Source organism: Staphylococcus sp. acrmy (assembly GCF_022690565.1).
GTDB classification, from domain to species: domain Bacteria; phylum Bacillota; class Bacilli; order Staphylococcales; family Staphylococcaceae; genus Staphylococcus; species Staphylococcus caledonicus.
The window spans coordinates 1-57,671 of record NZ_JALCVE010000001.1 but is presented as its reverse complement, the minus strand read 5'-3'; the positions used below and the strand labels follow the sequence as shown (position 1 = coordinate 57,671).

The following is a 57,671-nucleotide window of genomic DNA, read 5'->3' as shown; positions in this document are numbered from 1 at the left end:
GCGTTAAAGAGTTTACCTTTAAGGTACTATCCGGGGTAGCAATTGGTATCGTTGTAGGTTTAGTACCTAATGCGATTTTAGGTGAAATCTTTAAAGCGCTCATGCATCATCACCCATTTTTTGGAACATTATTACATGTGGTACAAGCAATGCAATTTACTGTACCAGCCTTAATCGGAGCATTAATTGCTTTGAAATTTGAAATGACACCGCTCGCTATAGCCGTAGTGGCTAGTGCGTCGTATGTGGGTAGTGGCGCGGCTCAATTTAAAGACGGAGCATGGATTATTGCAGGTATTGGGGATTTAATCAATACCATGATTACGGCCACTATCGCAGTATTATTTATCTTATTAATTGAAAAACGTGTAGGAAGCATGGCGCTTATAGTTTATCCTACAATCGTAGGTGGTGCATCTGCCACAATTGGCGTGTTAATTCTTCCTTATGTACATATGATTACAACTGGAATTGGTAATATTGTTAATAGCTTTACTGAATTACAACCTGTCTTAATGTGTATGTTAATTTCGATGGTCTTCAGTTTCATCATTATTTCACCACTTTCAACCGTGGCAATCGCGATTGCGATAGGGATTGCAGGACTTGCTGCCGGTTCAGCATCGATTGGAATCTCTGCTACTGAGGCCGTGTTGCTTATCGGTACAAGTAAAGTAAACCGTGTTGCTGTACCAATTTCAATTTTCTTTGGTGGCGTGAAGATGATGATGCCGAATATGGTTAGATACCCAATTATTATGTTGCCAATCTTAATTACGGCAGGTGTCTCAGGAATCGTCGGAAGTTTAATCGGTATTGCCGGTACTAAAGAATCAGCAGGCTTCGGTTTTATCGGAATGATTGGACCTATCAGCGCATTCAAGTTTTTACATGTTGATTCTACAGTCCTTAGCATTATATTAATCGTCTTAGGATTCTTTGTTGTGCCATTATTAACAGCTTATATACTAGATATCATCTTCCGTAAAGTTTTACGTCTATATACAAACGATATCTATAAATTCATGGGTTAAACACGTTTCAAATGTGGAGTTGGTAAATTGCTATTTATAAGCAGTTTATCAACTCCTTTTTTCCTTAGAAAAATTAAAAATAAACTAAATTATATAATTGTGTATCAATGAATAATGTTACAATGTAAATGAGTAATATGATAAATAAAGGGTGAATCGTATATGACGACTAAAATTGAAAAATTAGCATTAAAAACTGCAGAGCTTACACGACAAACACATGACTTAGGTATTCCGGTTATGATTTTATTTGAAGGGGTCCCAGCATCAGGTAAAACACGCTTAGCAAATGAACTATTGTTAAATTTTGATGCGAAGTATACTCACTTTATTGCGACACAATCACCACAAGGCGATGATTTGAGATATTAATTTTTACAAAAATATTGGAATACATTACCTAAAAAAGGTGATATTAATATTTACTTTAGAAGTTGGTATTCTCACTATTTAGATTATCGTGAAAATGAAATCAAACATGACAGATATAAAAACTATGGTGTATTAAAAGAACAAATCGATTCGTTTGAAGGTATGTTAGAACAAGATAATTATGAAATTATCAAGTTTTTCATCGATATTAATGAAGAAAAGCGTCAAGAACATATTAAACAAACGAAGGCTAATCCGTTAACACGTTGGAAAGTTCAAGAATATACTAATGTATTATCGACACAAACCTATTTAGATGATATGCATGGATTCATTAAAAATGATAAAACATGGCAAATTATCGATTATACAGAGCGTCAAAGTGCAACTGAAAAGATGTATGAACATATTATTAAACGTTTAGAGAAAGCCATCGAACAACATAATAAAACAAAAGATAAACGTGATGGTAAATTCACGCCAAACTTTACTACTGATTTATTTGATATTGATGTTGATAAAGTTTCCAAAGGTCAGTACAAAGCATTGATTACGGAATTACAAAACCGTATGCGTGAAATCCAGTTCGCATTATATGAAAGAAAAATTCCATTAATCTTAGTATTTGAAGGTATGGATGCAGCAGGTAAGGGCGGTAATATCAAACGTATTAGAGAGAAACTTGACCCTACAGGCTATGAAGTCAACGGTATTAGTGCGCCAACAGATGTAGAACTAAATCATCATTACTTATGGCGCTTTGCGAAAGATATGCCTAGAAGCGGTCATATCGAAATGTTTGATAGAAGTTGGTACGGTCGTGTACTTGTAGAACGTATCGAAGGATTTGCGACGGTTAAAGAATGGCAACGTGCCTATGAAGAGATTAATGCTTTTGAAAAAATGTGGACTGATGAAGGCGCAATTATATTAAAATTCTTCCTTACATTAGATACAGAAGAACAATTAAAACGCTTTAAAGAACGCCAAGTCAACGTTCATAAACAATGGAAGATTACGGATGAAGACTGGCGTAACCGTGAAAAATGGGATTTATATGTCGAAGCCAGCCATGACATGATTGAAAAAACACATACAGATTACGCACCATGGCTCGTAGTACCTGCTGATCATAAGAAAACATCACGCATTGAAATATTAAAATACATTATTCGTGAATGTGAAAAAGTCCTCTGGGGCGTAAAAGATTATTAATACTATTAATATAGAAGAAAGACGATTCAAATAAGAAATTAAATATTTAGAAATACATCATTAAAGTATCGATTGAATTATTAAAATTTAGTCGATGCTTTATTTTTTACACATTCTAAAATGAAATATGCATATCTATACGAAGTATTGTAGCGAGACTCCTTGACAAGCAATGTTAATCGAAGGCTAAAAGATAAAACTGGCAGTAGTTGTCTGAAATGAAGATGCGTTCAAGCCTCACTTTCTTCATTTCTAGTCAACTTTGCCGGGGCGGGACTACGAAATCTTAGAAATTTCATTAGATTTCTGTCCCGCTCCCCTAAGAACGCGAGCCAAACAATACGGAGTTTATAAAGTTATTCAAGTCTGGCATGGTGGTGTTTCCATCCATAATTTATAGAATGATTTCATAAATTTTAACCAAATTATCAAGAAAATAAATGACGTCTAAATTATAAGAAATATTACGGTATTGTAACAAAACGGAAATTTGTAATATTACGAGCGTTGTAAAACGATTGTAAATTTCCCAAGAAAATAATGTAAAATCATGGTTCATGATGAAATATTAAACAAAATACCCAGGAAATCATTGTTACAGAAGACAACAACAATATTTCAATGTTACAAAATCAATTCCTTATTGTAATTTTTTGTAAGATAAGCGTAATACTATTGGCATTTTTTTATGATATAGTACTTATTGTCAAAAGTTAAACAACAGAGCAAAACACTATAACTAAAAAATTAACATTACGAAAAATATAAATTACATTTTTGGAGGAATTATTTATTATGAAAAAGACAGTTATCGCTTCGTCATTAGCAGTAGCATTAGGAGTAACAGGTTACGCATTAACTACAGACAACAGTGCACACGCATCTGAGTCAACATCTAGCTATGATCAATTAGCTAACTTAGCTCAAAACAACCCATCAGAATTAAACGCTCACCCAGTACAAGCTGGTGCGTACAACATCACATTCGTTAAAGACGGTTTCCAATACAACTTCACTTCAAACGGTAAAACTTGGTCTTGGAACTACACTTACGTTGGTGGCGCTGACACAGCTTCAACAACTACACAAGCTGCTCAACCAGCTCACACAACTCAAGCAGCTCCAGCAACTGATTACTCAGCTTCATACAACAACCAAGCTTCAACTCAATCAGTAAGCTCAAACCAACAAGCTAGCCACACTAACGTGAAAGCTGTATCTGCACCATCTACAAGCAAAACAACTAGCTACAGTGCACAAACAACTTCATACTCAGCACCTGCAGCATCAACTTCATCAGCTTCAACTGGTGGTTCAGTTAAAGCTCAATTCTTAGCTAACGGTGGTACTGAAGCAGCTTGGAACACTATCGTAATGCCAGAATCAGGCGGTAACCCTAACGCAGTTAACTCATTAGGTTACAGAGGTTTAGGTCAAACTAAAGAATCTTGGGGTACAGGTTCAGTAGCTTCACAAACTAAAGGTTTAATCAACTACGCTAACAGCCGTTACGGTTCATTAAGCAACGCTATTGCTTTCCGTTCTAGCCATAACTGGTGGTAAGATTTACAGAAATAACTGGATAGTACATCGAGTTATTGAAGAGAGAGGTCGACTTATGTCGGCCTCTTTTTTTAGTTATTTAATATACACTGTCGTTTAAAGTTTACTGATACGCGTTATAGGGAAATATTAAAGACTAATAATTAGAAAGCGTTGACGATATATGCCATTAAAAAAGATTCTAGCACTTGGAATATTTCATAGTATGTATTGGTTTTCTACCCAAATGACCATTTCTTACCTTTTCGCGAAGTTACCACTCACTTTTTTTGAAAAGTACGAACGTCTATTTAAGCCCTTATCATGGGAAGAAAATGGTAAGTTATGGAACACGTTGTTTCAAATTAATAAATGGAAGAAATATATACCGGAAGGCAACAAACTAAATCCAGAAATATACAATAAGAAACAATTAACGTCATTCAAATTACCCAATATACATAGAATGATATTAGAAATGCGACGTGCAGAGTTGGTACATTGGTTATCCATCTTACCCGTCATAGTATTTGTAAAAGCACCTCGATATATTAAAATAATCAATCTTTGCTATGCATTATTAGCTAATATTCCAATCATTGTGGCACAACGCTATAATCGTCCAAGATTAGAACGCTATTATCAATTGAAAAAGAAACGAGGCGAGCACGATGTCTAAAAAAAGTATCATAGTGATTGGCGGAGGTTTAGGCGGTATCTCAGCAGCCATTCGACTAGCTCAAAGTGGTTACGACGTCACATTATATGAGAAAAATAATCATATAGGTGGTAAGGTGAATCGTCTTGAAACACAAGGCTTTGGCTTTGACTTAGGCCCATCTATTTTAACGATGCCTTACATCTTTGAGAATTTATTCCGTTATAGTCACAAAAATATGGCAGATTACGTCACGATTGAACGTTTATCATTACAATGGCGTAGTTTCTTTACGAATGGTGAGACGATTGATTTATATGAAGATTTAAATCAAATGTTGGAAGCTAACGACAATTTAAATGAAGAAGATATTCAACAAGTACATGATTTTCTTAACTATGCAGAGAAAGTACACCGCTTTACAGAAGAAGGGTATTTTGCGTTAGGGCTTGATACGGTTTCTGAAATCATTAAATATCAAGGCCCTTTTACTGCGTTAAAAGGCGTCGATTACTTTTCAACGATGCAACAAGCCATTAATCGCTATGTTAAAAAACAAGAATTAAGAGATATGTTGGGTTACTTCATTAAATATGTCGGTTCTTCTTCATATGATGCGCCAGCTGTATTGACATTGTTAATACATATGCAATATGAACAAGGGCTATGGTACGTTAAAGGAGGTATTCATCTTCTTGCGCAAGCACTAGAACGTTTAGCACGTGAAGAAGGTGTAGATATTCATACTGGCGTAGACATTAAAAGTATTGATACCTATTTCAATCATGTCTCGGGTGTAAGGTTAGATGATGGCACGCATGTTGAGGCTGACTACATTGTAGCGAATAGGGAAGTGATTCCAACATACCGTGATTTGCTTCATTTTTCAGAGGGAAAATTGGCTAAGTTAGAGAAAACGTATGAGCCAGCTAGTTCTGGATATGTGATGCACTTAGGCGTGGACAAGCAGTACCCACAACTGGCGCATCATAATTTCTTATTCTCAAGTGATTCTAAACGTAATTATCACGAAGTCTTTCACGACAAGGTTCTACCACAAGATCCAACGATTTATTTAGTCAATTCTAATAAAACTGATGAGACACAAGCACCTACAGGTTATGAGAATTTGAAGGTCTTACCGCATATTCCATATATTCAAAATGAACCGTTTACCGAAGTACAATATGCTCAATTTCGTGAACGTGTCTTAGATAAATTAGAGCGCATGGGGCTAACAGATTTACGTCAACATATTGTATATGAAGACGTGTGGACGCCTCATGATATAGAGCGCCATTACGCTTCTAATAAAGGTGCGATATATGGCGTCGTCGCTGATAGAAAGAAAAATAAAGGCTTTAAGTTTCCTAAACAAAGTCAATACTTCGATAACTTGTTCTTTGTTGGTGGTTCTGTCAATCCAGGTGGCGGTATGCCAATGGTGACGTTAAGTGGTCAACAAGTCGCTGATAAAATTAACCAACTTGAACGAGATAATCATCAAGTGTAGATCTAATGAGGTGAAGGATAGATGAAAGGGTTAGAGATATTGCTTCATAGCGTTATAGGCGTTTCATCATTATGTGGTCACTTCATGTATGATAAACGGCATTTGCTACATTTTCAAAAGTCAAAAATTGATAATAAAGATATGACTGTAAGTATTATTATTCCGGCGCGAGATGAAGCGCAACGACTGCCCAAATTATTGAAAAGTATAGCCCAACAATCGGTGAAATCTGAAGTCATTGTCATGGATGATGATTCTCACGATGGTACGGTTGCAGTGGCCCGTGAATTTGGAGCGCATGTGCATCGAGTCGGAGAGAATGTAGACAATAAACGATGGTATGGTAAATCCTATGCGTGTTATGAAGGCGTCAAACATGCAACATCTGAAATAATCATATTTATGGATGCAGATGTCGTATTAATGAACGAACAGGCGTTAGAAGCGATAATGCAAACATATGCTAAACAAGCGTATCGCGGTTTATTAAGCATCCAACCTTATCACATTGTACAACGACCGTATGAACAAGCCTCGGCCTTATTTAATTTAATGACGGTAGTAGGTATGAACCAATCGTCAACTTTAGCTCAAGCTCAAACGCAATCATTGGCATTTGGTCCAGTTACAGTTATGAATCAAACAGATTATGCTTTAACGGAAGGTCATAAAAATGCGCAAACACATATTATTGAAGGGTTCGCGCTAGGTCGAGCCTTTCAACAGCACCATCTACCGGTGACGGCTTACGAAGGACAAGGGTATGTTGGCTTTAGAATGTATGAAGAAGGTCCTAAATCGTTAGTCGAAGGTTGGACGAAACATTTAGCAGTAGGCGCCTCGGCAACGCAAGGACGTCTCATGGCAATGATTATAATCTGGATGATAGGCACGATGACCTCGACTTTAGCTTTAATTCTAGGATTATTAGTGAAATCATTGTCATTTAAGCGTATATGTGTATCATATGGAATATACACAATACAATTTGTGAAATTACATAAAAGAGTAGGTAGCTTTTCACTCCTATTTTTAATAATGAATCCACTTTTATTTTGGATATTTATTTTAATTTTTATGAACTCATATCGTCACATTTATTTTACGAAAACTGTAAAATGGAAGGGACGTACTTTTAATATTAATGATTAATGCATAACAGGGGGCTCTCCATGAGAACATTAGAAGAAAGTTATCAATATTGTCATCAAATTATGAAAGATTATTCTAAAAGTTTTTCATATGCATTTGATATGTTACCAGAGCAGCAACGACAAGCTATTTGGGCTATCTATGCCGTATGTCGAATCGTTGATGATAGTATCGATATACATCAAGATGTGGACTATTTACATAAAATACGACGTGACGTTCAATCTGTTGAACAGCACGCGACAATACCTGAAACATTTGAAAGTGATGCGGCTATTATGACGGCATTTGCCGATACTGCAACACATTTTCAAATGAATTATCAAGCCCTTTATGACCTGATAGATGCAGTAGAAGCAGACCAAGATTTCGAAATGTTCGAGACAGATCAAGGGTTACTAGATTATTGTTATGGTGTTGCAGGCACGGTAGGCGTATTATTGATTCCAATTTTAGCGACACCACCAACAGATAAAGCGTATGAATATGGTAAGCAACTAGGCGAAGCATTGCAGTTAACTAATATTTTACGCGATGTAGATGAAGATTTTGAAAATGGACGCGTCTACTTTAGCGTAGAACGTTTAAAAGCATATGATGTGTCAATCGCACAGGAAGTAGAACGTGCTAAACCTTCAGAAGCCTATAAAAAATTATGGGAAAGCTATGCTAAACTTGCGGATGATAATTATAACGAAGTCTTAAACCATCTAGAAGTGTACAACGAAGAAGCACGTATGATTATTGAGTTAGCTGCTGAAGTATATCGAGGCATTTTAACTGAAGTCAGAAAAGCGGACTACACGCTAAAAGACCGTGTCTATGTATCAACATGGAAGAAAAATAAGATCTACCGTAAATTAAAGAAAAAATATAAAGCTTAGGTGGGAAAGATATGAAGATAGCCGTCGTTGGCGCAGGAGTAACAGGCTTATCAGCAGCCGCTAGATTAGCTGCACATGGACATCAAGTAACAATCTTCGAGAAGAATGAACAAGTAGGTGGGCGTATGAGTCAATTTAAAAAAGATGGCTTTACGTTCGATATGGGACCTACGATTGTAATGGTTCCAGATGTATACAGAGCAGTATTTGAGGAAAGTGGTAAACGCTTTGAAGATTACATAGATATGAGACAACTAACGCATATCTTTGATATCTATTTCTCGGATAAAGATAAAGTGAGTGTGTCGACTGATTTAGCGCAGTTAAGCCAAGCGTTAGAAGCTATCGAACCGGGGTCAACACCAGGATTTATGCAGTTCTTAACCGACGTATATAGACGTTATGAAGTTGCACGTAAATATTTCTTAGAACGTACCTTCCGTAAGCCGAGTGAGTTTTACAATCCACTGACATTATATCGTGGTCTTAAACTAAGAACGTTTAGCAAAGCGAATCAACTTATTGACGATTACGTTTCTAATGAAAAGATTCGTAAATTACTCGCATTCCAAACGTTGTATATAGGTATCGACCCTAAACAAGGTCCGTCTATTTATTCAATTATTCCAATGATTGAAATGGTCCATGGCGTGCACTATATTAAAGGCGGAATGTATGGCTTAGCACAAGGCTTATTGAAACTTGGCCAAGATTTAGGTATTGAAGTTCGATTAAATGCAGATGTACAAGAAATCATTATCGATCCTAAATTTAAACGTGCAGATGGTTTACGTGTGAATGATGAAATCCATCGCTTTGATAAAGTGTTATGTACTGCAGATTTCCCGTATGTCGCACAACACTTGATGCCATCCCATGCACCACTGAAGAAATATTCTCCTGAAAAGGTAGACAACATGGACTACTCATGTTCAGCTTTCCTTGTCTATGCCGGCATAAACAGAGAACTACGCGATAAAGTTCATGTTCATAATGTTGTATTCGCCAAAGACTTTAGAGGCAATATTGATGATATCTTTAGTGGTAGAATGCCAGATGATCCTTCTTTATATCTTTATTTTCCAGCGGTAGAAGATGATGAGCTAGCGCCAAAAGGCCAAACTGGAATGTACGTGCTTATGCCTGTCCCTGAATTGAAAACAGGCGAAATAGATTGGAATGATCCAAATGAAATCGAACGCGCCAAAGAAGTTGTTTATAGCAAAATAGAAACAATTGAAGAACTTAAAGATGTGCGCAAAGATGTGATTTCAGAAACAATCTTTACACCATTAGACTTTGAAAGTCGTTATAACGCAAAATTTGGTACGGCATTCGGCTTAATGCCTACATTGACGCAAAGTAACTATTATCGTCCGGCTAATGTGTCGAAAGATTATAAAGATTTATACTTTGCAGGTGCAAGTACACATCCTGGTGCAGGTGTTCCAATTGTCTTAACGAGCGCTAAAATTACGGCAGAAGCCATGTTAGAAGATATTAATAAAGGGATTTAAATACTGAATAGTTAGATTAAATCTGAAAATTATAAATATTGACAATATTTTTCGTCCTGATAAAATAAATAGTAATTCGAAAGAACTTATCCAGAGAAGTGAAGGGATTTGGCCCGATGAAACTTCAGCAACAGGCTTCACATATAAAACAGCACTGTGCTAATTCCAAAGAGGTAACGCCTCACAGATAAGTGTCGTGTACAAAATAACGCTATATGCCACTTGGAAAAGTGGTGTATAGCGTTACTTTTATATCTAAAGGAGGATGAAGATGGTCATTTCAAAGAGATTAGCCGCTATACCGGAAAGTTACTTTGGCAAAACGATGGGACGCAAAGTTGAACATGGATCTTTACCACTGATAAATATGGCAGTGGGCATTCCTGATGGCGAAACGCCTAAAGGTATCGTTGATCATTTTGCAGAAGCAGTGCGTATACCCGAGAATCAAAAGTATGGAGCGTTTCATGGCAAAGAATCATTTAAAGAAGCTATTGTGAATTTCTATCAACGTCAATATAACGTAGATTTACATAAAGATGATGAAGTGTGTATCCTATATGGCACGAAGAATGGACTCGTCGCTTTACCGACGTGTGTCGTTAACTCAGGAGAGAACGTGCTATTACCTGACCCGGGTTATACGGATTATCTAGCAGGCGTGATGCTTTCCGACGCGAACCCCGTACCACTCAATTTATCGCCTCCTGACTATCTACCAGATTGGGACAGTGTTGATAAAGAGACTTTAGCGCATACGTCACTGATTTACCTTACATATCCAAACAATCCAACCGGGTCTACTGCTACGTCAGAAGTGTTTGATGAAACCATTAAGCGTTTTAAAGGAACGCAAACGAAGATTGTGCACGACTTTGCCTATAGCGTATTTGGCTTTGATGCGAAGAACCCAAGCATTCTTGCTTCTGAACATGGGAAAGACGTCGCAATCGAAATCTTCTCCTTATCAAAAGGCTATAATATGTCAGGTTTCCGTGTCGGATTTGCAGTAGGAAACAAAGAGATGATTCAAGCGCTTAAAAAATATCAAACCCATACCAATGCAGGAATGTTTGGTGCCTTACAAGATGCGGCAACGTATGCATTAAATAATTATGATGATTTTTTAGAACAACAAAATGCTACGTTTAAACGTCGTCGTGATGCTTTTGAAGCACGCCTAGCTGAAGCACACTTACCTTTTGTACATTCAAAAGGAGGCATTTATTCATGGCTACAAACCCCTCCAGGATATGACAGTGAAACGTTTGAACAGTATTTATTAAAAGAGAAATCCATTTTAGTCGCACCAGGTATTCCATTTGGAGAAAATGGCCGTCATTACGTTAGAATCTCCTTAGCATTAAATGATAACGATTTAGCAGAAGCGGCCGAGAGATTAGCGTCATTAGCACATTTATACGACAACTAAGAAGACAAGAAAGGATGATGCATAATGTTAAAAATTAAAATGATGAGTGTAAGAGATGAAGATATACCTTTCATCGAACAATGGGCACAAGACAATCAAGTTGAGATAGAGATGAATAAAGAACTATTAAACGATGATAATGTAGACAGTGTGAAAGGATTTGACGGTTTATCATTGTCTCAACAACATCCTCTTTCAGAACAGGTATTTGCTAAATTACATGACTTTGGCATTAAACATATCGCACAACGTAGTGCAGGTTTCGATATGTACGACTTAGACTTAGCGACCAAGTATGACATTGTTGTTTCCAATGTACCTTCATATTCACCAAGTTCAATTGCAGAATTTGCCGTGATACAAGCGATTAATATCGTAAGAAATCAGAATGATATTCAACGTAAAGTGCGTGATTATGATTTTCGTTGGGAACCTTCTATATTATCACGTTCGATTAGTGATTTGACGGTAGCGGTCATTGGTACAGGCCGTATTGGTTCTGTAGCGGCTAAGATCTTTGCGAAAGGCTATGATAGTAAAGTGATTGCGTATGATCCTTTTCCAAATGAGCATGTAGCAGAATATGTCGAGTATAAAGATACGTTAGAAGAAGCAGTGGCAGAAGCGGATATTGTAACGGTTCATATCCCAGCTACACATTATAACGGACACTTATTTGATGAAAAAGTATTTTCGAAATTTAAAAAAGGGGCAGTATTCGTTAATGCGGCGAGAGGTTCAATGGTGGATACTAAAGCCTTACTCGCTGCGCTAGATAGTGGCCATCTTAAAGGTGCAGCTTTAGATACTTATGAATATGAACGTGGCTTATTCCCTGGTGACTATCGAGGTAAAGAGATTAATGATGAGCTGTTGGATACGCTTATTGAACGAGAAGATATTCTGTTAACTCCACATATTGCTTTCTATACGGAAGCGGCTGTTAAGAATTTAGTGGTAGATGCATTAGATGCCATTATTGAATTACGTAATACAGGAACTACGAAATTAAGAGTTAACTAAATAAAGAGAATCCTGGCAGTATTTTAATATGGTCTATAACTCTCGTGGTCTCGACCTAGAAAAAAAGGCGTAAAGATGATTGACTCACCTTTACGCCTATAATATTTGGGTTCTGGGAAGTGATAAACGGTGTCCCAAAAGTAGGATTCTCGGCAGATACCGTCACGATTCGATAAAATTTGAAGAACAATTTTGCTCATCGTTCGGTTCTGCTCAAATCCTAAACACTTTTGTCCCAACCTCACTCTCATATATTCAAGATTATTTTACGTCGTAACCTTGGTCTTCAATGGCTTGTTTCATTTGATCAACTGAGACTCTGTTTTCATCATAATCGACTCTAACTTCGTTTTTATCTAAATTGACTTCGGCAGTTGTTACGCCGTTTAATTTAGCTAAGGCAGATTCGATAGCGTTTCTGCAATGATCACAGCTCATGCCGTCTACTTTAATTGTTTCATTAATCATCTGTGTCACCTCCAAAGAATTACATTACTGTATACCCTTATTCTACTCCTTTATATATATCAAAGAAAAGAAAACGCGACGAAATCCTAAATTAAAGTCATTTTTAAGGTAAAATGCGTATAATTTTAACGTATAGTTAAATGCTTATTATAATTTCATACGTTTTAGACGTAGGGCATTGCTTACTACACTGACAGAACTTAAAGCCATGGCTGCACCGGCAATCCATGGTGCCAATAATCCCATAGCAGCAATTGGAATACCAGCTACGTTATAACCAAAGGCCCAGAATAAGTTTTGTTTAATATTGCGAATGGTTTGGTCACTTGCATGAATAGCTTTAGGGACTAAGTGAATGTCGCCACCTAAAATCGTAATATCGGCCGCTTCAATCGCTACTTCTGTACCTGTGCCCATCGCAATACCAATATCTGCTTTCACAAGTGCAGGGGCATCATTAATGCCATCGCCGACCATTGCTACTTTATGTCCTTTGTCTTGTAATTGTGTTATATGTTGCGCTTTATCTTCAGGCAACACGCCTGCGATAACTTGGTCGATTCCTACTTCTGAAGCAATCGCTTGTGCCGTACGCTGATTGTCACCAGTTAACATAACGGTATGAATATCCATATCCGTTAACTGTTGAATCGCTTCTTTAGCGGAATCTTTTACCGTATCAGCCACAGCGACCATACCACGCAGTTCACCAGCGTATGCGATTAACATTACAGTATGACCATCTGCTTCCATACGTTCCATTTGCGCTTGATAATCTGTGACATCAATACCGTTATCTTGCATCAATTTTTGATTACCCACGAATAAGTGTTGGCCTTCAATAACGGCTTGTATCCCATGTCCTGGTAAGGTTTTATAATCCTCTACATCTACTTGAGAAACTCCTTGTTCATCTGCATATTGCACTATCGCAGTAGCTAACGGATGTTCTGAATTACTTTCAGCCGATGCCACGTACGCTAATATATCGTTTTCTCCTTGAAAATGAGTTACCTCAGGATTGCCATGTGTGAGTGTACCCGTCTTATCAAACACTATAGTATCAATTTGATGTGTTCGTTCCACATATTCGCCACCCTTGAATAAAATACCATTTTCAGCAGCGCGTCCAGTACCTACCATGATAGACGTAGGAGTTGCGAGGCCTAATGCACAAGGGCAAGCTATAACTAATACTGAAATCATTGCGACTAAGGCGTCTTCAAATTGTCCAGGGTGTACGAGTGTGATCCAAATTAAAAATGTGAGTAAAGCGAGTCCAATAACGATAGGCACAAAATAACCAGAAATGATATCGGCAAGACGTTGAATAGGGGCCTTGGAACTTTGTGCTTCTTCAACTACTTTGATGATATTAGATAACGCACTATCTTTACCCACATTAGTGGCTTTGATAGTAATGACACCATTTGAATTCATGGTTGAACCTATCACATTATCATCGACCTGTTTATCTACAGGCATTGACTCACCCGTTAACATCGATTCATCAACGGCCGTTTCACCTTTAATGATTTGGCCATCGACTGGTATTTTTTCACCTGGTTTAATTAATAATGTATCATCAACATCGACTTGGCTTAACGGCACCATGCGTTCGGTACCATCTTCAGTAATAATCCGTGCTTCTTTCGCTTGTAAATTTAAAAGTTCACTTAAGGCGTTAGTCGTTTGTGACTTAGCACGAGCTTCTAAATATTTTCCGAAAAGAATTAACGTAATTAATACGGCACTCGTTTCAAAATATAAATGGGGCGTCGTAGTTGTACCAATGAGCCATTTAACCATTTGATAAATACTATAAAAATAGGCGGCACTAGTACCCAACACTACTAGCACGTCCATGTTGGCACCACCATTACGCATATTCTTATATGCGCCTACATAGAATTGCCAACCAATAATAAATTGAATGGGTGTAGCTAGTACTAATTGAAACCAAGGGTTCATTAAAATGTGTGGTAAATTCATATTGAATAAATGAACTAACATGGTCATTAATAAAGGAAGTGCTAGAACGGCAGACACAATTAATTTATTGCGTTTATGCTTTAATTCTTTCTCTTTACGTGAGGCTTGTTGTTCTTCGGTTTGTTTAGGTTGAGCGTTATAACCTAAATTTTGAATACGTCCGATTAGTGTATCTACGTCAGTTTGACTAGGGTAGTAATCAATCGCTGCTTGTTCGGTAGTTAAGTTGACGCTAGCTTGTTTAACGCCAGATGTTTTATTTAAGACCTTTTCAATACGGTTAGAGCATGCCGCGCATGTCATACCTGTGATATCGAGTTCCGTTTTATCAGTAGCCACATCATAACCGAGCTTTTGAATGGTAGAAACGAAGTCGCTTACGGTATAGGTGTTGGCATCATATTCGATATTCGCTTTTTCAGTTGTTAAGTTTACTTGTGCGTCGACATGGTCCATTTTATTCAAGCGTTTCTCGATACGATTTGAGCAAGCGGCGCATGTCATACCCGTCACATCCAAGGTCACTTTGCTAGTTTGGCTCATCATTCTACCTCCAATTCATTTCAATACCAGTATACCCCCTAAGGGTATTATAGTCAATCATTTCGCTTGATTTACGAACATAAAAGCCTAGAACACTTGGTTAAAAATGTTCTAGGCTTATTTGGGAAAAATAACGATGTTAAGCTATTTATTAAAAAGTCGGATTAGATGTGCGTTGTGCACCTTAAAACGATTAGTTAAATTGTAGTATTTTAGGCTTGTATAGTAAGAGGTGAAAATGAAATATAATTATTTTACTTATTAATTAGAAAAAGTCAGATGGTTTGAAGTCTTCTAAGTTTAAGTCTTTAAAGTTATTGAAATTATAGTTGGAAATGGTTTGAACTAATTCACCATTTTTTGCCTCATCATAGTATTTGTTTACGTCATTCACAATATCATGGTCTTGAAATGTTTTAACAAGGCCTAAAATGACAAGTAGTGTAATGACTCCCTTTAATAATACTCTCATTTGTAATCGCACTCCTTTTCTCTATATAAAATGTGATTCGTGATTGATCTAATTGAAAGTTAAATTTAATTATAAAGCCCTACCGTTTTAATTTCATGCGTCTATAGTATTGATGTTGAGTGGTTCTAAAGTAGTAAATAACTTACTCGTAGAATTTAACTGGTGTGTAATTCAATTTAAGTATAAATTAATTTGTTGTTTTGAAAAACCATTAAATGGGAACGATTAAGTAAATGGAAAAGGAGTGTGTATAAATGAACTTATTAGATTTTCATAAACAAATTAAAGGTTATACTCAAAGTAAACAACCGGGTACTGAAAAAGATATGAATCCTAAACCGGTAGCAGAATTAGACGAATATAAAGCTGGTGGTAAGTTAAAAGGTAAAGTAGCATTGATTACTGGTGGAGATTCAGGTATCGGTCGTTCAGTAGCTATTTTATTCGCTAAAGAAGGCGCGAATGTTGCGATTGGTTATTATAATGAACATGAAGATGCTGAAGAAACAGTTAATCGCCTAAAAGAAATTGGCGTTGAAGCTAAAGCATATGCGCACGATTTAAAAGACGCTGATCAATCTAAACAATTAGTCGAAGATGTAGTAAAAGACTTTGGTGGATTAAATATCTTAGTAAATAATGGGGCCGTACAATTCCCTCAAGATGATTTCTTAGATATTACACCCGCTCAATTTAAAGAAACGTTTGAGACAAATATCTTTGGCATGTTCTTCTTATCACAAGCAGCAGTTTCGCATTTAAGTGAAAATGATACAATTATTAACACGACAAGCGTGACAGCATATCGTGGTTCAGGCCACTTAATTGATTATGCTGCAACTAAAGGTGCCATCGTGTCATTCACTCGTTCATTAGCTACTACATTAATGGAGAAAAATATTCGCGTAAACGGTGTAGCACCAGGACCAATTTATACACCATTAATTCCAGCTACATTTGATGAAGATAAAGTGGAAAATCAAGGTGACGACACACTAATGGGTAGACGTGGCCAACCAGCCGAACTTGCCCCTGCCTATGTCTTCTTAGCTACAAATGCGGATAGTTCTTATATAACTGGCCAAATTATTCACGTTAACGGCGGAGATTTTATTACTTCATAATATATTATTACCGATTATGGTCTAAGACATTATTACTTTATTGGTGTCTTAGACTTTTTTTATTTAGATGATTTATATTTTGTTCCACTGTTTTTAAGTAATTAAAATAATTTGTAAAATATTGTTTATACGTGAATTAAATGGGAATAATGAAATTGCACCTAGAGTTCGTGGTAATTATGACACCTTATGATAAGTATTTTTAAAAAAAATATTTTTAAGGAGGAATTTTTAATGTCAGAAGAGAAAAAAATGACGCACGAAGAAGCAGGCCAAAAAGGTGGAGAAACAACTTCATCAAATCATGGTGAAAAGTTCTACCAAGAAATTGGTGAAAAAGGTGGAGAAGCTACATCGTCAAATCATAATAAAGAATTTTATGAAGAAATTGGCGAAAAAGGCGGCAAGTCTCAATCAAGTAACAACAAATAAAATCAACCATTAAAAACGCACAAAAGTAGCTATGAAGAAATCGAGGCATGATGTGATAGATTTTTTCATAGCTATTTTTATGTGTATTTTTCATATATAAAGGTTAAAATTCAAGGAGAAGATTAGAAAGAAATAGGTGAAGCATATGACGGAAAAAGAAAAGATGTTAGCCCATGAGTGGTATGATGCAAACTTTGATGAAGAGTTAAGCGATGATCGTAAGCGCGCAAAAGATTTGTGCTTTGAATTTAATCAAACGCGTCCTAGTCATACTAACAAGCGCTTTGAAATTTTAACCGATTTATTTGGTTATCCTTTGGAAAATGTGGAGATTAACAGTCCATTTGATACGGATTACGGTTGGAATGTTAAGTTAGGCCGTAATGTGTTTGTAAATAGTAATTGTTATTTTATGGACGGAGGTGGCATTACTATTGGTAATGATGTCTTTATAGGTCCATCATGTGGGTTCTATACGGCGCATCATCCACTGACGTATCCAGAACGTAATAAAGGTTTAGAATTAGCTCAACCGATTATTATTGGAAATAATATTTGGTTTGGAGGTAATGTGGTCGTCACACCAGGCGTAACAATTAGCGACGGTTCAGTCATTGCTGCCGGTAGTGTAGTAACTAAAGACATTCCTTCTCATAGTTTAGTAGCTGGCGTTCCTGCGAAAGTCGTTAGAACCATTGATGAGAATGATGCACCAAATTTTCAGGAAAATAAATAGAAAGATAAGTGTTTTTAGTGTAATACTATTTTAAAACTTTTCAGATAATATAGTGTAAGCGATTGCAAAACATGAGGATTACATAGTAGAATGAAATTAATGATACAAATTATCATTTTTATGTAAGACAATATTTTACTAACTTTAAAATATTTAAAAATAAATAGGGGGTAATTAAGAATGGTAGTACCTTTCAAAAATGAACCTGGGATTGATTTTTCAGTACAAGAAAATGTGGAAAGATTTCAAAAAACGTTAGAACAAGTAAAAAGTGAACTTGGTCAAACACTTCCAATAGTGATTGACGGTGAACACATTACTAAAGATGATACATTTGATTCAATTAATCCAGCTAATACATCTGAAGTAGTTGCGAAAGTATCTAAAGCAACAAAAGAAGATGTAGAAAAAGCATTTGAATCTTCAAATAAAGCATATAAAGAGTGGAGCAGATGGTCACACAGAGACCGTGCTGAACTCTTACTTCGTGTAGCGGCAATTATCCGTCGTCGTAAAGAAGAAATTTCTGCAGTGATGGTTTACGAAGCAGGTAAACCATGGGATGAAGCGGTTGGCGATGCTGCTGAAGGTATCGATTTCATCGAATACTATGCACGTTCAATGATGGAATTATCTGATGGTAAACCAGTATTAGATCGTGAAGGTGAACACAACAGATACTTCTACAAATCAATTGGTACAGGTGTTACAATTCCACCTTGGAACTTCCCATTCGCAATTATGTCTGGTACAACATTAGCACCAGTCGTAGCGGGTAACACAGTATTATTAAAACCAGCTGAAGATACTGTATTAACTGCATATAAATTAATCGAAATCTTAGAAGAAGCGGGTCTTCCTAAAGGCGTAGTTAACTTCTTACCTGGTGATCCGAAAGAAATTGGTGACTACTTAGTTGACTCTGTTCATACACACTTCGTAACATTTACAGGCTCACGTGCAACAGGTACACGTATTTATGAACGTAGTGCCGTAGTTCAAGAAGGTCAAACATTCTTGAAACGTGTAATTGCCGAAATGGGCGGTAAAGATGCGATTGTTGTAGATGAAAATACAGATACTGACCTAGCAGCAGAATCTATCGTTAATTCAGCATTTGGCTTCTCTGGTCAAAAATGTTCAGCTTGTTCTCGTGCCATCGTACACAGTTCAGTGTATGACGAAGTATTAGAAAAAGCAGTTGAACTAACTAAAGAATTAACAGTAGGCGATACTGTAAATAACACTTACATGGGTCCAGTTATTAATAAAAAACAATTTGATAAAATTAAAAAATATATCGAAATCGGTGGTAAAGAAGGTAAAATTGAAATTGGTGGCGACACTGATGATTCAAAAGGTTACTTCATCAACCCTACTATCATTTCAGGCTTAAAATCTTCTGACCAAGTTATGAAACAAGAAATCTTCGGTCCAGTTGTTGGGTTCACTAAATTCGATAACTTTGACGAAGCAATTGATATTGCCAATGATACAGATTACGGCTTAACAGGCGCTGTCATCACGAATAATCGTGAACACTGGATTAAAGCAGTCAACGAATTCGATGTAGGTAACTTATACCTTAACCGTGGATGTACTGCAGCAGTTGTAGGTTACCATCCATTCGGTGGTTTCAAAATGTCAGGTACTGACGCAAAAACAGGTAGCCCTGACTATCTATTAAACTTCTTAGAACAAAAAGTCGTATCAGAAATGTTCTAAGCTATAGCTCCATGATAAAAGGCTAGAAGGTGATTGTTTAAAATCATCTTCTAGCCTTTTTGTATATTATTTAATATCTAAAGAAAATCGTCTTATTTCAAATAGCTTGAGTATTGTTCTCTCAAAATTAATTTAGTTTAGTATAATCTTGACCGTGTAACATCCAACGCACGCCATATTTATCAGTAAAGGCGCCCATTTGTCCGCCCCAGAATTGTTCTTCAAGAGGCATTTCAATATTTAAAGATTCATGGTCTTTTATTTTATTATAAAATTGATGAACTCTTTCAGTGTCTTCTTTATTATTGATATCAAAATCAATAAGTAAAGAAATACCATTATTGATGTTTTCCACTCGACCAAACGAATCAGAACATAAAATTTTCACACCTAATACTTCAAACTCTGCATGCATAGTAGATTCTAAAGCTTGTTCTTTTGTCATACCGAAATGTTCAGCTTGAGATTCCCCAACCTGTAATCTATGAATGTTAGTCGCTCCAAATACTTCTTCATAATAAGATAAGGCATCTCTCGCTTTTTCAAATGATAAATATGGATGTAATTGAGTCATTTTTAAATCCCCTTTATAGTTGATTATCTGTTTCTAGCGCAATTATATAATGAAAGGGCATAGAAAACGAATGATAAACGATTAATTGTGTGAGCGCATGTTAGAAACTATTCGCGTGCTTTAACATTAATAAGTTTATGGAATATTTGATCCATTTGTTGGGGGTTAGTCGTTGGATGCTCATTCATTTTCCATTCTATAAATGCTGCTAACACTGAACCGAAAACATAAGAAATTAAACTTTTAGGGACAGTAGGATCGACCACGATACAATGCATATTATTATTGAAATCGTTTTGGATGATGTTGATTAAATAATCATTATATAGTTTTTCGAATTCTTTATCGCCTTGCTGTTGTGCTTCGATGCGATAGAGTTTTTCTTTATTGAATGATTTGGCAAGCACTTGAAAAGGACTATTTAATCTTTCTTTAATATCAACTGAAAAGTAGTCATCACCAGTTAACTTTAATAAATAAATTAATAATTCCTTTTTATCGTAAAAGTGTTTATAAAACGTGGTGCGATGAACATTAGCGTTCTCGCAAATCTTATTTACGGTTATAGTAGAGTACATTTCTTCCTCAAGTAAAAAGTATAGGCTGTCAGTTAAAGCCTTTTTAGTCTTGATGACTCTTATGTCTTCATTATTCACGTTTATTCTCTCCCAACATGTATGCAGTAGTGAAATAAAATAAGAAATACATTTTAAATAAGTATAAAATAGATAAATACATAAATAAACATGTAATTACAATTAATATGTTATTCAAGTATAAAAATTAAACTAAAGATTTTTTATAAAGTGAGGGTTGAGCTCAAGATAACGCAATTTTAGTTTCAAAGAAGCTATAAGGGGTATATTACTTAAAATAAATATTTGAAAATAGAAGCATTAGTTAACTATTTTTAAAAATAACAGTGTTTTTATAAAGTAAGTTTATAAAATACTAAGATAAATAGGGATAAACAATAGGGGAGGAAGATGAATAATGAAAGGTAGTAAAAGATTAGAACAGATTAAAGAAGATAACAAAAAGCAATTAAAGAAATTATTTAAGTATGAGAAAGACAATGCGTTATCTTTTAGTAAAGAAGATCGTGAAAAAGTTCAAGATAAATATGGAGTTTATGTAATCTTTGATAAAAAGAAACCAATATTTGTAGGCCAAACTGGTGGTTACTCAACTGGCTATCAACCGATCACTAAAGATTTATTTAATAAGTTAGGTCAATATAATCTAAAATCTGGTGTCGGCACTACAAAATTTAAAAAAGCTTTAGCACAAGAAAAAGGCTTAAACGAAGACGATATTAAAACAATTACAGCTGAAGATTATAATTTAAAATTCCAATATGTAAATGTTAAAGATGAACCAGCATTCATTAATGTTTTAGAAATTTTAGCGCTAGAATACGCTAAAGATAAAGGTTACGAATTATATAACTTTAGCTAATAATAATATAAATAAATTTAACAGGGCGGGACGACGAAATCTGTGGGGTAACATTAGATTTCTGTTCCGCTCATTTTAAGTTCTAAGGTAGTCAACGTTAAATATGCTTATAATAGTTTTAAAAGAACTTCAAGAGTTAGGAGGAAGTCGATGCCTTATTCCATGCTTTATAAATCACCGGTAAAGAATTTAGAAATTATTAGTGATGGCTCTACAATTACTCATGTATTGTATAAATACGATACAACAACTTTAAGTTATCCTGAAAAACCTGATTTAGAAATATTTCAAAGTGTTTCACAGTGGTTAGATGACTATTTCTTAGGAAATAATCCTACGATAGATTTTCCTCTCAGCCCGCCAGGAACTGATTTTCAACAAAGAGTTTGGAAAGTTTTACAAACTATTGAATATGGAGATTTAAACACGTATGGAGACCTTGCACAAGAAGTCGGTCGGCAGCTCAACAAACCTAAAATGTCGGCACAAGCAGTAGGTGGCGCAGTTGGAAGAAATCCCATCTCAATTATTATCCCGTGTCATCGTGTTGTGGGAAAAGACGGCAGCTTAACAGGGTATGGTGGAACGATTGATAATAAAATTAAACTCCTTGAATTAGAAAAAGTAGATATGACCCAACTTTACAGACCCACCCACACTACAAAACCATAAGAAAGTATTTAGTTATAAAACTACATGGTAAACGGAGTATTGTTGACGAGACTCCTAGGGGAGCAGGATGAGCGTCGAGATCGTGGCTCGGTCTGGCAGTAGTTGTCTGAAATGAAGATGCGTTCGAGCCTCACTTTCTTCATTTTTAGTCAACCTTGCCGGGGCGGAACTACGAAATCTTAGAAATTGCATTAGATTTCTGTTCCGCTCCCCCCCAGGAAAGCTTCGTCAAACAATATAGAATATTAAAAAAGCATAGAGATGATTCATAAATGAATCATCTCTATGCTCTACATTTTGTGGTTTATACCTAGCATCTCAATTTATCATTTGTAATTATTCTGGTCTATGATATTGACGAATATCATCTTCAATTGTTTCTAAGTAGAAGATGTTTTTATCTTCGTCAGATTTTTCAGTAGTATGGTCGAATTCTAAGTCGTCAAAACGTTTAAAGAACGTTTCGTATTCATCAACGGATACTTCTGTACGATGATTTAATAACGCTTTATGACCGTCGATATCTAAATGACGTTCATAACCATCAACTAAAGTAGCGCTAAAGAACTCGCCGACTGATCCAGAGCCATAACTAAATAATCCAATAGTTTGACCACCTTTTAGGCTTCTATTTTCAAGTAGAGAAATTAAACTTAAATATAAAGAACCTGTATAGATATTACCTACATAACGATTGTAGTATACGGCGTCTTCATAACCAGATGTTAAACGCTCTTGAGTTGTTTCATCAGCATCATTAATGATTGAATCCAACGCTTTTTTACCCATTTTAGTGAATGGTACGTGGAAACAAAGTGATTCAAAGTCAGATAGTGATTTACCTTGGCGTCGAGCATACTCATTCCAGCTTTCTTGGAACGATTTGATATATGCATCTTTAGATAAAGCACCGGCAACAAGTGGATATTTATGGCCAGTTGGACGCCAGAAATCATACACATTTTCAGTATATGCTACGGCATCGTCATTTAATTCTAAAATGCTAGGGTTGTGTGAAATAACCATCGCTACAGCACCGGCACCTTGAGTAGGTTCGCCACCAGATTGAATACCATAACGTGCAGTATCACTTGCGATAACTAATACTTTTTCCTCAGGGCGTTGAGCAAGGTAATCTTTAGCAAGTTGAATGCCTGGTGTAGCTGCATAACATGCTTCTTTCATTTCAAAACAACGTGCGAAAGGCTGAATGCCTAGTAAATTGTGAATTTGAACGGCTGCTGCTTTTGCGTTATCAATAGCTGATTCAGTCGCTACGATAACCATTCCAATATGTTTTTTATCATCTTCTGTTATAATATCTTTAGCAGCATTAGCCCCCATAGATACAATATCTTGTGATACTGGACTTACAGCCATTTGGGTCTGTCCAATCCCAATTAAAAATTTATTTGGATCAACTTGGCGCGCTTCTGCAAGCTTAGCCATATCTACATAGTATTTAGGGACGTAAAAATTAATTTTATCGATACCTATACTCACGGGCATTACATCCTTTCGAAATTCTAATATTTTAATCATATTAATAGTAGCTTTATTTTGAAAATTAATCTAAAATTCAGACTAATAGAAAGCGTTTTCATCTTATGTGTTGTATTTTGTACTAAATTATAGTTAAATGCTATTAAATATGCTATAAGACATGAAGAAACACTAAGTTGCAACGTTTCTAAGGCTATTATTAACAATCATATTAGTAATCATTTTACCAAAATAAATAACTAAATTACAATTATATAGAAACTAGATACAAGGAGATAAAGAATGAAAAAAATCGCTATTGTAAGTGCTAAAAGAACACCAATCGGTAGATATAAAGGGAAATTAAGAAATTATTCAGCAGTTGAACTAGGAACAACTGCATTAAAAGGTGCAATCGATGCAATTGATATTGACCCTAGTACCATCCAACAAGTTATCTTTGGTAACGTGCTTCAAAGTGGCATTGGCCAAAATCCAGCACGCCAAATTGCTATTAAAGCAGGCGTACCTGATGCAACACCAGCCATGACAATCAATGAAGTGTGTGGTTCAGGTCTTAAAGCCATTATCTTAGGTAAACAACTGATTCAATTAGGCGAAGCAAATGTAGTTGCAGTAGGTGGCGTTGAAAGTATGACAAACGCACCTCAACTTATTTTAAAAGAAGGCGAAGAACCAGTCGAAAGCTTTATGCACGATGGCTTAACAGATGCGTTCCACTATGTGCCAATGGGTGTAACTGCTGAAAATATCGCTGAAAAATATAACATCACACGTGAAATGCAGGACGAGTTTGCCAATCATTCACAAACTAAAGCAGCGAAAGCCACACAAGATGGTAAATTCGATAATGAAATTATCGGCATGACAGACGCTGAAGGTGAATTAATGACTTCAGATGAAGGTGTACGTCCAAATAGTAGCATTGAAAAGCTTGCGACATTAAAGACCATTTTCAAAGAAGATGGAACAGTTACGGGTGGTAATGCCTCAAGTATTAACGACGGGTCATCAGCCTTAATCCTTATGGAAGAAACATATGCTAAAGAACATGATTTCGATATTCTAGGCATTATCGGTGACTATGCAGAAGTTGGCTGTGATCCACAATTTATGGGATATGCACCATTCTACGCCGTTGAAAAGTTATTAGAAAAAACAGAGAGCAAGATTGATGATGTAGATGTGGTAGAAATGACAGAAGCATTTGCCGCACAAAGTATCCCTGTTAAAGACAACTTACACATTCCTGATGAAAAATTAAATATCTACGGTGGTGCAATTGCTTTAGGTCACCCGATTGGGGCAAGTGGTGCACGCTTAGTCACTACATTAGTTAACGCCTTAGAACAAGAAGAGAAGCAAACGGGTATTGCGACAGCTTGTATCGGTGGGGGACTTGGCATCGCTCTAATGATTGATAAAGGGGAATAATAAGATGAAAAGTTTAGACAAAGCGTTTCGTCATTTATCACGTGAAGATAAATTGAAACAGTTGGTTGAATACGGTTGGTTAGATAATGATAATTATGAAATACTATTAAATCATCCATTAATTGACGAAGAAGTAGCCAATAGTTTAATCGAGAATGTGATTGGACAAGGTACACTTCCGGTAGGTTTACTGCCTAAAATTATTGTTGATGACAAAGAATACGTGGTACCAATGATGGTAGAAGAGCCATCAGTCGTTGCTGCAGCGAGTTTCGGAGCTAAACTTGTTAATCAAACAGGTGGCTTTAAAACAGTTAAAAGTGAGCGCTTAATGATTGGCCAAATCGTCTTTGATGATGTGCATGACACTGAAGCACTTGCACAGCGTATCAACGAATTAGAACCACAAATTAAACAGATTGCTGCAGAAGCGTACCCATCTATTATTGAACGTGGTGGAGGCTATCGTCGTATTGAGATCGATACTTTCCCAGAACACCATTTATTATCATTAAAAGTTTTTGTTGATACGAAAGATGCAATGGGTGCGAATATGCTTAACACGATCTTAGAAGCGATTACTGCCCATTTGAAAAATGAGTTCATAGACCGCGACGTGTTAATGAGCATTCTATCAAATCATGCTACGGCGTCAGTCGTACGTATCCAAGGTGAGATAGATGTTGCCGATTTAAATAGAGGTGAACGTTCAGGAGAAGACGTTGCTTCTCGTATGGAACGTGCCTCTGTATTAGCACAAGTGGATATCCATCGTGCCGCTACACATAATAAAGGGGTAATGAATGGTATCCATGCAGTGGTATTAGCAACAGGAAATGATACACGTGGTGCAGAAGCCAGTGCACATGCGTATGCTAGCCGTGATGGTCAATATAGAGGTATCGCAACATGGAAATACGACAAAGAACGTGGTCGTTTAATTGGAACTATTGAGGTACCTATGACGTTAGCGATTGTAGGTGGAGGAACTAAAGTATTGCCGATTGCCAAAGCATCGTTAGATTTATTGAATGTAGAATCTGCTCAAGAGCTAGGACAAGTCGTTGCTGCAGTAGGATTAGCACAGAACTTTTCAGCATGTAGAGCGCTAGTATCGGAAGGCATTCAACAGGGCCATATGAGCTTACAATATAAGTCTTTAGCTATCGTAGTCGGTGCGAAAGGTGAAGAAATTGCGCAAGTTGCCGATGCCTTGAAACAAGCACCTAAAGCTAATACAGCGACAGCGCAACAAATTTTAGAAGAATTACGTTCAAAATAATAATATATTTAGAAAAAGCCACTAATGAAAGAAGGGATGCTCCCTCAATCATTAGTGGCTTATTATTTATGTAAAAAATATTAGTAAATGTAGTTATAGTAACGGGCAGCTGATTTACTTAAATAGCGTACGCCGTAACCTCTAGGTACGTTGTAGTTATATTCAGATACTTTGATACTACCATTATTATAGACGCGTTCCACAACAGCAACGTGACCATAGTAACCTGCAGTTGATTGCATCACTGCGTAGCGTTTAGGTTTATGACCCGTTCTATATCCAGAACGTTGTGCATTGTAGTACCAATTCTTCGCATTTCCCCATCTGTTAGAAACAGGTTTGCCTAATTGTGCTCGACGTTGATAAGCCCACCAAGTACATTGCTTTTTAGCGTAATAGTTGTATGAAGCGGCTTCTGACACGTGTGTATGTTCAATGTTTTGATATGTAAATGTCCCAGCAAACATGATTCCAGTAGCTAATATAAGACGTGAAATAATTTTTTTAAGTTTCATTTTGTTCCCCTCAAAATATACAAGAATTAAAAACTGTATTAATCATATTCTTTAAAAAGGTGTAATACAATATAAGAAACGAATAATACAAGTAACTGTAATATAGATGAAACATAACTGCATATTTTTGTAATTATTTTTACAAAAAAGTGATTTTAATCTGATAAAGGGGTATAAGGATAAAAGTGAAAAGGGAGCCGGACAGAAATCTAGGGAGCGGTGACAGAAATCTAATGCAATTTCAAAGATTTCGTCGTCCCGCCCCGGCAAGGTTGACTAGAGATGAAGAAAGTCCAGGTTGGACGCATCTTCATCTCAGTCAACTACTGCCTAAACAAAAAGCTGAGCCATTTTTTAATGACCCAGCCTTTTCTGTGAGATGATACTTCCATGAATGTACAATTACATAACTAGAAATCATACATTTGTGAATTGGTTAAAAACAGCCAATGCTCTTTTAACTAAAGACACAGGTATGTTTTCAGGACATAGATTATTTCGAAAATATGACAATATTTCAACTTGGCTCTTCACTTCTCTAGGAAAATTGCTATCTTGATTCATCCAATTTACCAATTCACCTAATGGTGTGTCATCACCAACAAAATTTTGCATAAATTCATAAAAGCTCAATGCCTCACCTCATTAATCAAATTGAGCCTATGTGATTATAACATTTTTTGCAAAATAAAAATATAGGTGGAATTGTTTTATAATGAAATAATTTAATCATGGAAGTCATCTTATTTTTGAAGAAATTCTGAATGAGCGATTGAGATGAGATGGGGACACTATTTATACGTTTTTTAACATATAAATGATGAATGTCTCGCACTCTAACCAATCTCTGATTTGAAATTTCTTCTTTTTATTCCACATAAGTGCAATCCCTTTAAATTCATACTTTAATTAAAAAATACTTTTTTTATTTTCCGAAAATAAATCGTGTATAATGAAAACGTAATAATTAAAAGAGAAGGTGAGCATTTGGATATCAAACATATGAAATATTTTATGGAAGTAGTCAATCAAGGTGGTATGACAAATGCTTCGAAATCATTATTTATAGCCCAGCCTACGATTAGTAAAGCGATTAAAGATATAGAGAATGAACTGCATATGACATTATTCGATCGTCAAAAGCGTTATCTTGTATTAACCGATGCAGGGAAGGTCTTTTATAAAAAGTGTGAGGAAATCATCGCGCTATATGATAATATTCCATTCGAAATTAATGGCTTGCTCGGATTAGAAACTGGCCACATTAATATTGGAATGTCAGCCGTTATGGATATGCAACAATTCATCTACATTCTAGGAGAATTTCATAAATTGTATCCTAATGTAACATATAGCTTGAATGAAAGTGGCGGTAAGTCGATTGAAACACGATTGATTAATGACCAAATCGACATAGGCATCACAACCATTCCTATTGATGAGAATACCTTCGACTACCTTTCATTATATAGCGAAGATTTAAGATTAGTAGTGAGTGAAGAACATGAACTTGCCACTCGTGATTCCGTAAGTATGGCCGATTTAAAAAATGAGGACTTCATACTATTTAATGAAGACTTTTATTTAAATGATAAAATTATTGCCGCAGCGAAAAATGCCGGTTTCATCCCAAATACGGTATCGAATGTTTCCCAATGGAATTTTATTGAATATTTATTACTTGCGCACTTAGGTGTTAGCATACTTCCTGAACATATCGCTAATATGCTTAAAGATAATATTAAAAGTATAAAAATCGAAGACACAGGAATGAGCTGGGAATTAGGTGCGATTTGGAAGAAAGATAAATTGTTAAGCCACGCTACTTCTAAATGGATTGATTTTATGAGCGAACGCTTAAACTATGACTAAACAATATTTTCATTATTAACGACAATAATAAAATCCCTCACTTTATTTGTTGAAACGGTTACATAGAAAAAAACTATAGATGGTATTTAAAAAGAGTATTTTTCTATTTTATTAACCAAGAGTATAATTATGAACGTAGGTTTTTAAATAACTGTAACAATTTCGACATATTTATTGGAGGCTCATTCATCTTGGAACACGCGTTAATATTTGCTAAAATTATCATTCAAATAGCCATTATTTTAGTCATTAGTTTAATCGGTGGTTTTATACAGAAAAGTTTACACATCCCATTAGCCGGGAGCATTGTTGGGATGATATTACTTTATATCTTATTAGAATTAAAAATCATACGTATGAACTGGATATCAGAAGGCGCAGAGTTCTTATTAGCAACGATGGTCTTCTTCTTTATTCCTTCAGTTGTAGGTATTATGGATGTTATTTCTAATATTACGAGAAGCTACATTGTCTTTTTCCTATTAATAATAGTAGGAACAAGTTGTGTAGCACTTGTTTCAGGTTATATTGCTGAAAAGATGGTCAAGCAGCCTGATACAAAGAAAGGCCAGTAATAATATGAATAGTTTACAAGCTGTTTTAATGATATTGTTGACCATCGTAATGTATATTGTAGCTAGAAAATTACAACAGAAATACGATAACCCGCTTTTAAATCCAGCATTAGTTGGTTCGATTGGCGTTATCATTGTACTTCTTCTTACCCATCAAAATTATCATGACTATATGGTTGGTGGTAAATGGATTAACCATCTATTAAACGCTACCGTCGTCTGTTTGGCATATCCACTATATAAGAATCGACATAAAATTTTTGGGAATTTAAGTATTATTTTCTCAAGCGTGATGGCTGGCGTCATACTTAATTTTGTGTTAGTGTTTACCTCGTTAAAGTTATTAGGTTACTCTGAAGAAACAATTGTAACCATCTTACCAAGATCGATAACCGCTGCAGTAGGAATAGAAGTCTCTCATGAATTGGGAGGCACTGATACGATTACAGTATTATTTATTATTACGACAGGGTTAATCGGCAGTATGATGGGTTCATTGTTATTGAAAGTAGGTAATTTTCAAACTTCGATAGCCAGAGGATTAATGTACGGTAACGCATCACACGCTTTTGGTACTTCAAAAGCGTTAGAACATGACATAGAATCTGGCGCATTTAGTTCAATTGGAATGATTTTAACGGCTGTAATTAGTTCAATTCTCATTCCAATTATGATTATTTTATTTTACTAAAGGGAATATATACTAAGTACTTGTTAAGTTAAGAAAGGAGCTATTGTAATAATGGCGAAGATCAAAGCAAATGAAGCATTAGTTAAAGCATTAGAAGCATGGGACATTGATCATCTTTATGGTATTCCAGGTGACTCAATTGACGCAGTAGTAGATAGTTTACGTACAGTGAGAGATTCATTCAAATTCTATCACGTACGTCATGAAGAAGTAGCAAGTTTAGCAGCTGCTTCATATACAAAAATGACAGGTAAAATTGGTGTAGCATTAAGTATCGGTGGTCCTGGTATTGTCCACTTATTAAACGGTATGTATGATGCTAAAATGGACCGAGTTCCTCAATTAATTTTAGCTGGTCAAACTAACAGCACATTATTAGGAACTAAAGCATTCCAAGAAACTAATATTACTGACATGGTAGCAGACGTTTCTGTATTTAATCACCAAATCCAAAAAGGCGACAACGTGTTTGAAGTAGTTAACGAAGCAATTCGGACTGCATATGAAAAACGCGGTGTAGCAGTAGTTGTATGTCCAAATGATTTATTAACTCAAAAAATCAAAGACACTACTAATCGTGCAATCGATACTACTAAACCTAAAGCACAAGCTCCAACTTTACGTAGTATTAAAAAAGCATCTAAATTAATCGATAAAAGTAAAAAACCAGTTATGATTGTTGGTGTAGGTGCACAAAATGCTAAAGATGAATTACGTGAATTCATCGAAGCAGCAAAAATTCCAGTTATCCATACGTTACCAGCGAAAACTATCATCCCAGATGATCATCCATATAGCATTGGTAACTTAGGTAAAATTGGTACAAAAACATCTTACCAAACAATCCAAGATGCAGACTTATTAATCATGGCAGGTACTAACTATCCATACGTTGACTACCTACCTAAGAAAAATATCAAAGCAATTCAAATCGACACTAACCCAGCTGTTATTGGACACCGTTTCAATGTAAACGTTGGCGTAGTTGGCGATGCTAAACTTGCTTTCCATCAATTAACTGACAGTATTAAACACGTTCCAAAACGTGCGTTCTTAGACAAAACATTAGAACGTAAAGCTGTTTGGGATAAATGGATGGAACAAGATATGAAACAAGAAAGTTCACCAATTCGTCCAGAACGCTTAATGAAAGCTATTAGTGAATATAGTACTGATGACGCTGTATTCTCAGTTGACGTTGGTACTTCAACAGTTTGGTCTACACGTTACTTAAACCTTTCTGTTAATAATAAATTCATTATTTCATCATGGTTAGGTACTATGGGTTGCGGTCTTCCAGGAGCAATTGCTTCTAAAATTGCATTCCCTAAACGTCAAGCTATCTCAATCACTGGTGACGGTGCATTCCAAATGGTAATGCAAGACTTTGCAACTGCTGTTCAATATGACTTACCAATGACAATCTTTGTTATGAACAACAAACAATTATCATTCATTAAATATGAACAACAAGCTGCTGGTGAATTAGAATATGCCATTGATTTCTCTGATATGGACCATGCTAAATTCGCAGAAGCTGCTGGCGGTAAAGGTTATGTCTTAAAAGACCCTAGCCGTATTGATGAAGTTGTAGAAGCAGCATTAAATGAAAATGTACCAACAATCGTTGACGTACATGTTGACCCTAACGCTGCTCCATTACCAGGTAAAATTGTAAACGAAGAAGCAATTAACTATGGTAAATGGGCTTACAGATCAATCACTGAAGATAAAAAATTAGACTTCGACGAAATTCCACCACTTTCAGTTGCAGCTAAACGTTTCTTATAATATAGATTCAATATTCTACCAACAAGGCCTTAGCTTTGTTGGTAGTTTTTTTATTAAATTATTAAACAAATATAATCATTTTCCATAAAAAAAGGTATTGAAAACGGTTTTACAAATGTATATAATTGAAATTAATTAAAAAGAACTGCGTGTTACTATTAAATTAGGCATAAGCAAATTAAGAGATTAAGACACGAAAGGTGTCTTGATTAGAATATAAATTAAATGAAGTTAGCAAGAGATGAAGGTGAGACGCCGATAACTGGTGTTATAGTCTATGAATGACTCGTAGGCTAATCATTCATACTTGTAAATATTAATTTATATTCTTAAAAGTAGACTAGGAATTATTGGGATAGGTGTATACTCATTGATCTAATGAGTGGCACTAAACAATTCCTTAAACGTACTTTTCTCTTTTTGCTTATGTCTTTTTTATTGTCATAAAGTTCAATACATAAGGAAGGGAATAAGATTATGTTTAAGAAATTTTTCGGTCAATTGCAACGTATCGGTAAAGCCTTAATGTTACCAGTTGCGATTTTACCAGCTTCAGGGATTTTACTCGCATTTGGTAATGCGATGCATAATGAACAATTAGTTGGTCTTGCACCATGGCTAAAAATGGATGTCTTTGTCATGATTTCATCTGTCATGGAAGCTTCTGGACAAATTATATTTGATAACTTGCCGTTACTATTTGCAGTCGGTACAGCATTAGGATTAGCAGGTGGCGATGGCGTAGCCGCTTTAGCCGCATTAGTTGGTTACTTAATTATGAACGCAACTATGGGTAAAGTAATGGATATTTCTATTGATGATATTTATAGTTACGCTAATGGCGCGAAAGAACTAAGTCAAGCCAATAAATTACCAGCCAATGCTTTAATTTTAGGAATACCAACCCTACAAACTGGGGTGTTTGGTGGTATCATCATGGGGGCAATCGCCGCATGGTGTTATAACAAGTATTATAATATTACATTGCCGGCTTTCTTAGGTTTCTTTGCTGGTAAACGTTTTGTACCAATCGCAACAGCAGTCGCAGCGATTATTGCAGGGATTCTATTAAGTTTTATTTGGCCTCCAATTCAAGACGGGTTAAATAGCTTATCTAACTTCTTATTAAATAAAAACTTAACATTAACAACGTTTATCTTCGGTGTAATTGAACGTTCATTAATTCCATTTGGTTTACACCATATTTTCTATGCACCATTCTGGTTTGAATTTGGAGAATATACAAACCATGCCGGAGACTTAATTCGTGGGGACCAACGTATTTGGATGTCTCAATTAAAAGACGGCGTTCAATTCACAGCTGGTACGTTTACAACAGGTAAATATCCATTCATGATGTTTGGTCTTCCAGCTGCTGCATTAGCAATTTATAGAAATGCGCGCCCTGAACGTAAAAAAGTTGTTGGTGGTTTAATGTTATCAGCTGCCTTAACTTCATTCTTAACAGGTATTACAGAACCATTAGAATTCTCATTCTTATTTGTAGCACCGTTATTATATGTTATTCACGTATTATTAGCAGGTACTTCATTCTTAGTAATGCACTTATTAGACGTTAAAATCGTTATGACATTCTCAGGTGGATTTATTGATTACATTCTTTACGGATTATTAAACTGGGATCGTACACATGCATTATTAGTTATTCCAATAGGTTTAGTATACGCAGTTGTTTACTACTTCCTATTCAGTTTCACAATTAAGAAATTTAACTTGAAAACACCTGGTCGTGAAGACACTAAACAAGAAGTTCGTAACTCTAGCGTAGCGAAATTACCATTCGATGTATTAGATGCCATGGGTGGTAAAGAAAACATCAAACATTTAGATGCATGTATTACACGTTTACGTGTTGAAGTAAATGATAAATCTAAAGTAGATGTACCAGGATTAAAAGCATTAGGTGCTTCAGGTGTACTTGAAGTAGGTAATAACATGCAAGCAATCTTTGGACCTAAGTCAGATCAAATTAAACACGACATGGCTAAAATTATGAGCGGAGAAATTACAAAAGCGAGCGAAACAACAGTTACTGAAGAAGAATCAAATGAACCAGTACATGTTGAAGATATTAAGGAAACTGAAATTTATGCGCCAGGTACTGGACATATCATTCCATTATCAGAAGTTCCAGACAAAGTATTCTCTGAAAAAATGATGGCGATGGCGTAGGCTTTGTTCCTGAAAGTGGAGAAATCGTAGCACCATTCGATGGTACAATTAAAACAATTTTCCCAACGAAACATGCGATCGGTTTAGAATCAGATAGTGGTGTCGAAGTGCTTATTCACATTGGTATCGATACAGTTAAATTAAGCGGGGAAGGCTTCGAAAGCTTAGTCAATGCTGATGAAACAGTGACTCAAGGCCAACCATTAATGAAGATTAATTTAGCATACTTAAAAGAACATGCACCAAGTACAGTCACACCAGTAATTATTACAAACCTAGGAGACAAAACATTAACAGTAGAAGATGTAACATCTGTTGACCCAGGAAAAGTAATTATGACAATTAAATAAGAGAGCGAACAAAACTAAAGGCTGCGTCATTATTATATTAATGGCGCAGCCCTTTCTTTTTAATTACCATAATTCTATGGTGCTAATTAATAATAAAATAGCGATAATTACATTGATTATTTTATAATACTGGTGATATAAACGATTCATTGTGACCATAACAATGTTCCAGCTATACCAATCACGATAAGTAAAGTGGAACGTATATATGTATGTTCAAAGTCGGGTGGGAGAGTGAAAGTTGTTAAACCAGTTAGAAAGTACAACATTGCTTTTATATTTGTGACTTGAATAAGCACACCTTTTAATATTGGTCGGTCTAGTGCTTCATCGACGCTATCAGGTTTAGAGATTAAAACATGATAAGCTAAATACAATAAGTAGATAGTGCCTAATAATTTCATAATGAAGATAAACGTAGGTGAAGCTTTTAAAGGTTCTGAAAAGAGCAAAGTCACAACTAACGTCAATAATATCCCAATTAAAACGCCAAAGTTAAAAGGTAATGAACGTATAAATCCTTTACGCTGACCTTCTGACAACGCCATAATCGTATTTGGACCAGGAGTAAATGACATGGTAAATAGAAATAACAAATAAGGTAACATAACCTTCACCACCTAAGAAGAATAATCTCATTTTATCACTTAGAATTTAAGTTACAATCATTTTTTTGATAATTCTGAAATTAACAGAAAGAAATATATCTAAATATTTATTAATAAAAGACTATAAAATAGCACTTTCTCGATATAAGAGATTAGAGCAATTAAAGAATTTTAAAAGATATGAAATAATACATTAAAAAATAATAGGGTTAAAATAGAAGTTTCTATTGGTAGTGTAAGGTGAGTTATATAATAATTTTTGTACATAAGACACCTCGTTAATTTAGTTTAGTGATATTTATTAAATTATACGAAAATGTCTTAATTTTTTTAAGTATTTTGATGTAAAATTACATGTATATAATGTAGTATTGTTGGCGAGACTCCTGAGGGAATATTCTCAATAGCTAAGCTTGGCAGTAATTGACTGTGATGAAGATGCGTCCAACCCGGACTTTCTTCATTTCTAGTCATCCTTGCCGGGGCGCGACTACGAAATCTTTGAAATTGCATTAGATTTCTGTCCCGCTCCCAAACAATACGAAGTATTGATAAAAGAAGCGTAGAGACGATTCATGATTGAATTGTCTCTACGCTATCATGTTTAGGTTTATATCCCGGACTCGTTATAACATTAGAAATTAAATAGGTTAGTATTTCTTATTTAGTGATATCATTTTCAATTAATAATTTAATAGCTTTATGATCAGTAGCATTTCTGAATAAATCATATGCTTCTTCAATTTCACTTAATTTGCTATAGTGTGTAACCAATTGTTCTGGTTGAATTGTTTTACTTTTTAGTGCTTCTAAAAGTTCTTCAGTTGTGTTACCTGAAACTAATCCAGTTGTTACATTGATATTTTTAATCCATAATTTATCAATATCAAATTGAACAGGTAAACCGTGTACACCAACGTTTGCGATTGTACCGTCAACGCCGATAAGTTTTTGACATAAGTCAAATGTTTGTGGAATACCTACGGCTTCGATAGCTACATCTACGCCACGGTGATTTAATTCTTTAACTTTTGCGATAGCTTCTTCAACATTACTTGAATTAATTGTATGTGTAGTGCCTAAGCCTTTCGCAGTTGCTAAACGGTTGTCATCTAAATCTAACATGATGATCTTAGATGGAGAGAAGAATTGTGCAGTAAGTAATGTAGCTAATCCTACTGGGCCAGCACCTACGATAGCAACCGTGCTACCAGGTTTAACTTTACCTTTTAATACACCAATTTCATAACCAGTTGGTAAAATATCAGATAGCATAACAAGTGCTTCGTCTGGTAAAGATTTAGGTGCATGGTATAAAGAGTTATCCGCAAAAGGAACTTTAACGTATTCTGCTTGTGTACCATTGATTAAGTGACCTAAAATCCAACCACCATCGTTTTCACAGTGAGCATAGATACCTTTTTTACAGTAGTAACATTTACCACATGATGAAACGGCAGAAACGATAACTTTGTCGCCAACTTTGAAGTTGTTTACGTTTGAACCAACAGATTCTACGATACCGATACCTTCATGACCAAGTGTTGTGTTTTCAGGAACTTCTGGTGTGTCTCCTTTAATAATGTGTAAGTCCGTACCACAAATTGTCGTTTTAACCATTCTAATAATAGCGTCAGTACTTTCAGTAACGACTGGTTTCTCTTTCTCGATTAATTGTGCTACTCCAGGTTTTTCATAGTTATAGGCTTTCATAATATACCCTCCAAAACTTTGTGAATTTATTCACATACAGTATACCACGTTTTATTCTATTTGTGTCTATTTACACACAACTAAATACAAAAATAAATCGATAAATTTTTCATAAAAAATATTTGATGCTATACATTAGATATTTCCAAATTACATTTAAAGGATAATATATTTTATCTTTAAAAGAGTTAAGAAGATGCAAAACCTGAATGAACGGCGTAAAATAGAGTTGTATACTGATTTAAAGGAGATTATAAATATGGCTGAAGAAGGTCTATTAGTAGCTGAGAAAGACATAGAGGTTAATAATTACGACATCGATGCTATGGGTATAGTAAGCAATATCGTTTATGTGCGTTGGTTTGAAGATTTACGTACAGTATTTATTAATAAATATATGACATTTTCCGAAATGATGAATCAACATATATCACCAATTTTAATGAAAACAGAAATTGAATACAAGGTACCTATTACGATTCACGATCAACCCGTGGGACGTTGTTGGTATGTCCAAGGTGGACGCATGAAATGGGTCTTTAAATTTGAAATTGCTTCAGGCGATAAAATACATTGTATTGGTCAACAAACTGGAGGCTTTTTCGATTTAGAAAGACAAAGAATCACTAAAATGCCAACCATCTTCCAAGATATTTTAAAATAAAATTTCGATAAACGACAAGTGTAGGTGAACATAATGACTGAGCAATTAACAAGTATTGAACACTTTCATCAATTCATAGACACACATGAATTAGCTGTGATACATGTGATGCGCAATAACTGCTCAGTGTGTCACGCTGTATTACCTCAAATTAAAGACATGCTCAAAGATTATCCACGTGTGCCACTTGGTGTGATAAATCAATCTGAAGTCGAAGCAATTGCTGGAGAGCTATCTATCTTTACTGTACCAGTAGATTTAATCTACATGGATGGTAAGGAGATGCATCGTCAGGCACGTTTTATAGACATGCAAGGCTTTGAATATCAATTGCAGCGTATGTATGAGAGCTTAGAATTATAAAAGCAGACATAAATAAATCTAATAAAAGTTAAGCCAACTATACTAAAGCGGGACACCAATATCTTTAAAGGTTAATGAGATATTTGTCCCGCTTTCTTCATATTAAATAATTAATTAAGAAGCTTTTCAATGATTCCATCAGCACGTTGTTGGTAATCCTTAATGACATTAGCAGACTGTTTGAAACGTGCTAGCTCATCCTCTTCCAATGCCAACTCGATAACTCTATCGGCGCCGTTTCCATTAATTACGGTTGGTGTACCTATATATAACCCATTTAGACCATATTCGCCTTCGAGGTAGCTTGATACATTCATAATAATATTTTTGTTGAAAAGGATGGCTTCAACAATTCGGACTAAACTTAACGATATACCAAAGTTGGTCGTGCCTTTTCGAACATAAATATCATAGCCCACCTGGGTCGTTTGAGTTGAAATAGATTGTATGAATGATGTCTTATCAATATCAGGGCTTAATAAGTCTAATACGGGCTCACCAGCAACTTGTGCGTGAGACCATACTTGAACTTGTGAATCTCCGTGCTCACCAATGACTGGAGCATAAACACTTTGAGGAGCGATATTCAATGCGCGACTAAGAAAGAATTCGAAGCGGGCAGTATCGAGTGAAGTTCCTGAGCCGATGATTTTATTTTTAGGAAAATGCGATACCCGTTTAATCACATAACTCATAATATCCACGGGATTAGAAGGCAGTACGAAATAGCCATTAAAGCCATGATTAATCACTTGTTGAATCATAGGTACAAAAATCTCTACATTATCTTCTAATAATTGAAGACGTGTCGCTCCCTTAGCTAATGTCGCACTCGCACAAATAACAACGATATCAGCATCAGCACAATCTTGGTAAGTCCCAACATGTACGTCTACAAAGTTTTCACTAAAAGGCGTAGCATGATTTAAATCCCAAACATCCGCTTTAGCTTTATCCTCATCAATATCTATAATTGCCAGCTCATCTACAAGACCTTTCGCAACAATAGCATGCGCAAACGCAGAGCCGACATAACCACTTCCGATTAACACAATCTTATGACGTGACATATATATAACCTACTTTCTATTAATATTGAAAATTCTGATAATTATATTATATATTAATATTTTCAATAAAAGTATAGAAATAGCCTTATAATGTGGTTTACTAAAATTTAAGAGCGATTAGGTTTATAATTAAGTATTGTATAGGAGGCCATGATATAAAATGAAAAAGAGAATGTTTACAGTTGCAACTTCAGCTTTATTAGGCACGTTAGCGTTTGTAAAAGTAAAAGAAAAACGTAGCTATAAAAGTGTCTTAATGGAAAGCTATATTCGTATGTCTGGAATGAAGAAACCATTTGAAAATGTTGAAGATGCTAAGAAGGCTTTACAAGAAACAAAAGAAATCACTGCTGGTAAATATGAAGGCACAGATTATGAGTTTAAACATGATGTTAAAACTAAAAGTTGGAATGGGTCAGTGACCTACGTGGTGAATGCACAACGTAACCGCCAACAAAAAGTCGTTCTGTACATCCATGGTGGCGCATGGTTCCAAGACCCACTAGATGAGCACTTTGAATTTATCGATCAGCTTGCAGGGCAACTAGATGCGCGCATCATTATGCCGATTTATCCTAAAGTGCCACACCGTGATTACCGCACAACCTTTGAACTATTGAAAAGTATATATGAAAAACAATTGACTGAAGTTGAAAGTTCAGACCAACTCATTATTATGGGTGATTCAGCCGGTGGACAAATCGCGTTATCTTTCGCTGAATATTTAAATGAAGCGACACAATTACAACAACCGGGGCACATCGTCATGTTATCGCCAGTCCTAGACGGTACACTAAGTAATCCTGACGCGAAAGAATATGAAAAAATTGATCCAATGCTGGGTATTGACGGCAGTAAATACTTTATTGAATTATGGGCAGGAGATTTACCAGTTGAGGATTATAAAATCTCTCCAATTAATGGTAATTTAGAAGGCTTAGGACGTATTTCAATCTTTATCGGTACAAAAGAAACATTGTATCCAGATGCTTTAAAATTATCTCAAATGTTAAACGAGAAGGGCATAGAACATGACTTTACGCCGGGATATAACTTATTCCATATTTATCCGATATTCCCATTACCAGAAAGACAGAAATTCTTTGCGCAACTTAAGAATATCATTCAGTAATATCTATTAAATAAAATAAGAAGTTAAAGTTAAATCAAACAGGTGCTAACTACCGTCACTGGATGAGTTAGCACCTGCTTTTTTATCGTTAGAATTGATTGTTTTATAATCAGTTGTTGATGTCGTCTCGTCCTTTGCTACTTCAGAAGTGGCTGCTGACGCTTTATTTAACTCTGTATTACTTATATTCTCAGTTGAGTCTTTAGTCACGCTATTAATATGACGGTGATCAGAATCTAATACTGAGTTACTCATATCATTGCCTTGCAAACTGCCTACAAGAATAAGTACTAAATAACTTGAACACATAAGTAATACAATTGCTAGATAAATACCCACTGCTATTTTAACAGGTGTAGCCATTGGTTTATTCATCAATACCCTCCTAAAGTTGTAGCTCTATTTATCTATAAAGTAACACGAGAACTTTAAGTTAATGTAAATAAGAGGTAAATATTTCGTGATTTAACAACTGTGTTTGATTAAATATTAAGTTTTGGAAAACATTTCTAAAAAATTTTATTATATTAATGATTTTATTATTTATAATTTCTTAAAAAATTTATATTTGTTAGTATTTTTTTACATTATATTTACATTGTTAAAACTGACTCAACACATAAATGATAGCATACCCTTATTAGAAGTAATAAAAGGGTCGGACATTAATCGTTTGAACTTTGGAAATTTACCAATATGTTTGTCATGACCTTATTATCATTCATTTCTTCTATATAGAGTGTTTCACTCGAACATATTCACTATACATACTTATTTTAGAAAGCGCTTTACTAAAAACTTCATATTAAAACATTTAAAGAGAGGGACAATATTGTGATTCTCATTATAATTTGTATCGCCTTGATTTTATGGCTTGGAATTAAAGAGAAAAACCGCCATACAAATCGACTAAACAAGATTCCTTTAAGAATCAATATTAATGGTATACGTGGTAAATCCACGATAACTAGAATGATTTATAGCGTATTAAGAGAGGATCATTATCGCGTAATAGGTAAGACGACGGGGACAGATGCACGGATGTTGTATTGGTTTACTGACAAAGAGTATCCAGTTATTAGAAAACCTCAAGGAGCAAACATTGGGGAGCAACGTGACATTATTCGTAAAGTCGTTAAACAAGATGCTAAAGCTTTAGTCAACGAATGTATGGCCGTAAATCCAGACTACCAAATTACTTTTCAAAAAGATTTAGTAAAAGCGAATATTGGGGTCATTGTCAATGTGATGGAAGACCATATGGATGTTTTAGGCCCTACATTAAAGGATGTAGCGCAAGCCTTTACCGCTACAATTCCTTATAAAGGTAAGCTTGTCGTCATGAAAGATGAGTATACGAAATTTTTTGCGAAAGAAGCGAAAAAGCGTAAAACACAAATCATCGTGGTGGATAAAGATGAGATACCTGAATCTTATTTAAGGAAATTTAGCTATCTCGTATTTCCAGATAATGTGGCAATTACATTAGGCGTGGCGCAAGCAGTAGGCATTGATAAAGAAACTGCGTTAGAAGGTATGTTAAACGCACCACCTGACCCTGGTGCTGTGGAAATTAAATACTTTAATGCGAATCATTCACGTAATGTGTTTGTTAATGCCTTTGCAGCAAATGAACCGCAATCGACGAAAGCTATCTTGAATAAAGTTGAATCGTATAACTATCCATATACTAAAAAGGTCGTTATTTTAAATTGTCGTTCAGATAGGGTCGATAGAACGCGTCAATTTGCGGAAAACTTTATTGAGGATGTTGATTATGACACATTAATTTGTACCGGTAAAAGTACGCAACAGGTGACAGAAGTTATGCAACACTTACCTGAGAAAAAGTATCTTAACTTCGAAAACAAAGACTTTGTAGAAATTGAAAAAGCTATTATGAGAGAATCGCAGAATGCGCTTATTTTCTGTGTCGGTAATATTCACGGACCAGGTGGTAGAATAGCAGAATTCATAGAAGGGATAGAATAAAATGATAGGTTCAGAATTATACTTTTCCCTATTTGTCGGTATTGTATTGAGTTTAATCTTTGCAGAAAAATTTGGGATTAATCCAGCAGGACTCGTAGTACCTGGTTACTTAGCACTTATATTCGATCAACCTATTATGTTGTTGTCAGTGTTAGTAATTAGTTGTTTAACATTCTTCATTGTTACATATGGAATTAGCAGATGGGTGATTTTATACGGAAGACGGAAGTTTGCAGCTATGATTTTAACAGGCATGGTGCTCAAATTTATCTTCGACTTACTTTATCCACTGACGCCTTTTGAAATGGTAGAAGTATCAGGCATCGGTGTAGTTATTCCCGGCATCATTGCGAATACAATTCAAAAGCAAGGTGTCGTGATTACGTTATCAACGACTATGTTATTAACTTGTATCACATATGTCATCTTATTCTTATACAGCTTTATTAATTAATCGCGAGCAAGGAGCGCATAATAATGAAAAAGAAAAAACGGTTATCAGCGAGCGAATGGTTACTTAAGCAATCTAAACGACATAAACGTCGAAACTTTATTTATACGCTTATCGTTTTAATTATTGCATTAGTGCTTTTAGTCTTCGCTATTCGAGCAGTTAAAGTCGAACCAGTAGAAGCGATGCCAAGTTCGAATAGCAATAATATTCGTAGTACATATCTAGGTAACGTTACTTTAAACAAACATATTAGAAAAATGAATCTAAATAAGGTGTTCGGAATTTTGAGAGAACCCCTTCAACATAGTGACTTTTCAACAGCGTCCTTGTTGGTGAGTAACTTTTCAAATAATCAACAAGATAATATTAAAAAGAATTTAGAGAATATTATGTTTCTAAGAAAACAAAACATCAAAAGCGTTAATTTAATTAACAACACAATTGATAACGTACAAGCACAAGAATTGAGTAAACAAGTAGAAGCACAAACGGATTATAACTTTATGACGGGCAACGGCTCTAACTTGATTAATAGTAAAACGGTTCAACAACAAGTTAAAGGTAAAAAAATTGCCAATGTTTCATTTACAGATGTGGGTTCGAATTATGAAGACTCGTTAAAAAATACGACATCTATCAGTTTAGATCCAAGTATTTTTGTGCCTTTAATCAAAAATTTAAAAGAGAATAATGATATGGTCGTAGTCAATGTAGACTGGGGGATTACGAATGAACGTAATGTCACTGACCGCCAACAAGAGTATGCGCATGCATTAGTGGATGCGGGTGCTGATGTGATTATTGGTCATAATTCGGTCGTCCAAAAAGTTGAAAAGTATAAAAACGCCAGCATCTTTTATAGCTTGGGTAACCTTACTTCTGATTCCTTCCTATCTAAGAACCAAAAAGGAATGGTCGTTCAACACGATTGGGATGGCCAACATAACCGATTTAGTATCACCCCGGTACGCTCAGCAGACGGAAAGATTACGAAAGATCGTATGACTAAAATGGAAGCGCAACGTTATTACAATAATATTGAAGATCAATCGATTCATCTAAAAGAGAAGAATGGAGGGTATACCTTTGAATATTAAAAAACATTGGTTAGGTATTGTAACTACGCTCATTATCATTGCTATTCTGTTAATGGTAACGTTTGCTAAAGCGAATGAAGGCCTAGATAACTATGAGAAGGAAGAGCTAAAAAATGTAACGGAGCAATATTTATCTAAAGGGGCCAGTTAGTATGAATATTTACAATAAAGGGACGCTATCCGTCATTTTAATAATGACCATTTTGATCTCATTCACGTTCTATTATTTCAACAAAGAAGATAAACCAGATAAAGATACATTATTTGAAAATAAAATTGCCAACCATAAAGCATCAGGCAGTAAGAAAAAATATGGTGTAGCTTCTAACAATACCATTGCCACACGTGTAGGTAACAAGATTATTGAAGATGGCGGTAACGCTGTAGATGCGGCAATGGGTGTTTCTTACGCGCTAGCAGTAACAGAGCCACATTCCTCAGGTATAGGTGGCGGGGGTGCTACACTAACGTATAACGGCAAAGATGACGAAGAACCAAAAATGTATGAATATAAAACTATGTCATCATTTAATTATAAAAAAGGTGATGAAATAGGCACTCCAGGTTTTGTGCAAGGCCTACATGATATGCATCAACGTGAAGGTAAAATGGATGAGAAGAAGATTTTAAACTATGTTATTCCGCTAGCGAAAAATGGCTTTGAAGTAGATTCAGAATTAGAGCGTAGTATGAAATTATTCGGTTCAGACATTGATCGTGATTCCCCATTTTTCAAAGGGAAGCGGACGGTGCGTGAAGGTGATGTCGTTAAACAAGAAGCACTAGCTAAAACATTAGAGAACATCCGTGATAAAGGCCCTTCTTATTTCTATAAAGATATCGCTAAAAGTGTATCCAAACAAATTGACGATGAACTCACTGAAGAGGACTTTAAAGCTGTTAAGACAGAAGAGAAGCAACCAGTGTCTACAAACTATTTGAATAATAAAATCTATTCAGCCTCTAACCCACTCGGTGGTACATTAATGTTACAAGGGTTGAAAATCGATGAAAGCGTCAATTCTGGTGGTAACACAAGTGAAGCACGAAACGATTATATTTCAGGCATCATTAAATCTCGTGACGTGATGTATCGTAATAGAGATATCGTTAACGGCCAAGAACCTAGTAGTGATACATATCTTTCACAAGACTATTTATTAGATAATCTAAACAATATCAATAGTGGTGAAACGAGCAGTAACTTTGACCCAACACTTAGTACTACAAGTACGACACACTTTGTAGTGATTGATAAGCAAGGAAAGCTCGCAAGTACGACAAATACGTTATCTAGCTTCTTTGGTTCAAAAAAATTTGTTAAACAAGGGTTCTACATGAACAACTCGTTAACCAACTTCTCAAGTGACCCTAATAGTCCAAACTATGGCGGTAAACATAAAGCACCACGTTCTTATACATCACCATCTATTGTAGTAGGACCAGACTTTTATATGGGCATAGGAACGCCAGGGGGGAATAAAATTCCAACGCTCCTTAATGAAGTGTTGATTGATTATTTACGAAACGATGGTACATTACAAGAATCTATTAATAAACCACGTTTCTATAATGATGGTGGTACTGTTTATTATGAAAATGCCACAAGCGATGAAGATATTAATATCTTCAAAAGTATGGGTTACGGTGTAGAAGAAAAACGTAATGACCCTAACTTTGGAAGTGTTCAAGGCGCGATATACAATAAAAATGATCAAACAGTTGAGATTGGTCATGACGTGGGTAACAGATAATATAATAATTAGATTTAAGAACGGAGCAGAAATCTTTGGGATTACTTTAGGATTCTGTTCCGTTTCCTATTGAAATTATAATTAAAATCGATATGATAAGCATATGGGTAAATGAATTTTATTATAATATTATATAAATTGAAGATATATTGAGTTGTCTCTAAAACATTGGAAATTACTTTATTAATGAACAGAGTAAAGGATGGATGCGTCGTGGAAGATGTTGTATTAGGAATTGATTTAGGAACAAGTGCAGTAAAAATTATTGCAGTGAACCAACAAGGGGAAGTCGTAGCTTCGACGAGTGAACCGTTAACGTTAATTCAAACACGTGCTGGTTATAGTGAGCAAGACCCTAAAGAATGGGTAGAAGCGGTCACACAAGGCATTAAAAACATCACCCAATCTTCTCAAATGGCTCAACGTGTCGTTAAAGGGGTCTCATTTTCAGGACAAATGCATGGCTTAGTAGCCTTAGATGCCCAACATCAACCTGTGCGACATGCAATACTATGGAATGACACACGTAATTCAGAACAATGTCGTCAAATTAAAGAGGTCTATGGCGAAAGATTAAATGGAAATCCAATATTAGAAGGCTTTACTATGCCTAAGATGTTATGGGTTAAACAACATGAACCAGATATATGGGACCAAGTAAGTGTCTTTATGTTGCCTAAAGATTATGTGCGCTATTATTTAACTGGAGAAATTCACATGGAATATTCTGATGCGGCAAGCACACTCTTACTTAATCCAGAAACACATGATTGGGCACGCGACGTAGGTACACAATTCGGAATTGGAGATATTTACCCTCCTTTAGTTCGTTCAACGGCTTGCGTAGGCCATGTGCGTTCTGAACTTGCTCAAGAAGTTGGCTTTACTGAGAAAGTTAAAGTCTTCGCAGGAGGTGGCGACAACGCTTGTGGAGCGATCGGTGCCGGAATTATTAATGACAACGACACATTATGCAGTATAGGTACCTCAGGTGTCGTACTTAACGTTGAAAGTGAGAGTTACACTGAGTATCGTAATAGCATTCATTTCTTTGATCACAGCGTACCTGAAACGTTCTATGCGATGGGGGTAACACTTGCGGCAGGCTATAGTTTAAATTGGTTGAAGAAGACATTCTTTGAAGACCAGTCATTCGACGATATTGTGAAACAAGCAAGCACGTCCCAGATTGGAGCTAATCATCTGTTATTTGCGCCATACTTAGCCGGCGAACGTACACCTCATGGTGACGCGTTTATTCGTGGAAGTTTTATTGGTATTAGTGGTAGCCATACGAAAGCTGACTTTGCACGCGCTGTACTTGAAGGCATTACCTTCTCACTTTATGATTCTATTCAGTTAATAAGAGAAGCGGGTAAAGAAATCACGCACATTACGTCAATCGGTGGCGGCGCAAAGAGTGAATTTTGGCTACAAATGCAAGCCGATATTTTTAATGCTACGATTAGAAAATTAAAACATGAAGAAGGACCTAGTATGGGAGCGGCCATGATTGCCGCATACGGTTTAGAATGGTTTAACTCATTCGATGACTGTGTCGCTCAATTTATTGAGGTTGACCGTACATTTGAACCTAATAAAGAGAGCCATGACAAGTATGAAGCTTACTATAATGTCTACCGTCAAATCTATCAACAGACACATCAACTTACAGAAGAATTATTAAAAATTGACGATTAATATAAACAATATACATTATATAAAGAGTAAAGACTAAAAATTATGGTCTTTGCTCTTTTTTAGTGAAAAAATAAGTATTTTGGATAATTACAACCTTATTTTAAATACAAAAGTGAGCAGAATTTATGGGTAAATGCGTTATAGATGTTAAAGTAGATGTACAAATAGTGAAGTGTACAATATATTTTCTTGGCAAATATCGAACTAGTAGATCATACGTTTCACCGATAGACAATTTAAAACGTGGATAATTAATTATTAGTTTACAAAGTTTTTCAAAATGAAAATTTTTAGCCCTCAAAAAGTACCTAAATGTGATTTATTTCACATATTAGCCTCATTTCATTCTAGAGAAATCTTGAAATCGGTTTCTATAGGGTGTACTATGTCAATGGCTAATAAATAATTAGAAAGAGGTTTTGGGGAATGAACATTATTTTAGGAGTGGGAACACTCGTACTCGTACTTGTCGTTATGACGTTATTCTTAAACTTTGCGCCATACGGCAAACAAGGATTACAAGCTCTATCGGGAGCTGCTTGTGCAACATTCTTACCACAAGCGTTTCTAAGTTACGCTATTGGTGGCGTATTTCATATTGAATTCTTTCAAACAATTGGTGATTTAGCAGGAAGCTTAGCAGGTGTAGCAGTAGGTATCTTAACTGGACTTAAACTTGGTATCTCACCTGTATTCGCAGTAATTGTTGGTTTAGTATTACATGACTTTAAATTATTACCAGCATTTATCGCAGCATACATCATTTCATTTGGAATTAAATTTGTTGAAAAGAAAGTACCAGAAGGTTTAGACTTAATTGTTGTGATTTTATTCGCTCCAGCAATTGCGTTCGGTTTAGCAACTGTAATTAGCCCAGGAGTTATGGCTATCTTACATCAAATCGGTGGCGCAGTAACATCAGTTGGAGACAGTAACCCTTACGCATTAGCGGTTATCTTAGGTTTAGTTATCCCAGTAACGGGAATGACACCACTAAGTTCAATGGTATTAACTAGTTTATTAGGATTAACTGGCGTACCAATGGCTATCGGTGCATTAACATGTACAGGTTCTTCATTCGTTAACTTTGTATTATTCAACAGACTTAACATTGGAGGCAAATCTAAAGCATTCGCAGTATGTATTGAACCATTAACTCAAATCGACTTAATCGCAAAATATCCAGTACAATTATACGGAACTAACGCAATTATCGGTGTTGTAAATGCTTGTATCGTAACATTCAGTGGACTAGTAATCGGTGTTAAAGGTATGGCTACACCAATTGCAGGTGCAATCGTATTATTCGGATTTAACGACGCAGTTAGATCAGTAATTACAATCATTGCAGTTGCAGTAGTAAGTATTGTATTGGCGTTTATCTTCAGTACTTTAATTAAAAAATTCAACTTAATGGATATGACTATTAAAATGCCTAGTAAACAGAAACAACCTAAGGAGAGTGTTTAATAATGGCTACTAAAAAAAGCTACGATTATCAAAGTGCATTTGATATCATTGGCCCTGTCATGATGGGACCTTCAAGTTCTCACACAGCAGGTGCTGTTAAAATCGGTAATGCTGCATATGCAGTATTAGGCGGAATGCAAGCAGAAAAATTAACAATTCATTACTATGAATCGTTCGCTAAAACACATCAAGGTCACGGCACAGATTTAGCAATTGTTGGTGGCGCAATGGGTTATAGCACATTTGATAGCCGTATTAAAGACGCTTTAACAATTGCAAGAGATCAAGGCATTGACGTAGAAATTATAGAAGAAGATGGCGACAGCATCGGTGGACACCCTAACTGTGCACACATCGTTGCTGAAGCAAATGGACGTCATATTGAAGTTATCGGTAACTCAATCGGTGGCGGTACCATTAAATTAAGAAGAATTAATGTAGAAGGACAAGAAGTTGAATTTGACCACGGTTTACCTATCTTAGAAATAGATGGGGCGGCAAATAAATCAGAGGTCAATCACTTATTAAATGATATTAATGAACTTGGTGCAAGTATTGATGACGAATTGACAGAAACGGGCGAAAACAATAGCTTAGTTGTATTAACACTAGCTAAAGCAATATCTGAATCAACGTTAGACCAAATCAAAGACAAATATAGTCACTTAAACGTATCCTATATTAAATAGAGGGGGATTAAAGATGTTTGATTCAATTAGAGAAACTATAGACTACGCAGTTGAAAACAAGATGTCTTTTGCAGATATTATGATTCAAGAAGAGATGAACCTTTCAGGTAAATCTCGTGAAGAAGTTAGAGAAACAATGAAACAAAACTTAGAAGTTATGCGCGATGCCGTAGTTAAAGGGACTACAGGCGAAGGTGTTAAAAGTGTAACAGGCTATACAGGCCAAGACGCTATTAAACTAGCTAAGTATAACGATAATAACCATGCTTTATCAGGCCATGAAATGGTTGAAGCAGTGAAAGGTGCCGTAGCTACAAACGAAGTTAACGCAGCAATGGGTATCATTTGTGCAACTCCAACAGCAGGATCCTCGGGTACCATTCCTGGTGTATTATTCAAATTAGAAAAAACACACGATTTAACTGAAGAACAAATGGTAGACTTCTTATTCGTTTCTTCATTATTCGGTCGTGTTGTTGCCAACAACGCAAGCGTTGCCGGTGCTACAGGCGGTTGCCAAGCAGAAGTTGGTTCAGCATCAGCTATGGCAGCAGCTGCCGCAGTAGCAGTATTCGGTGGCGAACCTGAAGCTTCAGGTCATGCAATGGCATTAGCAATCAGTAACTTACTAGGTCTTGTATGTGACCCAGTAGCAGGATTAGTTGAAATCCCTTGCGTTATGCGTAATGCAATCGGTTCAGGTAACGCATTAATTTCAGCAGACTTAGCATTAGCAGGTGTTGAAAGCAGAATTCCTGTTGACGAAGTAATCGAAGCTATGGATAAAATTGGTCGTGGATTACCAGCAGAACTTAGAGAAACTGGTCTTGGCGGTTTAGCTGGCACACCAACTGGCGAAGCAATTAAACAAAAAATCTTTGGCGAAACTGGCGCAGGCACAGTTAATAGCTTTTCTTAATATCAACCAATTATCATTCTTGAATGTCATTTGCACATTCAGGAATGGTTTTTTGTTATCTTTGAAAATTAAGTAAATTTATATAAATGCGATAGCCTGTTCATTGACCTTGGTCATTTACTTTTTACATGTTTAATAGTACATATGTCCTTATCTGAAAAATTAAAAATAATATTGCAAAATTTCACCCTTGAGTATAAAATAACTCAAAAGGGGATGATGGTATGGTTAGACTCAGTATCATCTTTTTAGCATTTGTCATTAACACAACGATGACGTACTATTTTACACAAACAGGGACATGGGAGAATCTGTTATTGCAATCAATGTCATTAAGTATGATTGTAGTATTCCTAGTACATTATGCACGTTTTGTTATTGCGGATAAAAAGAAGAAGCAAATTAACGAATTAAGGGAAAAAATTCGAGAAGAAGTTCAAGAAGAAATTCAAAATACAACAAGAGAGCGAGACAGAAAGATATTATAATTTTAAGGCTGTCATAAGGCTTACTTAAGGGCATAGTTGACTAAAGATGAAGTAAGTATGATTTTCACATACTCATTTCAACGCCTATAATCAAGAGGCTAGAACTGTTACTGGGTAACTGTTCTAGCCTCCTTTAGTTTTAATAAATGTGAAGTTTTAGTCATTTTTCAAATCAAGTTGATAAAACGCCAAATCTAACCAATCTTCAAATTTATAACCGACATTTTTTAGAGTCCCGGCATGAGTAAATCCTAATTTTTCATGTAAATGAATGCTATCAAAATTCGAAGCATCTATACCCGCTACTATCGTTCTATAATTTTTTTGTTTCGCATGCTCGATTAAATGTTGAAGTAATTGAGTTGCAATACCTTTGCCACGATGTGAATGATCTACATAAATTGAATGTTCAATCGTGTATAAATAAGCTGGCCAGTTTCTAAATTGTCCATAAGTTGAAAAACCAACCACTTTATTGTTTAACTCATAAACAAATATTGGTTCATTCGCTAATACTTTTGATTCGAACCAAGCCTCGCGATCGCTAAGTTGTTGAGCATCATAGGTATATACAGCAGTAGTATTTAATATGGCATCATTATAGATATCTAATATAGCAGGCAAATCTTTGCGTTCAATATTTCTAATCACGGCTTTACCTCCTTGTTGACCTTATTTTAAATTAAAAAGGGAATAGCAAGCAAATGGACGATAAAAATTTTGCGTAATAAATGAAAAAAATAAATTAATATAGTGAAATAATAATGTTATACTATGAGCTAACAAAGTTATGATTAAAGGAGTATCATCAATGAAAAATTGGACTAATAGATTGATGACAATTGTAGGTGTAATATTAATTCTAGTCGCAGTATATTTGTTTGCGAAACCTCACATCGATAATTACTTACAACAGAAAGATAAAGATAATAAAATTGAACAATACGATAAAAATGATTCAAAACAGCAATCAAGCAAGCAAGAAAAGCCTACGATATCAAAAGATAAATCTAAAATGACAGGATACATAAGCATACCTGACGCAGATATTAAAGAACCTGTTTATCCTGGACCAGCTACGCCAGAACAATTAAATCGTGGTGTAAGTTTCGCGGAAGAAGATGAATCATTAGATGACCAAAATATTTCAATAGCAGGTCATACATTTATTGATCGACCCAATTATCAATTTACAAATTTAAAAGCTGCAAAAAAAGGAAGTAAAGTGACCTTTAAAATAGGCAACGAAACACGTAAATATAAAATGACAAGTATTCGCGATGTTAACCCAGAGGACGTGGAAGTGTTAGATGAGCATAAAGGTAAAAAGAACCAACTTACTTTAATTACGTGTGATGATTATAATGAGAACACTGGCGTATGGGAAAAACGTAAAATATTCGTTGCTGAAGAAGTGAAATAACTGATTAATCAAGAATCTGGAACATTATTCATACAAATGTTCTAGATTCTTTTTCTTGTTATTATAAATTTTTTAGGTTTGAATAGAATGTTATTATAATTATAAATAGAATATATATAAAATAGTATTGTACTTAATTCGAAAAGGTGCTATTCTATTGAAAGTTACACAACTAGAATCTACAACAAGGACGTGAAATATTTGAAACCAAAATCTAAACAAAAAGTAGGATCATTTTTGAATAGATATAATTACTATTCTATTAGGAAATTTACTATTGGTACGGCTTCAATTCTCTTAGGTTCGACCTTAATATTCGGTATAAGCAATGAAGCTCAAGCCCAAAGTGAAGATGGTGCTCATACATCTGAACAACAAACAACTGAAACAACTTCTCCGACCGCTCAACCGGATGAAGTGATAACCAATGAAACAAATAAAGACAACAAGAACGTCCAAGGCGACTCAGAGCCTTCGACACAGACATCTAAGGAGAAAGCAAGGACTGAGCCAACCTCTGACTCAACGTCTACGACAAACTCTCCCTCAAACAAAGATTCAATTCAAACACCCACTGTAACAAATACTACTCAAACTGATAATAATAAAAATGTTGTAACAGAAGATAAAGAAAACGTTAATAAACATGATAATGCTTCAAATCAGAACTTTTCAAAAAATGAAGAACAAGCGACACCAAATTCAACTGAAACAACTACTGACGAAAAAACAACTACTAACGAAGAAACAAATACGACTAATAATAGTGAAAAAGATTTAAATGAAAGTAGAGCAATTAGCACTCGTTCAGCAACTAGAGAAGCCTCTGACGACACAACGACTACGTCTACACGAGAAATGAGTGAGGATAGTGCTGATGAAATAGAAGTCCCTCAAGAATTTGTAGATAGATATAATAATGCAAGCGATAAAAGTCAACTCGTACATGATTTACTTTCAGACTCATATGATAGTAATGATGTAGAAGAAATACTTAAACGTGCAGATATTGACTACACTTCTACTGATGCCAAAGCAGTATTTCAGACTATAATGTATGCAGGTCTACAATATGCTAAAGAAAAGGCATCGATATTTACTACCTATGCAGTGAGATCTACAGGTGAAGGCGCTAATATTAATAATACTGAAGTTAATTCATTAGAAGATTTAAAACGTGTTATTGGTATTGATCCAAATTCAGGACTCACAATTAATGGGGATGGAATTACTTCGTTCTCACAAACACCCGCGCATTATACTGTACAAGTTCAACCTAACCGTCGTGCGAATCGCATGAATTTTACTATCACATGGAAAGTCAATCGCTCAGCTCCTGAACCTGCTCATAACGCAGATTTAGGCGGTTTTAACTTTGGTTCAGGTTATAATGTACCAAGTTCAATTCAAGGAAATTATAACGTAACTGGTGTTACTGGTAACTCTGGGACTATTGAAATGAATAGAGGCTCCCATCCGAGTTATCCAGCAGGTTATGGATTAAATTCTAGAATCTCTATTAACAAATATGCTGTAGGAAAAGATGGACGTGTAGAATATCGCTTTAGTCTTCCAGTACGTGATTGGAATGGTGACTTAAGTTTCAATGGGAATGTGATGATGTTCCAAACAGGTACTGGTAAAGCAGAACCAACATCACATGATAACTATTTTTACGGCTCAACAAGCGTCCAAGTTACGAACAAACCTGAAGAAAATATTATTACAACGGATGATGCATCAGAAGTAGAAACGACACCTTTCCAAATTGAGTACGTCATTTCTAAAGATGTTCCATTAGGTCAACAAGTCGTACAACAAGAGGGACGTAATGGGAAACGTGGTGTGCTTTATTCAGTAGTAAAATATAAAAATGAAGTTATCGGAAGATTCGTTAAAGAAACATATGATAATGAACCAGCAGTAAATAAAATCGTTAAACTTGGTATTGGACAAGTGGATGATTCTAATATCAATGGCCCACTTGCACCAATTGTGGAACCACAACTTTCAGGCACTAACGTAGTCAGTGGTGAAACAAGTCCTAACGCTCAAGTTAAGATTAATGTTGGTGGTAAACAATACAATACGACTGCTGATAATACTGGACACTTTAGCTATACCTTACCTAATTACACATTACAACAAGGCGACCATATTACAGCGGTAGCCACTTTGAATGGTAAGAACAGTAGCCCAGGTAAAACGATCGTACCAAGAGACGGTAGAACACCAGATATCAATACGAATGTAGTACGCGGTCAAGATAATCATAAACCAGGTAGCTGGGTTACAATTACTAATGCTACAACTGGTCAACAAATTAGTCACTTCTTCGTACCTGATGGGTTACCTGGAAGAGACGGAAGTTCTGTAACGATTACAAATGATTACCATGATGCTAAAACGGGTGATCATGTCATTGAATTTAGTGATGGTAGAACAATCCGTATTCCAAAAGGTGACAAGGGAGATAAAGGTGATAAGGGCGATACAGGCGCACGAGGACCAGAAGGGGCACGTGGCCAAGCCGGACCGAAAGGTGATAAAGGCGACAAAGGTGATACTGGAGCTCAAGGAGCAACAGGTGCAAGAGGACCAGCTGGACCAAAAGGCGATAAAGGTGAGACGGGCGCACAAGGTCCTGCAGGAAAATCAATCACTATTACAAGTACAACAGTAGATCCAAATGGAAACACAATTGTGCAATTTAGTGACGGTACAACAATTAGTATTCCTAAAGGCGCAAAAGGAGACAAAGGCGACAAAGGTGAAACTGGTGCACAAGGTGTAGCCGGACCGAAAGGTGACAAAGGTGCCCAAGGTGTAGCCGGACCAAAAGGCGACAAAGGTGAAAAAGGTGATACAGGTGCTCCAGGCCAATCAATCACTGTTAAACGTATTACAAAAGATAATGATGGTAATACAACTGTGGAATTCAGTGATGATTCTTCAATAATAATTCCAGCTGGCAAACCGGGTCGAGATGGCACATCAGTAGGCATTGATACTATCAATAAAGAATCTAATGGCGATACAGTTGTGACGTTTACTGACGGAAAAACAATGACAATTCCAAAAGGCGACAAAGGTGAGCGCGGTGAGAATGGCCAAGATGGTCATGACGGAACATCAATTGGTATCACGAAAATTGATACAGATAGTGATGGAAATAAGATTGTCTACTTCACTGATGGAAAAACGATGACCATCCCTAAAGGTGAAAAAGGCGATAATGGCCAAGATGGTACATCAATTGGTATCACGCATATCGATACTGATAATGAAGGAAATAAAGTTGTTCATTTCACTGACGGCAAAGTCATGACAATTCCAAAAGGACCAAAAGGTGAAGACGGAACATCAGTTGGTATCACAAACATCGATACAGATAAAGATGGTAACAAAATCGTTCACTTTACTGATGGAAAAACAATGACAATTCCAAAAGGTGAAAAAGGAGAAGATGGAACATCAATCGGCATTAAATCAATCACTACTAAAGACAATGGCGATACTGTGGTTACCTTTACTGATGATAAAACAATGACTATTCCAAAAGGCGCTAAAGGCGATCGTGGGGACAACGGACGCGATGGACAAGACGGTCATGATGGCACATCAATAGGTATTACAAATATCGAAACAGATAAAGATGGCAATAAAGTTGTACATTTTACTGATGGAAAAACAATGACAATTCCTAAAGGGGACAAAGGCGACCGTGGCGATAATGGTCAAGATGGCGCTTCGATTACAATCACAAACATCGAAACAGATAAAGATGGTAATAAAGTTGTTCACTTCAGTGATGGCAAATCAGTAACTATTCCAAAAGGTGAAAAAGGCGACAATGGCCGAGATGGACAAAATGGTCAAGATGGACATGATGGAACATCGGTAGGTATTGCAAAAACCGAAGTCAACGGAGCAGGCGACACAATTGTAACGTTTACCGATGGTAAGACAATCACAATACCAAAGGGTGCTAAAGGCGACAAAGGCGATCGTGGTGAAAAAGGCCAAGACGGAACATCGGTAGGTATCGCGAAAACTGAAGTCAACGGAACAGGCGATACAATTGTAACGTTTACCGATGGTAAGACGATTACAATACCAAAAGGCGCTAAAGGCGACAAAGGTGATCGTGGTGAAAACGGTCAAGACGGAACATCAATTGGTATCACAAATATCGAAACAGATAACGATGGAAACAAAGTCGTTCACTTCACAGATGGTAAAGTCATGACAATTCCTAAAGGCGATAAAGGTGAAAATGGCCAAGACGGAACATCAGTTACAATCACAAGCACGGAAACAGATGGAGATGGCAACAAAGTTGTTCACTTCAGTGATGGCAAATCAGTCACAATACCAAAAGGTGACAAAGGTGACAAAGGTGTCGATGGTAAAGATGGACAAAATGGCCAAGACGGACATGATGGCACATCAGTTGGTATTGCGAAAACCGAAGTCAACGAAGCAGGCGATACAATTGTAACCTTTACTGATGGTAAGACGATTACAATACCAAAAGGTGCTAAGGGTGACAAAGGTGATCGTGGCGAAAGTGGTCAAGACGGTACTTCGATTGGTATCACAAATATCGAAACAGATAACGATGGAAACAAAGTCGTTCACTTCACAGATGGCAAAGTCATGACAATACCAAAAGGCACCGACGGAAAAGATGGTCAAGACGGAACATCAGTTACAATCACAAGCACAGAAACAGATGGTGATGGTAATAAAGTTGTCCACTTCAGTGATGGCAAATCAGTCACAATACCAAAAGGTGATAAAGGTGTTGATGGTAAAGACGGTCAAAACGGTCAAGACGGACATGATGGCTCATCAGTTGGTATTGCGAAAACAGAAGTTAACGAAGTAGGCGACACAATTGTGACATTTACCGATGGTAAGACAATCACAATACCAAAAGGTGCTAAGGGTGACAAAGGTGCCGACGGTAAAGACGGTCGAGACGGTCAAGATGGTACATCAATTGGCATTACAAATATTGATACGGATAACGATGGCAATAAAGTTGTTCACTTCAGTGATGGCAAATCAGTCACAATACCAAAAGGTGAAAAAGGTGACAAGGGCGAAAATGGCCGAGATGGACAAAATGGCCAAGACGGACATGATGGCACATCAGTAGGTATTGCGAAAGCAGAAGTTAACGAAGCAGGCGACACAATAGTAACGTTTACTGATGGTAAGACAATCACAATACCAAAAGGTGCTAAAGGTGATCGTGGTGAAAACGGTCAAGACGGAACATCAATCGGCATTACAAATATCGAAACAGATAACGATGGAAACAAAGTCGTTCACTTCACAGACGGTAAAGTTATGACAATTCCAAAAGGCGCCGACGGAAAAGA

Annotated in this window: 47 protein-coding genes, 4 pseudogenes and 1 riboswitch (1 of these 52 running past the window's edge); of the genes and pseudogenes, 38 read left to right on the top strand and 13 right to left on the bottom strand. The window is 35.9% G+C overall.

Annotation, left to right across the window (positions count from 1 at the left end; all coding sequences use genetic code 11):
• From FH144_RS00255 to FH144_RS00210, 10 genes and pseudogenes are all read left to right on the top strand, one after another.
• Positions 1 to 1,034, top strand: the 3' portion of a protein-coding gene (locus tag FH144_RS00255; protein ID WP_242313126.1) for a PTS sugar transporter subunit IIC. Its footprint begins 25 nt before the window's first position; only the last 1,034 of its 1,059 coding nucleotides appear in the window; its start codon lies off the left edge, out of view; the stop codon is at positions 1,032 to 1,034.
• 162 nt (positions 1,035 to 1,196) lie between these two features.
• A pseudogene (locus FH144_RS00250) lies at positions 1,197 to 2,621 on the top strand (phosphate--AMP phosphotransferase).
• Positions 2,622 to 3,416: 795 nt separating this feature from the next.
• The gene (locus FH144_RS00245) at positions 3,417 to 4,184 is read left to right on the top strand and encodes an aggregation-promoting factor C-terminal-like domain-containing protein (protein ID WP_242313124.1); all 768 of its coding nucleotides are present in this window, start codon (positions 3,417 to 3,419) and stop codon (positions 4,182 to 4,184) included.
• A gap of 163 nt (positions 4,185 to 4,347) precedes the next feature.
• Entirely contained in the window at positions 4,348 to 4,842 is a 495-nt protein-coding gene (locus FH144_RS00240) for a glycosyl-4,4'-diaponeurosporenoate acyltransferase CrtO family protein (protein WP_242313123.1), read from the top strand.
• Positions 4,835 to 6,334, top strand: a complete 1,500-nt coding sequence (locus FH144_RS00235; RefSeq protein WP_242313122.1) for a phytoene desaturase family protein — start codon at positions 4,835 to 4,837, stop codon at positions 6,332 to 6,334. The genes FH144_RS00240 and FH144_RS00235 overlap by 8 nt, the downstream gene beginning before the upstream one ends.
• 21 nt (positions 6,335 to 6,355) lie before the next feature.
• Complete coding sequence (locus FH144_RS00230) at positions 6,356 to 7,486, top strand: glycosyltransferase family A protein (RefSeq protein ID WP_242313121.1); 1,131 nt, start codon at positions 6,356 to 6,358, stop codon at positions 7,484 to 7,486.
• Between the two features lie 20 nt (positions 7,487 to 7,506).
• The gene (locus FH144_RS00225; protein WP_242313120.1) at positions 7,507 to 8,370 is read left to right on the top strand and encodes a phytoene/squalene synthase family protein; all 864 of its coding nucleotides are present in this window, start codon (positions 7,507 to 7,509) and stop codon (positions 8,368 to 8,370) included.
• Between the two features lie 11 nt (positions 8,371 to 8,381).
• Positions 8,382 to 9,887 (top strand): phytoene desaturase family protein, encoded by a 1,506-nt coding sequence (locus tag FH144_RS00220; protein WP_242313119.1) that lies wholly within the window; start codon positions 8,382 to 8,384, stop codon positions 9,885 to 9,887.
• Between the two features lie 83 nt (positions 9,888 to 9,970).
• Positions 9,971 to 10,081: riboswitch (SAM riboswitch) on the top strand.
• 77 nt (positions 10,082 to 10,158) lie between these two features.
• The gene (locus tag FH144_RS00215) at positions 10,159 to 11,319 is read left to right on the top strand and encodes an aminotransferase class I/II-fold pyridoxal phosphate-dependent enzyme (RefSeq protein ID WP_242313118.1); all 1,161 of its coding nucleotides are present in this window, start codon (positions 10,159 to 10,161) and stop codon (positions 11,317 to 11,319) included.
• A 24-nt stretch (positions 11,320 to 11,343) separates the two neighbouring features.
• Positions 11,344 to 12,342, top strand: coding sequence for a D-lactate dehydrogenase (locus FH144_RS00210; RefSeq protein ID WP_242313117.1), 999 nt, complete (start codon positions 11,344 to 11,346; stop codon positions 12,340 to 12,342).
• 261 nt (positions 12,343 to 12,603) lie between these two features.
• On the opposite strand, the gene copZ is transcribed toward FH144_RS00210, so the two are convergent.
• The 3 genes from copZ to FH144_RS00195 all read right to left on the bottom strand — a co-directional run bounded on the left by copZ (position 12,604) and on the right by FH144_RS00195 (position 15,817).
• On the bottom strand, positions 12,604 to 12,810 hold the full coding sequence (copZ, locus tag FH144_RS00205; protein WP_198611899.1) for a copper chaperone CopZ: 207 nt from the start codon (positions 12,808 to 12,810) through the stop codon (positions 12,604 to 12,606).
• A gap of 147 nt (positions 12,811 to 12,957) precedes the next feature.
• Positions 12,958 to 15,345: a heavy metal translocating P-type ATPase gene (locus FH144_RS00200; RefSeq protein WP_242313116.1), complete on the bottom strand. Its 2,388-nt coding sequence runs from the start codon at positions 15,343 to 15,345 to the stop codon at positions 12,958 to 12,960.
• Positions 15,346 to 15,610: 265 nt separating this feature from the next.
• Entirely contained in the window at positions 15,611 to 15,817 is a 207-nt protein-coding gene (locus tag FH144_RS00195; RefSeq protein ID WP_107507087.1) for a hypothetical protein, read from the bottom strand.
• 254 nt (positions 15,818 to 16,071) lie between these two features.
• Here FH144_RS00195 and FH144_RS00190 point away from each other — a divergent pair, with 254 nt between their 5' ends.
• The 4 genes and pseudogenes from FH144_RS00190 to pruA all read left to right on the top strand — a co-directional run bounded on the left by FH144_RS00190 (position 16,072) and on the right by pruA (position 19,834).
• Positions 16,072 to 16,941 (top strand): SDR family oxidoreductase, encoded by an 870-nt coding sequence (locus FH144_RS00190; protein ID WP_242313114.1) that lies wholly within the window; start codon positions 16,072 to 16,074, stop codon positions 16,939 to 16,941.
• 234 nt (positions 16,942 to 17,175) lie between these two features.
• A pseudogene (locus FH144_RS00185) lies at positions 17,176 to 17,367 on the top strand (glucose starvation-inducible protein B); the annotation flags it as partial.
• Positions 17,368 to 17,518: 151 nt separating this feature from the next.
• A complete protein-coding gene (locus FH144_RS00180; RefSeq protein ID WP_242313112.1) occupies positions 17,519 to 18,109 on the top strand; it encodes a sugar O-acetyltransferase in 591 nt (196 codons plus the stop codon).
• 180 nt (positions 18,110 to 18,289) lie between these two features.
• Positions 18,290 to 19,834: an L-glutamate gamma-semialdehyde dehydrogenase gene (pruA, locus tag FH144_RS00175; RefSeq protein WP_242313110.1), complete on the top strand. Its 1,545-nt coding sequence runs from the start codon at positions 18,290 to 18,292 to the stop codon at positions 19,832 to 19,834.
• 127 nt (positions 19,835 to 19,961) lie between these two features.
• Here pruA and FH144_RS00170 read toward each other — a convergent pair whose 3' ends face one another.
• Together FH144_RS00170 and FH144_RS00165 are read right to left on the bottom strand one after the other, a co-directional pair.
• A complete protein-coding gene (locus tag FH144_RS00170; protein ID WP_242313108.1) occupies positions 19,962 to 20,408 on the bottom strand; it encodes a VOC family protein in 447 nt (148 codons plus the stop codon).
• Between the two features lie 107 nt (positions 20,409 to 20,515).
• Positions 20,516 to 21,064 (bottom strand): TetR/AcrR family transcriptional regulator, encoded by a 549-nt coding sequence (locus FH144_RS00165; protein WP_242313107.1) that lies wholly within the window; start codon positions 21,062 to 21,064, stop codon positions 20,516 to 20,518.
• 337 nt (positions 21,065 to 21,401) lie between these two features.
• On the opposite strand from FH144_RS00165, the gene FH144_RS00160 reads away from it, so the two are divergent.
• On the top strand, positions 21,402 to 21,866 hold the full coding sequence (locus FH144_RS00160; protein WP_242313106.1) for a hypothetical protein: 465 nt from the start codon (positions 21,402 to 21,404) through the stop codon (positions 21,864 to 21,866).
• A 150-nt stretch (positions 21,867 to 22,016) separates the two neighbouring features.
• A complete protein-coding gene (locus tag FH144_RS00155) occupies positions 22,017 to 22,538 on the top strand; it encodes a methylated-DNA--[protein]-cysteine S-methyltransferase (RefSeq protein ID WP_242313105.1) in 522 nt (173 codons plus the stop codon).
• A 336-nt stretch (positions 22,539 to 22,874) separates the two neighbouring features.
• On the opposite strand, the gene FH144_RS00150 is transcribed toward FH144_RS00155, so the two are convergent.
• The gene (locus FH144_RS00150; RefSeq protein WP_242313104.1) at positions 22,875 to 24,041 is read right to left on the bottom strand and encodes a hydroxymethylglutaryl-CoA synthase; all 1,167 of its coding nucleotides are present in this window, start codon (positions 24,039 to 24,041) and stop codon (positions 22,875 to 22,877) included.
• Between the two features lie 282 nt (positions 24,042 to 24,323).
• Here FH144_RS00150 and FH144_RS00145 point away from each other — a divergent pair, with 282 nt between their 5' ends.
• Positions 24,324 to 25,475: a thiolase family protein gene (locus FH144_RS00145; RefSeq protein ID WP_242313103.1), complete on the top strand. Its 1,152-nt coding sequence runs from the start codon at positions 24,324 to 24,326 to the stop codon at positions 25,473 to 25,475.
• A 4-nt stretch (positions 25,476 to 25,479) separates the two neighbouring features.
• The gene (locus FH144_RS00140; protein WP_242313102.1) at positions 25,480 to 26,757 is read left to right on the top strand and encodes a hydroxymethylglutaryl-CoA reductase, degradative; all 1,278 of its coding nucleotides are present in this window, start codon (positions 25,480 to 25,482) and stop codon (positions 26,755 to 26,757) included.
• Positions 26,758 to 26,837: 80 nt separating this feature from the next.
• On the opposite strand, the gene FH144_RS00135 is transcribed toward FH144_RS00140, so the two are convergent.
• Entirely contained in the window at positions 26,838 to 27,272 is a 435-nt protein-coding gene (locus FH144_RS00135; protein WP_198611910.1) for a CHAP domain-containing protein, read from the bottom strand.
• Between the two features lie 417 nt (positions 27,273 to 27,689).
• The gene (locus FH144_RS00130; RefSeq protein WP_242313101.1) at positions 27,690 to 27,905 is read right to left on the bottom strand and encodes a sterile alpha motif-like domain-containing protein; all 216 of its coding nucleotides are present in this window, start codon (positions 27,903 to 27,905) and stop codon (positions 27,690 to 27,692) included.
• A gap of 354 nt (positions 27,906 to 28,259) precedes the next feature.
• Here FH144_RS00130 and cidR point away from each other — a divergent pair, with 354 nt between their 5' ends.
• From cidR to ptsG, 5 genes and pseudogenes are all read left to right on the top strand, one after another.
• Positions 28,260 to 29,144, top strand: a complete 885-nt coding sequence (gene cidR / locus FH144_RS00125; RefSeq protein ID WP_107507100.1) for a cidABC operon transcriptional activator CidR — start codon at positions 28,260 to 28,262, stop codon at positions 29,142 to 29,144.
• Positions 29,145 to 29,335: 191 nt separating this feature from the next.
• Positions 29,336 to 29,719 (top strand): CidA/LrgA family protein, encoded by a 384-nt coding sequence (locus FH144_RS00120; RefSeq protein WP_107507101.1) that lies wholly within the window; start codon positions 29,336 to 29,338, stop codon positions 29,717 to 29,719.
• A gap of 4 nt (positions 29,720 to 29,723) precedes the next feature.
• Positions 29,724 to 30,410, top strand: a complete 687-nt coding sequence (locus FH144_RS00115; protein ID WP_242313099.1) for an LrgB family protein — start codon at positions 29,724 to 29,726, stop codon at positions 30,408 to 30,410.
• Between the two features lie 51 nt (positions 30,411 to 30,461).
• On the top strand, positions 30,462 to 32,201 hold the full coding sequence (locus tag FH144_RS00110; protein ID WP_198611913.1) for a pyruvate oxidase: 1,740 nt from the start codon (positions 30,462 to 30,464) through the stop codon (positions 32,199 to 32,201).
• A 477-nt stretch (positions 32,202 to 32,678) separates the two neighbouring features.
• Positions 32,679 to 34,744 (top strand): annotated as a pseudogene (ptsG, locus tag FH144_RS00105) (glucose-specific PTS transporter subunit IIBC).
• A gap of 146 nt (positions 34,745 to 34,890) precedes the next feature.
• Here ptsG and FH144_RS00100 read toward each other — a convergent pair.
• On the bottom strand, positions 34,891 to 35,352 hold the full coding sequence (locus FH144_RS00100; protein WP_242313098.1) for a LysE family translocator: 462 nt from the start codon (positions 35,350 to 35,352) through the stop codon (positions 34,891 to 34,893).
• Between the two features lie 660 nt (positions 35,353 to 36,012).
• Positions 36,013 to 37,065, bottom strand: a complete 1,053-nt coding sequence (locus tag FH144_RS00095) for a zinc-dependent alcohol dehydrogenase family protein (RefSeq protein ID WP_242313096.1) — start codon at positions 37,063 to 37,065, stop codon at positions 36,013 to 36,015.
• A gap of 259 nt (positions 37,066 to 37,324) precedes the next feature.
• Here FH144_RS00095 and FH144_RS00090 point away from each other — a divergent pair, with 259 nt between their 5' ends.
• Both FH144_RS00090 and FH144_RS00085 read left to right on the top strand, forming a co-directional pair.
• Complete coding sequence (locus FH144_RS00090; RefSeq protein WP_242313094.1) at positions 37,325 to 37,729, top strand: acyl-CoA thioesterase; 405 nt, start codon at positions 37,325 to 37,327, stop codon at positions 37,727 to 37,729.
• 33 nt (positions 37,730 to 37,762) lie between these two features.
• Positions 37,763 to 38,092, top strand: coding sequence for a thioredoxin family protein (locus FH144_RS00085; protein WP_242313092.1), 330 nt, complete (start codon positions 37,763 to 37,765; stop codon positions 38,090 to 38,092).
• A 110-nt stretch (positions 38,093 to 38,202) separates the two neighbouring features.
• On the opposite strand, the gene FH144_RS00080 is transcribed toward FH144_RS00085, so the two are convergent.
• Positions 38,203 to 39,162 carry an L-lactate dehydrogenase gene (locus FH144_RS00080; protein WP_242313091.1) on the bottom strand — a complete coding sequence of 320 codons (960 nt, stop codon included), beginning with the start codon at positions 39,160 to 39,162 and terminating at the stop codon, positions 38,203 to 38,205.
• Positions 39,163 to 39,322: 160 nt separating this feature from the next.
• On the opposite strand from FH144_RS00080, the gene FH144_RS00075 reads away from it, so the two are divergent.
• Complete coding sequence (locus tag FH144_RS00075; RefSeq protein ID WP_242313089.1) at positions 39,323 to 40,294, top strand: alpha/beta hydrolase fold domain-containing protein; 972 nt, start codon at positions 39,323 to 39,325, stop codon at positions 40,292 to 40,294.
• Positions 40,295 to 40,339: 45 nt separating this feature from the next.
• Here FH144_RS00075 and FH144_RS00070 read toward each other — a convergent pair whose 3' ends face one another.
• Positions 40,340 to 40,657, bottom strand: coding sequence for a hypothetical protein (locus FH144_RS00070; RefSeq protein WP_242313433.1), 318 nt, complete (start codon positions 40,655 to 40,657; stop codon positions 40,340 to 40,342).
• A 471-nt stretch (positions 40,658 to 41,128) separates the two neighbouring features.
• Between FH144_RS00070 and pgsB the strand changes: the two genes are divergently transcribed.
• The 10 genes and pseudogenes from pgsB to FH144_RS00020 all read left to right on the top strand — a co-directional run.
• Positions 41,129 to 42,286, top strand: a complete 1,158-nt coding sequence (pgsB, locus tag FH144_RS00065; RefSeq protein ID WP_242313087.1) for a poly-gamma-glutamate synthase PgsB — start codon at positions 41,129 to 41,131, stop codon at positions 42,284 to 42,286.
• 1 nt (position 42,287) lies between these two features.
• Complete coding sequence (gene pgsC / locus FH144_RS00060; RefSeq protein ID WP_107507112.1) at positions 42,288 to 42,740, top strand: poly-gamma-glutamate biosynthesis protein PgsC; 453 nt, start codon at positions 42,288 to 42,290, stop codon at positions 42,738 to 42,740.
• Positions 42,741 to 42,763: 23 nt separating this feature from the next.
• Positions 42,764 to 43,837: a CapA family protein gene (locus tag FH144_RS00055; protein ID WP_242313085.1), complete on the top strand. Its 1,074-nt coding sequence runs from the start codon at positions 42,764 to 42,766 to the stop codon at positions 43,835 to 43,837.
• The gene (locus FH144_RS00050; protein ID WP_198611922.1) at positions 43,827 to 43,988 is read left to right on the top strand and encodes a hypothetical protein; all 162 of its coding nucleotides are present in this window, start codon (positions 43,827 to 43,829) and stop codon (positions 43,986 to 43,988) included. The genes FH144_RS00055 and FH144_RS00050 overlap by 11 nt, the downstream gene beginning before the upstream one ends.
• Before the next feature lies 1 nt (position 43,989).
• Positions 43,990 to 45,591: a gamma-glutamyltransferase gene (locus FH144_RS00045; RefSeq protein ID WP_242313083.1), complete on the top strand. Its 1,602-nt coding sequence runs from the start codon at positions 43,990 to 43,992 to the stop codon at positions 45,589 to 45,591.
• Between the two features lie 186 nt (positions 45,592 to 45,777).
• On the top strand, positions 45,778 to 47,292 hold the full coding sequence (gene xylB / locus FH144_RS00040; protein WP_242313081.1) for a xylulokinase: 1,515 nt from the start codon (positions 45,778 to 45,780) through the stop codon (positions 47,290 to 47,292).
• Positions 47,293 to 47,718: 426 nt separating this feature from the next.
• The gene (locus tag FH144_RS00035) at positions 47,719 to 48,762 is read left to right on the top strand and encodes a PTS sugar transporter subunit IIC (RefSeq protein ID WP_107507116.1); all 1,044 of its coding nucleotides are present in this window, start codon (positions 47,719 to 47,721) and stop codon (positions 48,760 to 48,762) included.
• A gap of 2 nt (positions 48,763 to 48,764) precedes the next feature.
• Positions 48,765 to 49,451 carry a serine dehydratase beta chain gene (locus FH144_RS00030; protein WP_107507117.1) on the top strand — a complete coding sequence of 229 codons (687 nt, stop codon included), beginning with the start codon at positions 48,765 to 48,767 and terminating at the stop codon, positions 49,449 to 49,451.
• Between the two features lie 13 nt (positions 49,452 to 49,464).
• The gene (sdaAA, locus tag FH144_RS00025) at positions 49,465 to 50,370 is read left to right on the top strand and encodes an L-serine ammonia-lyase, iron-sulfur-dependent, subunit alpha (RefSeq protein ID WP_107507118.1); all 906 of its coding nucleotides are present in this window, start codon (positions 49,465 to 49,467) and stop codon (positions 50,368 to 50,370) included.
• A 224-nt stretch (positions 50,371 to 50,594) separates the two neighbouring features.
• Positions 50,595 to 50,762: pseudogene (locus FH144_RS00020) on the top strand (hypothetical protein); the annotation flags it as partial.
• 252 nt (positions 50,763 to 51,014) lie between these two features.
• On the opposite strand, the gene FH144_RS00015 reads toward FH144_RS00020, so the two are convergent.
• Positions 51,015 to 51,509, bottom strand: a complete 495-nt coding sequence (locus FH144_RS00015) for a GNAT family N-acetyltransferase (protein ID WP_242313080.1) — start codon at positions 51,507 to 51,509, stop codon at positions 51,015 to 51,017.
• Between the two features lie 160 nt (positions 51,510 to 51,669).
• Between FH144_RS00015 and srtA the strand changes: the two genes are divergently transcribed.
• The gene (srtA, locus tag FH144_RS00010) at positions 51,670 to 52,281 is read left to right on the top strand and encodes a class A sortase SrtA (protein ID WP_242313078.1); all 612 of its coding nucleotides are present in this window, start codon (positions 51,670 to 51,672) and stop codon (positions 52,279 to 52,281) included.
• Between the two features lie 201 nt (positions 52,282 to 52,482).
• Positions 52,483 to 57,671: YSIRK-type signal peptide-containing protein (locus tag FH144_RS00005; protein WP_242313076.1), on the top strand; the 5,189-nt coding region annotated here is incomplete at its 3' end.

Bases quoted from the DNA above. Each gene is read 5' to 3' on its own strand.
- FH144_RS00245 (WP_242313124.1), top strand. From the start codon at position 3,417: ATGAAAAAGACAGTTATCGCTTCGTCATTAGCAGTAGCATTAGGAGTA.
- FH144_RS00240 (WP_242313123.1), top strand. From the start codon at position 4,348: ATGCCATTAAAAAAGATTCTAGCACTTGGAATATTTCATAGTATGTAT.
- FH144_RS00235 (WP_242313122.1), top strand. From the start codon at position 4,835: ATGTCTAAAAAAAGTATCATAGTGATTGGCGGAGGTTTAGGCGGTATC.
- FH144_RS00230 (WP_242313121.1), top strand. From the start codon at position 6,356: ATGAAAGGGTTAGAGATATTGCTTCATAGCGTTATAGGCGTTTCATCA.
- FH144_RS00225 (WP_242313120.1), top strand. From the start codon at position 7,507: ATGAGAACATTAGAAGAAAGTTATCAATATTGTCATCAAATTATGAAA.
- FH144_RS00220 (WP_242313119.1), top strand. From the start codon at position 8,382: ATGAAGATAGCCGTCGTTGGCGCAGGAGTAACAGGCTTATCAGCAGCC.
- FH144_RS00215 (WP_242313118.1), top strand. From the start codon at position 10,159: ATGGTCATTTCAAAGAGATTAGCCGCTATACCGGAAAGTTACTTTGGC.
- FH144_RS00210 (WP_242313117.1), top strand. From the start codon at position 11,344: ATGTTAAAAATTAAAATGATGAGTGTAAGAGATGAAGATATACCTTTC.
- copZ (WP_198611899.1), bottom strand. From the start codon at position 12,810: ATGATTAATGAAACAATTAAAGTAGACGGCATGAGCTGTGATCATTGC.
- FH144_RS00200 (WP_242313116.1), bottom strand. From the start codon at position 15,345: ATGAGCCAAACTAGCAAAGTGACCTTGGATGTGACGGGTATGACATGC.
- FH144_RS00195 (WP_107507087.1), bottom strand. From the start codon at position 15,817: ATGAGAGTATTATTAAAGGGAGTCATTACACTACTTGTCATTTTAGGC.
- FH144_RS00190 (WP_242313114.1), top strand. From the start codon at position 16,072: ATGAACTTATTAGATTTTCATAAACAAATTAAAGGTTATACTCAAAGT.
- FH144_RS00180 (WP_242313112.1), top strand. From the start codon at position 17,519: ATGACGGAAAAAGAAAAGATGTTAGCCCATGAGTGGTATGATGCAAAC.
- pruA (WP_242313110.1), top strand. From the start codon at position 18,290: ATGGTAGTACCTTTCAAAAATGAACCTGGGATTGATTTTTCAGTACAA.
- FH144_RS00170 (WP_242313108.1), bottom strand. From the start codon at position 20,408: ATGACTCAATTACATCCATATTTATCATTTGAAAAAGCGAGAGATGCC.
- FH144_RS00160 (WP_242313106.1), top strand. From the start codon at position 21,402: ATGAAAGGTAGTAAAAGATTAGAACAGATTAAAGAAGATAACAAAAAG.
- FH144_RS00155 (WP_242313105.1), top strand. From the start codon at position 22,017: ATGCCTTATTCCATGCTTTATAAATCACCGGTAAAGAATTTAGAAATT.
- FH144_RS00145 (WP_242313103.1), top strand. From the start codon at position 24,324: ATGAAAAAAATCGCTATTGTAAGTGCTAAAAGAACACCAATCGGTAGA.
- FH144_RS00140 (WP_242313102.1), top strand. From the start codon at position 25,480: ATGAAAAGTTTAGACAAAGCGTTTCGTCATTTATCACGTGAAGATAAA.
- FH144_RS00135 (WP_198611910.1), bottom strand. From the start codon at position 27,272: ATGAAACTTAAAAAAATTATTTCACGTCTTATATTAGCTACTGGAATC.
- FH144_RS00115 (WP_242313099.1), top strand. From the start codon at position 29,724: ATGAATAGTTTACAAGCTGTTTTAATGATATTGTTGACCATCGTAATG.
- FH144_RS00110 (WP_198611913.1), top strand. From the start codon at position 30,462: ATGGCGAAGATCAAAGCAAATGAAGCATTAGTTAAAGCATTAGAAGCA.
- FH144_RS00100 (WP_242313098.1), bottom strand. From the start codon at position 35,352: ATGTTACCTTATTTGTTATTTCTATTTACCATGTCATTTACTCCTGGT.
- FH144_RS00095 (WP_242313096.1), bottom strand. From the start codon at position 37,065: ATGAAAGCCTATAACTATGAAAAACCTGGAGTAGCACAATTAATCGAG.
- FH144_RS00090 (WP_242313094.1), top strand. From the start codon at position 37,325: ATGGCTGAAGAAGGTCTATTAGTAGCTGAGAAAGACATAGAGGTTAAT.
- FH144_RS00085 (WP_242313092.1), top strand. From the start codon at position 37,763: ATGACTGAGCAATTAACAAGTATTGAACACTTTCATCAATTCATAGAC.
- FH144_RS00080 (WP_242313091.1), bottom strand. From the start codon at position 39,162: ATGTCACGTCATAAGATTGTGTTAATCGGAAGTGGTTATGTCGGCTCT.
- FH144_RS00075 (WP_242313089.1), top strand. From the start codon at position 39,323: ATGAAAAAGAGAATGTTTACAGTTGCAACTTCAGCTTTATTAGGCACG.
- FH144_RS00070 (WP_242313433.1), bottom strand. From the start codon at position 40,657: ATGGCTACACCTGTTAAAATAGCAGTGGGTATTTATCTAGCAATTGTA.
- pgsC (WP_107507112.1), top strand. From the start codon at position 42,288: ATGATAGGTTCAGAATTATACTTTTCCCTATTTGTCGGTATTGTATTG.
- FH144_RS00055 (WP_242313085.1), top strand. From the start codon at position 42,764: ATGAAAAAGAAAAAACGGTTATCAGCGAGCGAATGGTTACTTAAGCAA.
- FH144_RS00045 (WP_242313083.1), top strand. From the start codon at position 43,990: ATGAATATTTACAATAAAGGGACGCTATCCGTCATTTTAATAATGACC.
- xylB (WP_242313081.1), top strand. From the start codon at position 45,778: ATGAACAGAGTAAAGGATGGATGCGTCGTGGAAGATGTTGTATTAGGA.
- FH144_RS00035 (WP_107507116.1), top strand. From the start codon at position 47,719: ATGAACATTATTTTAGGAGTGGGAACACTCGTACTCGTACTTGTCGTT.
- FH144_RS00030 (WP_107507117.1), top strand. From the start codon at position 48,765: ATGGCTACTAAAAAAAGCTACGATTATCAAAGTGCATTTGATATCATT.
- sdaAA (WP_107507118.1), top strand. From the start codon at position 49,465: ATGTTTGATTCAATTAGAGAAACTATAGACTACGCAGTTGAAAACAAG.
- srtA (WP_242313078.1), top strand. From the start codon at position 51,670: ATGAAAAATTGGACTAATAGATTGATGACAATTGTAGGTGTAATATTA.